We start from the raw sequence: 48,396 nt of genomic DNA on the forward strand, positions 1-48,396 counted from the left end.
ATTTGCTTTATCTGCCGTTCTTGCTGCCCACGAAAAACATGGTGATATTTTTACTATTCTTGTTCTCGGTACGATCACGGCAGTCGGTGGCGGTACAATTCGCGATACCCTGCTAGATGTGCCGGTATTTTGGGCACAAGAGTTGTCTTACGTTTACATAGCGTGCTTTAGTGCTGCAGTCGGTTTCTTTTTCTATCCGCTGTTAAACGCAAAGTGGATCAACAAAATCTACCTCTATATTGATGCATTCGCGATTGCCATGTTTAGCATTCAAGGCACAGAAAAAGCGTTCAGTCTTGGGTTTGGTTTGCCTGTTGGGCCGATTATCCTAGGTGTAATAACCGCAGTCGGTGGGGGAATCATTCGCGATGTATTATTGCAAAGACCTTCCTTGTTGCTCACAAAAGAGCTGTATGCCATTCCTGTTGCGCTCGGGTGTACGGTCCACGCATTAACACTGACCTATGCTCCAAGTTTCTCCGAGGTTAGTGCGATCTTAGCCTCTTGCCTTGTGATCTATCTACGACACCTTTCGATTCAGAGCAATTTAATGGTGCCCAATTGGGCAATTTTAAAATCGAATTAGTACATTGCAAAATTGATTCGCTACAGAGTGAGCTAGAGATAGCTCACTCTTTTTTTATTTTAAATCATAACTTTACCAAATTGTCCCATACGCAGACCATAGACAAAAGACGAGCCACGTCCGTCATAAGTGATTTAATTTGTTAGCATTAATCCTCTAAATTATACCTCAACAAAGACATTCACTCATAACATCGAGGTTAACATGATTACTTCAACCCTAAATCCAATCAAAACTTTTGAAAGCGGCACTATGTTCGAGACCAGCGAAGATATGCTATTTGTTCTGCAGCTATCAGGAAGCTGGTATGAGATGGGTAAGCAATATGGCGAACTTTCTCGTCAACACATGCAACCAATGTGGGACAAGCTTGTTCAGCCAATGTTTGATAAAGGTATTTCAAACGAAGAAGAAGCTTATGAACTGTTCGGTAGTCGCATTTTTGACGCATTATCTCTTCGCAGAAAACAGTACTTCCAAGGCGTTGCTGATGCTCTCGATTGGTCTGTAGAAAAAGTCGTGTTGCTTGACCAAAGTGGCCCATTTGCTATTTTTGAAGGCAAACTTCACTCATTCTCGGGTTGTTCATCCATGACAACCTGGGGTGACAGCACAAAAGATGGCCGCACCTTAATTGGCCGCAACATGGACTGGAGCGAGCTGTTTCTAGATTTTCCTATCTACCTTACGGTATATAACCCAAATGATGGTTCAAATAAGGTTGCTAATGTTTCATGGCCAGGTTGGCAATGGCTAGTCACTGGTGTGAACGATAAGGGTGTGTATGCGGATTTGCATGACGGCACCTCAATGGGCGGGAACGTAGTCTCATCAGAGAAACCGTCATTCCTGAACTCTGTTTTCGACTATCTCGCAGAGTGTGACACCCTTGAAGCGATCAGCGCTCGCTTCCAAGCTGCGCGCACAGATGTGCCTTGTATTTGGATGTTAGCTGACAGTACGGGTCGTGCTTGCTCATACGAAAATACACTTCAAGAGAACCGCCGCCGTTCTCCTGAGAAAGACGCCTCATCGTTTGTCACTGTAAACACTTTCCTCAACCCAGATTGGGGACTAGGTATTCGCGATACGATGAGTAACTCTCTGCGTCGTCTAGAGAATCTAACCGAGCGTCACAACGAAATTGCAGGCCGTATTGACGCCAGAAAAATGCGCGACATTTTTGACCTACCACTATTTAATGAAGACGGTACGTTCAAAGAGCATGGCGGCGCGACAAAGCCAAGAAATCAGGATGTTGATTTAACTAACTATCAGGTCGTGACAGACTTGCATGATATGAACTTGTGGATCAAACTGCCTGTTCTAAGCCAAGATTGGGTTTCTGTCGATCTCAAAGATCTATTTAAATAGAAATCTATCTACATGAGAGCCCTGTAATGGGCTCTTTCTGTCTACAAGTAACTTGTTCACCCTACTATTTGTAAGACTAAACTCCATTAATAGCATCCGGTTTCACATCAATATCAGCCTATTCTTTCAAGCCCTCGCAAGAAAATTCCTGCATTAAAGCAATTACTTGAGTCACTTCAACTTTTCTAACCCAAAAACGCCCTCGCATCACTCTAGATGATATTGTATTACAAAATGTAACACCTGGTAAGGAAGCTTAATTCAATGAAAACACCTATTCTGGTTAGTGCCGTCTCACTTGCCTGCGTCTGTCTATCGGCTTGTGGTGGCAGCAGTAGTGACAGTAATGATAGTGGCAATAACAATGACGACAGCACGATTATCATTGATGGTTCAGCAGCGTCATTTGAGGAACTACAGGCGGAGATTACCCAAGCCTCTTCGGGCGATACGATCACTGTGACGCAAGACTTATTCACTACAGACTCTGTGAGTATCGTCATTGACAAGTCACTTACCATTAAAGGAAGCCCCTCTGGCTACTCTTCACAGGATAAAGCCATTATCTCAGGTAATGTCTGTTTTGATATTCCAGACTCTGCAGACGGGCACTCAGGGATCACCTTATCCGACTTACATTTTGAAGATATCGAAATGATGAAGAGAGACGATAATCAATCATGTGGTAGTGAGAGCGCCTCTCGTTCCATCATCAACGTTGGGAAAGTGGGGACTAATGATACCTATGTGACACTCGACAATCTGAGTTTCGATGGCGCTGGCTTTGATGAACTGACAGCCAGTCCAACCGCTTGGATATACTCTCGTGGATTAGTCAGAGTCATCAATAGCACTTTTGCAAACAAGCAAACGACCAATAGTGCCAACAGCATCATTTATCTTAACTGTGGCAGCATTAGGGCTAACGGATCTATCTTCGATAGCAATACCTTTTCTTTAGATACCCCCTCTTCTGATGTTGCTGGCATTTGGGTTGGCCAGTTTGATGGAAAAACATGCCAAGCGACTGTTACCAATAATGAATTTAATGACTTCAACCTCAATACGACGTCTAGTGAAGGTGAACTCGCCGCCATTATTGATGGGAGTAGCGATGAGACAGTCATAAGCGGTAATCAATTTAACCCATCCAACACAGTACCCGATGAGCCCGAAGATGGAGAAATAGTTGCTCCTTATACTCTCGATTCCTTCAAAGCTATTATTAACGCATCCAAGCTACAGCGCTGGGACCCAACGCTAGAAGAAGGCGACAAACTAGATATCAGTAATCAAACTATCGCTAACGAAGATTACTTTGACGATTACTTTTATGCCTACCCAGCGTCAAACCAGCTGGTATTCAAAATGAGTGGTTATAAGAATCGCTCAGAGTTGCGTGTTGAAGAGAACTTTGACACCAGTGAATTTGGTATAACTCGCACGCTGAACGCAAGCTTTAAGCCGGTTGGTATCCAAGAGGCGATCGCGAACAGTGTAAACGGTGACGAAGTCACGTTTTTACAGATACACAACAAAGGAGAAGATGAAACTGGCAATGGATATATTCCTCACCCTCTGCTGCGTGTTGTGTACGAAGAAATTCGCAACGGCTTAACTGGACACTACTGGGCCGTCATCAAAGCTAATGCTGTTGATTGCAGCAGTGATAGCCCTTACGCAAATTCCGAAGCATGTGACAGCAGTAATGCTTACACTCGTTTTGATTTAGGTGAGGCCGATCTTGACAGCTTTACCGATATGGATCTTGCTGTCAGTGAAAGTCAGCTGACTATCTCGGTTAACGGGTTCGAAAAGGTCAATCTCGATATCAGTTATTGGGCGCACCTGCTTAGCTACTTCAAAGCTGGTGTCTACAACCAATACGATGACGGCGATGACATCAATGATTGGTCAGAAGTCCGCTTCACGGCACTCACCGTCTCTGAAACAGAAACAACACCAGCGACAGGTTGGGATATTGACCAATGGAAGATAACGATACCTGCCAGCAAAGATGATTGGTATGGCTCTGGAGGAACGTCAGCAGCTGAATTGGTTCCCGTACATTGTAACGATAGTTCAAAGCAGGTGCTCAATGACAATAGCGACATTGTGTATAGCCAATACGACAGTGGCGAGATTTCCTTCTTCAACGTTTCACAAGAGCGCATGCACTTTAGAGTCGATATGGGCTATGGTACATCCACCAGCAACTCTAGCTATATTCGTTCTGAGTTGAGAGAGCTATTCAACGCCGAAAACCTTGGCACATGTAGCACCAGTAACCAAGACCAGATGACCAGTTGGTTTATCGATGACTCTGCAACAGGCACCAAAGAACACAAGCTCACCTCGGTGCTTCGCATCGAAGACTACCCGATGATTAGCGGCCAAGATCCGAAAGTCGTGGTAGGGCAAGTGCATGGCTGGGAGATCTCACAAGCTCTAATCAAGGTGCTTTGGGAGGGTGAAAATAAACCCGTTCGCGTGATCATGAATCAAGACTTTTTCTCTGATAATGAGAAATGTGATAGCAGCAACCCAGTCAATAACTGCGATAACTGGTCATTCAGCATCGAACTCGGGACATACGCTGCCAATGTGGATTGGCAATACGAAATTCTTGTCGATGAAGAAGGCATTTACCTTGCGACACTCGATAGCCTTGCTGGAGAGTCGAGCCGTGAAGATATCACTATTCATTGGGGAGAAGTATTCACGGATAAAAATGGCGACTCTGTCACCATGACCGAAAGCTGGAAAGATGAAGCGTACTATTTTAAAGCCGGTATCTATCCACAATTTAAGCCCGATAGCGACTACATTGGTGAACGATTCGATGTCAGTTTTTCAACGATAAACATCGATCATCAATAAGCCTATAAGATAGAACCCGATACTCCCCATTATAGTATCGGGTTTTCTCATCCTCTAACGATTGATAGCCGCGTTACGTCTGTTTACTTCCATGCGCTTTACGATACTGTGCAGGAGTCATCGACTTCCAACGACGAAATGCACGATTGAAGTTAGATAAATCGGAATAGCCGCAACGCCAAGCGACATCGGCTACAGGTACTAACTGCTCGAGTAGCTCACAAGCGAGCTCACATCGTTTCGTCTCTTTTAATTCTTGGAAAGAGCACTGATTCTCGGTAAAGCGGCGTTTCATAGTGCGGGTTGATACACCAATAAACCCTGCTAGCCAATCAATGTTAAACCAAGGTAGTGGAGCATATGAGTGGACTAGTCGCTTAATTTCATCAAACCAAGCCTCGCGCTTATAGTCAATTTCTACTGGCTTAAAATCTTGTGGTAGTGGCACTTCTATAGCGCCATAGGCCTGTTCATAAGTCACCTCAACAGATTCCATACCAGTAGGCAAACGCTGGGCAAGATGGCTCTTAAAACTCAACCAGACAGAGTGAGGTATCCAAGTCTCTCCTAAGAAATCACGGCACATAGTGATCAGTGCAAAAGAGCGGAACCACTCTGCTTGGTCATAAGCTGGGGCAAATATCGGATAAGCTCCACGATGACACAAATACCACTTATCGTTAATCTTTTCGGGCCAAAAGATCACATGATTATTCATGGTCTGCATTTGCTCGACGAGTGCATGAATACCGTCTGACAATGACTGACATTTATCTAGCGCCTGCCCCAGCTCTGGAAACATATGCCCGACCGTCAATAATTGCCCTACTTCGATGCCAAGACGATCATGACTTTTGCTTATCATGGCGCTGATAAAAGAAAGCGCTGCATGTGTCGGCAACCAATATATTTGATCTTCGAGCATATCAGGAATTTGATATTGGTCAGCAGTATCCCGCCATTGAATACCCTGTGATTCAAAGTATTCGATAAACGGCAGAAGATTATTACTATGGGTTAAGTTGACAGGGCGTTGACTCACGGTTGCTCACGTTTTTTTAGACTTCAACTTTTGATAATAGTGAGTTACATCACCCTTGAAAAGTCACCGACAACAAAAATCTGGTTATAGTTTGGGGATTTCTTAACGCAAACGTTCCTCTATGTTTGTATAAGGAGCAAAAGCTTCCAAAATGGCATCCATAACCACTTGTTGAGCGTTAGATTTCAGGGTCCGATGCCGGTATGCCATGTAGACAGAACGACTATCAAAACGAAAGTTGGGCAGCCACTCAACTAAGTCTCCACGATTAATGGCATCAATAACAAAATATTCTGACGTAAAGCAAAAACCCAATCCCGAATCAGTCATGTCGAGTAATGAATCGGTATCATGAAGTGTGATTTTAGGGTAAAGCGTCACGCTCTCTACTTCTTTGGTGGTCGTGTTGTAGCCCGACAAGGCATTGTTTGTTAGATGCCCAATAAAATGGTGACGCTTAAGTTCAGACAGTGAGGTCACAATTCCATGCTCTTGAGCATAATGTTTCGACACCACGACTTTAATTCTAAAATCAAACACCTTTTTGGCAACAAGACTACTGTCTTGTAAGTCCCCTACCAATAAGCCAATGTCAGCATCTGGGTCTAACGTGGATGTATCGTAAGCCGAAATCATCTTAATTTTTAGCTTAGGGTGCTTAATTAACAGCTTAGTAATCGTCTCTTTTAAGAAAAACGAGTAGACAAAACTGGTACAGTCTATTGTGACTTTACCGACCACATCTTCAGCATCACGGTTAATATTGTCTAACTCTTCGGTCAGATTCCGGTAGTGCCCGCTCAAACGCTCGTAATAACGTGTTGCGTCACTGGTTGGTGTCAGCTTTGTTTTACTGCGGACAAACAGTTGTGCACCTATCATCTCCTCTAGCGCTAAAATACGCCGACTCACCGTCGATAGCGGGACCTCTAATTCCTCACTCGCTTTCTTCATACTGCCATGCTCGACCACCTGACAGAAAATGAAAATATCATTTAAGTTACGCATACTTAGCACCTCACTTATGTTCAGAATAAAGTGCAGACGACAAAAAGGGAATAGCTCTACTCAGACTATTCCCCTTTCACGAACAGGAGTCACACCTGTTCCCCTTATGAAATCATATCAACGAGTTAGAAGTATCGCTCACTGGTACGCATGTCATCTTCAAAGTAGCCACCACCCGTTTTATCACTTGAGTCGATGTAAGCGAATCGCTCGCCCGTTTTCATATCATCCTCGAAGTCCGCGATACGCTCACCTGTGCGCATATCATCTTCGAAGTAACCACCACCCGTTTTATCGCTTGGGTCGATGTAAGCGAATCGTTCACCGGTTCTCATCTCATCCTCAAAGTATGCGATACGTTCACCTGTGCGCATGTCATCTTCGAAGTAACCACCGCCCGTTTTATCACTTGGGTCAATATAAGCAAAACGTTCACCAGTTTTTATATCATCTTCAAAATATCGTTCACCGGTGCGTTGGTCGTCTTCATTGTAGGTAAAGCTTTGTGTCGTAGGGCTTGTCACATGAGAATTCTGCGTGAAGTCTGTTGATGAAGCTGCAAATGCTGCAGGAGCGACAAATAGTGAAGTCATTAGTAGGGTTGCTAGAGTTTTCATATTGACACCTCGTATCACAAAGATTGTTGGGTTATGTCTGCTCCCTGCTGACCATTAAATACTAAGTGTTGACCGAGGCATTTTGTAGAGGACTATTTGCAACCTTCAATCCCATAAATGGGATATAACATTACAACTAGCATTATTATGGGATTAAATGGGGCACTACCGAGCACACTAAAAACGACAAAGGCTCACTCAAATGAGTAAGCCTTTGTACAAGAATAATTGAAGCTTTAAGGAAATCTAGAAGTTACTCTTCATCGACATATTGAGCTTGAAGGTAGTTTTCTATACCGGACATTTCTATCAACCCTAACTGGGTTTCAAGCCAATCAACATGTTCTTCTTCATCTTCTAAGATCTCTTGGAATAGATCCCTTGAAACATAATCACGTGCATCTTCAGCGTAGGCTATTGCATCTCGCAAATCAGGTATGGCAATCAGTTCAAGCTTGAGATCACACTCGATCATCTCTTTGGTATCTTCACCGATCATCAGCTTGCCAAGATCTTGCAAGTTAGGTAAGCCCTCCAAAAACAGAATGCGTTCGATGAGCTTGTCGGCATGCTTCATCTCATCAATGGACTCATGGTATTCCTTATCTGCTAAGTGCTTGAGACCCCAATCTTTATACATACGAGCATGCAAAAAATATTGGTTGATGGCAATAAGCTCATTGCCAAGAATTTTGTTGAGATGTTGAATAATAATTGGATCGCCTTTCATGACGTGCCCTCCTCTTTGGCTCTAATAAGCGTAGAAGCTGTGGAGTGTCTGTCAAAAAAGCACGACAATTCCCGAGTGGTAAAACCACCCGGAGGAAGGGATAATACGAACTAACAGGCTTGTTTAAAAAGTTGCTGCTGTGATTCGTAAACGATCTCTTTCGCCTGTTTAACGCATTTACCACACTGGCTTCCCAGTGAGGTGCACTTTCTAATGGTACGCATGTCCTGCACGCCCTCTTCAATGACGAGCTTTTTAATTTTCTTGTCAGAAATTCCGTGACACAAACAAACGTACATAACCAAAACCTAGAAAAAATGCAGCAAACAAAATAAATATAAACAATAACAATTCGCATTACCAGATCAATTTCCGGTCATTTTAAGCAATCAATGCTAAGTGTCTGAATCCCAATAAGGTGGAGTGCCAAAATAATTTGAAAAGAAATCAATGAACGCTCTCACCTTCGGTGCAAGCAATCTTGAACTCGGATAAACCGCCCAAATCGCCGAGTTGGAGACCAAAGGATAGTCAGTCAAGATCTCAACTAATTCACCCCTTTTTAGATGTTCATAAACACACCAGGTCGCACTGACGGTAATGCCTAAACCGTGTACACAAGCATCGCGAACCGCTTCACCATTATCAGCCTTAAACTGACCTTTTGGTTTCACCGTAACCTCACCGCTCTCAGTTTTGAAGGTAAACGTCTCAAGACCTGGTAACTGAACAAAGTGGTGATTCATTAAGTCGCTGGGATCAACCGGTTTGCCGTACTTGGCCAAATAGTCTGGAGAGGCGCAAACAATGCGCCTATCATCTGCCAGTTTTCTCGCTACCAGTGTCGAGTCCTTAAGCTCAGCATTACGAATCGCAATATCAAAGCCGCCTTCGACAAGATCCACCATGGAGTCAGAAAGCCTGAAATCCACCGTTAGACCAAGGTTCTCACTCATGAACTGCTGAAAGGCAGGGATTAAATGCATGCGACCAAATGAAGCAGGCGCAGCCACTCTCAAGGTCCCGGTTGGTATCACACTTCCCACACCCACCGATGCTCGTGCGGCTTCAATCGAGTTCAGTACTTCTTCAGCATGAGGAAGAAAAGCCAAGCCCTCTTCGGTAAGGGAGACCTTTCTGGTTGTACGGTGAATCAACCTCACCCCTAGCGCATCTTCAAGCTTATTAATATGAGCACTCGATACAGCAGGAGACAAGCCAAGCTCAGCCCCCGCAGCGCTGATGTTGTGCGTTGCAGCGATTCTGACAAAGAGTTTTAGGTGTTCGACGTTCATTCTTTCCGCCATTAAAATCGTACTGGGGTAAGGATAGCGGCTAACCCTATGATTTCCTACAAACAAATGATGCCAATCTTCTGAAAAATACCTCTTGCCGTCACCTCTATAAGTGGAGTAACAACGGGTCATCAATAAACAAATGTTACATTTAAAATGCTTATGTCATTGAATTGAAATGCAAATTAATCCGAAATGTCATTTTTTGAGCTTAGTTTGTACGCAACTTAATTCTCAAGGACTCGATGATGAAAATACCCTGTTAAAACTCACTGCTTTGACTGCTGCGATCAGCGCAACTTCTGCGTTTGCTGCGTGCCCTGACACACTTCGTTTTGCAGACACTGGGATTGAAGGCACTGAAGAACTTCAACTGACTTACCAACAATTTGTACAAGAAGTTGAAGGCCGCCTAGGTGTAAAAGTAGAGTTTTTCCCAGTGGGTAACCGCACAACGGCTATCAATGCACTGCGCTTCAACCAAGTTGATATTGTTCTTGCTGGCCCGTCTGAGTATGTTCTGATGACAGAACATGTTGAAGATATCAAGCCAATCAGCGCCGTTGTTCGCCCAGAATACTACTCGGTATTTATTGCACCAACGGATAGCGACATCAACTCAATTGAAGACCTTAAAGGTAAGCACATTGCAATGAAGGATCACGGTTCAACAACGGGTCATATCATGCCAATGTACATGCTACATAAAGAAGGTATTGATCTAGACCGTGATGTTCAAATCAGCCTACTAGACGGTGCTCGCATGCAAGCGCTTGCTTCTGGTGAAGTTGACGCTGTTGGTACTGGTATCCGTGATTTTGCCCCATTTGTAGAGCAACAAGGCGAAGGCAAATACAAAATCGTAGCAGAGAGCGAGACAATGCCTGGCGACCCGTTCATCGCTGGCCCGCATATTTCTCAACAGTGTGCAGACTTCATTCAAGAGAAGTTCATGGATGACGCTGACGGCTTGCTACAAGCTATTCTTGCACCAGGTAAACGTAAGAAATACGTAGGCGCTGAAATGATTACGGTTAACGATGAAGTCTACAACATCGTTCGTGAATCTTACTCTCTACTTTAAGGTGTGACATGCGTCTTGACGTCGTTGATTTAAAGAAAACCTACAGCGATGGTACGCAAGCACTTAACGGGCTCAGCTTCAGTGTTGAGCCCGGTGAAGGCGTCATCATTCTAGGTCATAATGGGTGTGGTAAATCCACCCTTATGAAGTGCTTAACCGGTATAGAACCTATCACCTCTGGCAAAATCATTTTAGATGGTACCGACTTAACAAGCGCGCCAAACAGAGAGCTTCGAGCATTAAGACAGCGTATTGGCTGTGTCTTCCAGAAATTCAATATGGTTGGCAATCTGAGTGTGTTGCAAAACGTACTGTTTGGCATGATGGGTAAGAAAGGCTATTGGTCTTGTAATACCCTGACGGCTTCAAAAGTCGATCGTCACCGTGCAATGGATGCGCTTGATCGCGTGGGGCTTGCTCATCTAGCAGGTCGTCGTACCGACACCTTATCGGGTGGCCAGCAACAACGTGTCGCCATTGCGCGAATGCTGATGCAAGATGCGGAAGTCGTTTTTGCTGATGAGCCAGTTGCCAGTCTTGACCCTAAAGCCGGTCATGAAGTCATGGAACTGCTTTGGTCAGTGATCAAAGAGCGCAATATGTCTGTGATTTGTGTTTTGCACCAGATCGAATTTGCACGTGAGTTTGGCGAACGCTTTGTTGGTCTCAACTCGGGTCAACTGACATTTGATTCCGCTGCAAAAGACATTTCAGATCAAGATATTGAACAGTTATACCAAATTAAACCTCCAGTAGTGACGAGTACAAATGAACAGCCAATCAGCCAAACTCAACTCTCTCCCGCCTAGATTTGAGGCACCCTCAATCTTTACTTGGGTGATCGCTCTGGTACTGATTGCTTTTTTTGTGAATGGTTTTGCCTCTGCAAATATCACCACAGGTCGACTCACAAATGGTGTGTCCAATCTGGGGATCTTCTTAGGCGATGCGTTCCCACCGAACTTTAGTCGTGTTGATGTCATTGCTAAGGCAATGCTAGAAACCTTCCAAATGGCGATCGTCGGTGTAGTATTCGGCGTCATCTTCAGCTTACCGATGGCTTTGCTGTGCGCGCGTAACACCACCCCTCACCCAATAGTGCGAATGATTGCCGTGAACGTGGTTTCTACCTTCCGTACCATTCCTGATCTTGTGTGGGCGTTGGTGTTCGTGATTGCCGTAGGTCTAGGGCCACTAGCAGGTATCTTAGCGATTGTGATGGATACCATTGGTTTCTGTGCGCGCTTCTTTGCAGAACGTATCGAAGAGATCGACCCAGGACCAAGCCGAGCGTTAAATGCGATAGGTGCTAAGCGCAGTAGCGTCGTGATGGGTGCTGTGATTCCAGAATGTTTACCTTCGTTTGTTGCCACCAGCTTGTTCTCGGTAGAAAAAGCTGTGCGAAGTGCGGTGGTCTTGGGCCTAGTCGGCGCAGGTGGCATTGGTGTTGAGCTTTCAGCGTCAATGAACTTGTTCCGATATGACCAAGCGCTTACGGTTATCTTAGCCATACTGGTTGTGGTAATCGGTGTAGAGCGTGTTTCTGGCATGATTCGTCGTAAGATCATGTAACCCTTACCGATTGATACACAAACGCCGAGTTCATTATGAACTCGGCGTTACCTAGCTCAGTTAATCATAGAGCAGCTTATCAGCTTTATCTTGATCAAACTCTTTCACTGCCTGACGCGCAAGGTGGCGAAACGGCAGCATCTTAACGATCTCTTCAAATGGCATCACGGCAAATGCCCAAAAAATCGATCCGTCAAAAACGAAAATGATCAATGCGCACAATGGAATGGATACTATCCACTGACCAGTGAAGTTGACCTTGAACACTTCCGTCGTTTTCCCCAACGCACGCAGAGCATGACCGTGTACGGTGTTATAGCCACGGACTAATGGTAAGAAGATATACAGTGGTGCAATGGTCGCCAGTGCAACGTATGTGGAATCATCGAGATCGGGATAGATATCGGTAATGAAGTAACTGAGTATCAAAAAGAACACACAAGAGACGACTGAAATGCCGACGGCCATGTCGATACTGACATTGAGCTTCTTATCGAGATCTTTGAGGTCGCGCGAGCCTATCGCTTGACTTAAAGAGATGGCCGATGAGTGAGCCCATGCTGTGATAAACTGTGTGCCCGCTTTAATCCACGGCATCATAATCGTAATCGCTACATAAGCGTTAATGTTCAACTGTGAGTAAAGTAGCTGATAGATGGTTGCACCGATAGCCAGCATCGTCACATTAGCCGCAACTGGGAATATCTCTTTGAAGTGGTTGACGATGTTACTCTTCATCGAAGCATCTAGCTCACGCGTAGACACCTGAATATTCGGGTCAATCTTCATGCAGTAGCAAAGAAACGCTAATCGAACCAGAATCGCCACCAAACTACCCAGTGCCGCGCCCGTCACGCCGAAGCCTTCAAAGCCAGCAAAACCATAGATCAAGAAATATGACATCAAGCCATTCAGTGGCATCTCAATCAAATACCCTTTAAATGGTACTTTGGTGCGCCCAACAGCATTGAACAGTGCAATAATGACCTGAGTAATGGCATTGAGAAGCACGATGTGGATCGCAACCGAAAGGTATTGCTGCGTTGTGGCTAACAAGCTCTTATCATCAGTCAACGCACCAATAAGCGATGCATCAAAGACTTGAATTAGTGTCCAAAACAGTAACGCCACTAAAAAGTTGATGGCCATACCAGCCCAGAAGCCGCGATTCAATGACGCATTGACGCCAGCGCCTACCGCTCGGCTAAGTACTAACTGCGTACCATTTGCCAATGCCATTTGAATACCCATAACAAAGGCAACAATGGTGGTCGCGATGCCGAGTGCAGCAAGAGAGATTTCACCTAATGGAGATACCAGTAGGGTATCGATCATTAACATCGACTGCATGAGCAGTGCGTTCATGGCCAAAGGCCATGCAAGAGACAGGTTCTTTTTTACGTAAGACTTGGTTGCCGACATACCATACCTAATCGTGTATTTTACAAACGACAACTGCTCCAGAAGGAGCAGTTGTTAATCTTAATCAATCCCTTGAGCACCATGCGCAATTGGAATGCGCAGTGGGTATTATCCGTTCAGGGTATTATCCGTTCACAACACGTGCGAGTCGTTGATTATCATCATTAAGTAGTGCGTGTGAAGCCATACGAGCTTCATCACTGCGACCAGCCATAATGGCATCATAAATCGCTTGGTGCTCTTCTAGACAGAATCGACCGCCTTCTACTGACTCATCAATGAACTGCTTGAAAATTGTCTCTAAAATATTGCCAAAAGGTAAGTAGAACTGATTTCCTGTCGACATAAAGATCGTCTGATGAAACAAATGATCGTTCACTGTCCATTCATCATAATCAAAGGTGTTCGCCGCAATCGTCATCTTTTGGAAGATAATTGATAGCTCTTTACGCTGCTCTGCCGTTGCACCAATCGCCGCCAACGCACACGCTTCCGGTTCAATTGCTTTGCGTAAACCTAGGAACTGCGCCAAAAACGGCTCAGTATCTTCAAGGTCAAGAATCCACTCTAGCAGTTGTGGATCAAGAAAATGCCATTGACCTCTTGGACGTACCGTAGTGCCCACCTTAGGGCGAGACTCTATCAGGCCTTTGGCCGATAATAACTTTGTCGATTCACGCAATGCTGTACGGCTTACGCCAAACGCTTCACATAGCTCCACTTCATTGGGTAGCTTTTCGCTTTCACTCAACTTACCTGACAAGATTTGACGAGCAATTTGTCTAGCAACCTGAACATGAATCTTGCGACTGGAATTTTCTACAAGAGAAAAAATCGCCATAACAATGCTCCTGAATAATATCAATTTGAGTCGTAATCAAATGGTGTTATTTCACTAACGACTCAAATTGATACTAGTTTTAACCAACGACTATCCCATTGTTTAAAATAGGAAAGATCACAAAAAGCCAGACGATGCTGGCCTAAGGGCGAACGCTTATTATCGATATATTGACCGAACGCCTTAGACATTCATCAACGATAATTTTTCGCTATGACTATCACTTACAAAATAAATAATACAATATGATCTATGTTATGCAAGTCTGTTTGTCTCAGAAGTGGATGAATTTCACTATTTCGAAGGGTTCTAACCTCCTAGACTGTGAACTCGATCATCTTTGTCCATAGGAGCTGTGTGGATATTGGTCGACAGAAAATCACATTTTTTTATTTCCGTCACGATAATGACATTTATTATCACTTAGATATTGAATCAATTGATGATTTATAAATCAAAAGTACTACTCATTACATTCGTTACGTCACACAAAATTAGTTTACCATGCGTTCAAGCTTTATATTTATTGGTGCACTACATAGCTAGTGTTATACTTTCATTAAATAATACATAAATCACTAAATCGAAGTAAGAATAAGTTATGGCAAGCGCATTTAACTCTATTTCTGGTTCTAAACGCAGCCTCCATGTTCAAGTTGCTCGTGAAATCGCACGTGGCATTTTGTCAGGAGAACTACCAGAAGGCTCTATTCTCCCAGGTGAGATGGCGCTTTGCGAACAATTTGGTATCAGCCGCACGGCTTTACGTGAAGCAGTCAAGCTTTTGACCTCGAAAGGTTTACTTGAATCTCGCCCTAAAGTGGGAACACGTGTTATTCACCGTGCTTACTGGAACTTCCTTGATCCACAGTTAATTGAGTGGATGGACGGTTTAACCGATCCTGATCAGTTCTGTTTCCAATTCTTGGGCCTGCGTCGTGCTATTGAGCCGGAAGCTTGTGCTCTGGCAGCTTCGCACGCAACCGCGGAGCAACGCATTGAACTGTCAGAAACATTCCAACGCATGGTAGAGATCGCCGAAGCTGAAACGTTCGACCAACAACGCTGGATGGAAGTGGACACTCAGTTCCACAGCTTGATCTTCAACGCGACAGGCAATGACTTCTACCTCCCGTTTGGTAACATCCTAACCACGATGTTCGTTAACTTCATTGCGCACTCTTCTGAAGAGGGCAACACATGTATCAACGAACACCGTCAAATTTATGATGCGATCATGGCAGGTAATGCCGATAAAGCACGCAGCGCCTCTGCACAGCATCTAATTGCACACAAACACCGTTTACCTGAAGCAAGTTAATCGCTTTAGTTACACAAGTTGATTGATAAAAGCACGCTTAATAGCGTGCTTTTTTGTATTCAAGCTAAGCTAAAAGAGCGAGGTCTCTGTTTTAATAACTTTTCATGTACATAAAAAGCACAGCTATATAAGATATATAATATTACAAATTAAATTGAGCTCACATTATGAATGATTCCCTTCTTCCCAACATTATTCAGTTCATTAGTCAGATAGACCCTTTCGACAAAGTACCCAAAAGTGCCCTACGTGAGCTCTCTTCAGAGATAGAGATCACTTATTTAGCTAAAGGGGAAACTATCGAGCTAGGTTGTGAAGGTAAGAAGAAGTCGCTTTATGTCATTCGTACTGGTTCAATGGAGCAACGTAAAGCGGATGGTGTGCTGCGTGCTCGACTTGGCCCAGAGGATCTCTTCGGATTTACATTTTTAGCTCAAGACATTGATAACAATGAAGAATACCATGCAACTGCGATAGAGAATTCGTTGGTGTACATTGTTCCTCATACCGCTCTGCAAAAGCTATTTAAGACACACCCTGAATGTGCTGAGCACTTCGCTTCTCAAGCTCAGGTTCGCCTAAAGTCTGCCCTTGATGTGGTTTGGTCGAACAAAGAGAAAGGTCTGTTCATTCGTCGTGTCGATGAAGTGGCAAGCGGACGCGTCGCGGTAGTGACATCCGATCAATCGATTCAATCAGTGGCTAACGAGATGCTCGTTCAGCGCTCGCCTTGTGCAGTGATCTATGAGAACGATGAAATTGTCGGCTTGATTACCGACCGGGATATGACCAAGCGTGTAATTGCTCAGCGTACCAGCATTGACAGCCCAATTGTAGATGTGATGACTCACTCCCCTCTTACGGTTAAACCGGACGACTTAGTGATGCATGCTGCCTCGATGATGATGCAGTTCAACATCCGCAACTTACCGATGGTCAAAGACAATAAGGTTGTGGGTCTATTAACCACCAGCCACCTAGTACAGAACCACCGTGTACAAGCCATCTTCCTAATTGAAAAGATTAAGTATGCAGGTAGCGTAAAGTCGTTGGCTTCTTTCTCATCTGAACGTCAGGCAATTTTTGAGGCGTTGGTTGAAGGACGCGTGTCGCCTGAAGTGGTCGGTAAAGTAATGACGATGATCATGGATGCGTATACGCGTCGTCTCATCCAGATCGCTATTGATAAGCTGGGTCCACCACCTTGTGATTTTGCATGGCTAGTAGCAGGCTCTCATGCTCGTAACGAAGTTCATATGCTATCTGACCAAGACAGTGCGATTGTTTTGGCTGACGATGCCACTGAAAGTGACCGCATCTACTTCAGTCATTTAGCGATGATGGTTTCCAATGGCCTTGCAAGTTGTGGATACCCATTGTGCCCAGGTAAATACATGGCGGCGACGCCAAAATGGTGTCAGCCACTCAGTGTATGGAAACACTACTACAAAAAATGGGTAGCGAACCCTGAGTATGAACGACTGTTGAATATCAGTGTTTTCTTAGAGATTCGTTCAATTTACGGCAACAGTGAGTTTGAAACCATATTACGTGATGAACTGCACCGTAATATCCGTGAAAACCGTGAGTTCTTAGCAATGTTGGTCAATGACTCGGTCACAACGAGTCCACCACTCGGTATCTTCAACAAGTTAGTACTCGAGAAATCGGGTGAGAACAAAAAGACACTCAATATCAAGCGCTATGCGATCAACCTTATTATCGATTTGGCACGTATCTATGGCCTTGCATCCGAATGTGAAGTCTCTGCTACGGACGAGCGCTTCAAGCATGCTTTTGAAAAAGGAGCATTAAGTGAAGACTCTTATCGCAATATTATCGGGGCATATCAGTTCATCTTATCTGTTCGCTTTAATCACCAATTAGAAGCGCTCAAAACAGGTGGTGAAGCCGATAACAACATCAACCCAGACAGTTTTGGTAGCTTTGAACGTGGGCACTTAAAAGATGCTTTCCGTATCATCGCCGATCTGCAAGAGGCTGCGAAAGTTCGCTTTGGAGTTCGTTAATGAAGTCAATATTGCGCTATTTTCACCCCCTAGAACAACTGCGCCGCAAGCGTGAAGCCTTCTTAGACGCTGGTCATATTCCAGCGTCCTTTATGGACAACATCCAAGCTTCTGTTCCAGAGGTCAATGACCTTGTTGCTGATCAGCCTTTCATTATCTTAGATTTCGAAACGACAGGCCTAGATAGCGATTCGGATCTAATTCTTTCGATGGGGTGGGTTGAGATGCACAACAACAAAATTGACCTTGCCACCACTCAGCACCTCTATATCAATAGTGATTCGCAAATCAAACCAGAAACGGCGGTGATCAATCACATCACGCCGCAAATGCTCTCTGAAGGTGTGTCGATTCATGATGCGATGATGACATTCTTTAAAGCAGCAGCGGGCAAAATTGTCGTGGCACATGGCTGTGTGGTGGAAGAGAGCTTTCTCAACCGCTATCTGGCCTCCCAATACCACATTAGTGAGTTTCCTCTATTGTGGGTTGATACCATGCATCTCGAGAAGAGCTTGGCGAAAGCCATCAACCAAGATGCAGATATTGATATCACTTTATCCGGGGCAAGAGCACGTTATGGCCTGCCTGAGTATCAGACCCACAATGCCCTTGCCGATGCTGTTTCAACCGCGGAGTTACTTCTAGCGATCATTAAACGCTTGAAACCGGATAACTCATTGCATATAGGCACACTCTACAAGCTCAGCCACTAACTATTTTTAATCCACTCAAAAAACCAAAAAAGCTCGGGAACAATCAATCCCCGAGCTTTTTATTTAGAGCAGTTCAACCCATTAGCTGTGCTTTTCAGTCAAACTTTGCTTCTTTTTCATACGCAAAGTTGAGTACACAGAGAAAATCGCTAACAACACGAATGCTAACGCTATTGGACGCTCATACAAGAAAGACCAGCTACCATCATACATCAACAAAGACTTACGCAAGTTCGTTTCAGCCATTGGGCCTAAGATAATTGCGAGTAAGATTGGTGATGACGGGATCTCCATCTTGGTTAAGAAGAATCCAAGTAGACCAAATGAAATCGCAACACCCACATCAAAGATCGAGTTGTTGATCGCATAAGCACCGACAACGGATAAGAAGATGATCACCGGGATCATTATCAGTTTCGGCACTTCGATAATGCGGCAGAAGAAGCGAATACCGACAAGGCCAACCACTAACATCAGCAGGTTTGCTACCAGCATCGAGCTAAAAACACCGTAAACGATATCTGGGTTTTGCGTGAACAGCAGAGGGCCCGGAGTCAGACCTTGGACAATCAATGCACCAAGCAGTACTGCTGCCGTTGCATCACCCGGCACACCCAATGTTAATAATGGAACCAAAGAACCACCCGTTACGCCATTGTTACCCGCCTCAGCAGCTGCCAAGCCTCGCACAGAGCCTTTACCAAACTCATCTGGGTTCTTAGACGAACGTTTCGCTTCGTTGTAACAAACAAACGCGGAGATATCAGCACCCGCCCCCGGTACAGAACCGATTGCTGTACCCATCGCACCACTTTTTACTGCGGTAGGTAACATCTCTTTGATGTCTGATTTGCTCAGCAATTTATGGTCAAACTTGGTCGCTTTGACTTGTTTCTCTTTATGCAGTTTCTCTAGTTGGTTCAATGCTTCTGATAGCGCAAACAAACCGATCAATACGGGAATTACGTTGATACCGCTATACAGATCCATCACGCCAAAAGTGAAGCGCGGCACACTACTGATTGGGTCTAAACCTACCGTTGCAACTAGCAAACCAATCGTACCCGCTAAAAGACCTTTTAGAATATTCTTAGAAGAGACACTGGCAATAATAGTTAGACCAAAAAGAGCCAGAGCGAAATATTCCGGCGCATTGAAGCGTAGAGCAAAGGTTGCCAGCTTTGGCGCAATCGCGATCAATACAATGGTACTGATCAAGCCACCGATGAAAGAAGCTACTGCAGAGATACTCAGCGCACGTGCCGCCTGCCCCTTTGTCGCCATCGTATGACCATCAAGCACAGTGGCTGCGGACGCGGGAGTGCCCGGGGTTTTTAGTAGAATTGCGGCAATTGAACCACCGTAGATACCACCGATATAGACACCAATCAGCATCACAAGCGCAGAGGTTGGCTCCATACCAAAGGTAAACGGCAATAGTATCGCCACCCCCATAGTCGCTGTTAGACCGGGTAATGCACCTAAAATAATTCCGCCCAAGACACCAAACACCAGTACCGGTAATACAGCCGGGCTCATTGCGGTGCCCAAACCATCAATTAAATACTCAAACATGATAGCCTCCTACATCCAGCTTGCTTCAGGTAGAGCGATATAGAACACCTGACCAAACAGGTAATACACAGTGAAAACAAAACCAAGCCCAATAGCGTAATACAGTGGCTTTTTCACTTTAAAGAAAATCAGATAAGCGACAAAGGCAATGAGACTGGCATATAGATAGCCAAGAAAGTTAATTGCTACCGCATAAGTAATAAGATAACCGATACCAAACAGAGACATTTTGGTAATAAGCGGCCCATCCGCTTTATCGATTCCTTTTAATTTCTGTTGAACAAGTAGTGCAATACAAATCACAATTTGCATCACCACGATTAACGTTGGGAAAAAACTCGCATCGACACTCGCGTCTTGATACATAGGACTGTCGAACTGAGAAATCAGCCATAACGCGATGCCGGCAAAGAGAATAACGATAGATGGAAACACGACATTTCGATTGACCATAGACTTACCTCAAAAACTACAAATGGTACAAAGGGAAAAGCAGTGCGGCACCTTTCGGTGCCGCGGTAATCAATAATTATTTAATCAACGTTGCGAGAGATTTCGTGTCTTGCTCAACAAAATCTGTGAACGATTGTGCGTCAAGGTTATGAATCGTCATCGCACCTTTTTGCATGAACTCTTTGAATTCAGCAGAAGCCATTGCTTCATCAAATGCGTTGCCTAAAACTTCGATGATCTCATCTGGCGTATCTTTCGGTGCGCCGATACCACGCCATGTACCCGTTACCACATCAATGCCTTGCTCTTTCAGCGTCGGAACATCAGGGATGTACTCGATACGCTCTTCAGACATGACGCCTAGCGCTTTAAGCTGGCCAGAACGCAACTGAGCAATCGCCTCGCCCGGAGTCACCATAGTCACATCAGTGTGCTTGCCCAGTACTGCTGGGATCGCTTCAGATGCGCCGTTGTATGGGATCGCGTTCATTTTGATGTCTTGGTCTTTTTCAAGAGACATCAAGTAAAAGTTTGGCGCAGCCGTTGATGCAAACTTCACGCTGCCAGGGTTCTCTTTCGCGTCTTTGATTAAGTCATTAATCGTGTTGTAAGGGCTATCTTTCGATACCAATACCACTGCTGGGTCAAGGTTAACCAGTCGAATCAGTTTGAAATCGTCTGCTGTGTGACGCATCAAGCCCATTTGTGGCAGCGATGCAATCTCACGTGTCACAACTGTCAAGGTATAACCATCTGCACGCTGCTGCGCACCAAAACTCATACCTACTGCACCTGCACCACCAGTGCGGTTAACAATTGAGATGTTCTGCCCCAGCACATCTTTCGCGCTGTTAGCTAATGTACGGCCAACCGCATCCGTACCACCACCTGCACCAAATGGCACCACTAGGCGAATATTCTTAGTCGGGTAATCTGCAGCGAAGGTTGTTGCTGAAGCGAGAATGCCTGCGGCAACCATGAGAGATTTTAGTAATTTACTCATAATGTAGACCTTTTGAATTAGATAGTTATCGGTATGTTTGTGTAGGGTTTTCTATTTTTTGTGTTTGGTATTCGTGCATCATCAGCTGCTCGATAGCCAAGGCAATCCAACTACTGATCAACATGTCGTACCATTGTTGAACTCCGCTGCAAGCAACCACGATGTTGCCGTAAACGAACGAGCCATAAAAAAGCACGTCCTCTTCGCGAAGTGAGCTTGGGTGAATCTGTTGCAGCTGCACATTACTCGTTGACTCACGCCACGCTTGTGCTGCTTTTTTCTGTGCTAGATGATCAAAAGGAATAGTCCATGAGTCAGGATCACCTAACGAGGTTTGATAGAGAATGGCGTCTTCAAAAGAAGATTCCCAAGGTTTTAAATGCGGGTTCATCACCACGATATGCAGTTCTTGACGATTGGTGCGCTCGAATAAACGTTCGATAGAAGGTTTCACAAGCTCCACTGCATCAATGGCGATGGCTTGAATGTCTCTCATAACGGTTCCTTGTTTGTCGCTACATACTAAACATATTGTACGACAAGGAATCTCTCAATCTCGTAATTGGCAGTTTTCGCTATTGATCACGCTAGAGAATTGAATTGGTCAAAATTCGGGATTTAGATCGATTTATCGCAGGTTTTAGTGACTATCTTTCATATTTTGGTGTGTATTTTGAATAAAGGAAACCAAGAGAGATACAGCAGTTTGTGTTATTTAAAAACAACAAACTAGTGAGGAAAAATTAGGAAATGGGCACAAACTAAAAAGCTCCCTATATAAATATAGGGAGCTTTTTATCGACAGGGAATGTCTATATTAGACTTAGAAGCTGTAAGTGATACCTACACGGCTACGTAGTTGGCGGCTGCTATCTTCGCCTGCTTTTTCACATGCACTGTTACATTGAACGTTACCTAGTTCAATGTATGGACGCCAGCTCCAATCTTTTTCTTTGTAACCAATTTTGAAGTTGTAATCCCATTCGTGCTCGCCATTGTTCCATTTTTCAGCAAAAAAGTCTTCTGCGTAGTTTGCTTCAAAACCAAATTGCCAAGCATTCCAGTTGTAGTCGATGTTACCTGTCACTTTACTACGGTTCAGGTTCTCACCATCGGCAACATTACGTAGCTCATGACGGTAACGGAATTTAGTTGTGATACCGTTTTCGAATTTGTATTGAACACGTACTTGAGGTTTATATGTTGTACGACCGTTGCTACCAAATGTCACTGGCATGGCTGTTTGAATACGCCATTGCTTGTCAATGTTCCAATTGTAGCCGTATTCAAATTCATTATCTGCGCGCTCAAGTTCGTCAAGCTCACCAGAGTGTTTTGCTTCAACACCAAAATAGTGATTACCAACACCAGCACTGATTTTAATTCGACCAGCACGCTCTTCACCGCCATGCTTGTATTCTTCACGAAAATCCAGAGATGCTGCTGAAACAAGAGTGGTAGCAAGTAGGGATGCCACTGCGATAGAGGCTTTAGATAGTTTGTTCATATTCAAACCTTATATAACGTCCGTTGTGTTAATGTATGACAATTATATTAATGCTGTAGCCCGTTAATATCTGTGATAAATATCACTAAAAGTAAGGTTTATATAAGGAGATCTAAATCACATGACGACATAAGTAATTGTTATATATAATATTTATTATTAATTATGGCAATTTACATTACTTTACTTAGTGTTAGAAGTGTGACATTTGTTGAACTTTTTCTACTTATTCTGGTCACTCATGTCATTTTGTATTATCAGAAGCGCTAAAGAAAACTCAATAGAAAACCACTATTCATCTTATTTGTGATTTAGATCGTGTATAAATTGCTTTTCTTAGACCAAATCCTAGTTTTTTAAGCGACTTATTCTGTAATGTGCATCTTATCTAATCGTATTGTAAGACAAGACATGTAAATATAAGGTCATATAATGAAAGCTAAATTACTTGCTACTGCTGTTATTACTTCCCTCTCTTTCGGTGCCCATGCTGCGGATAAAATCCCTGCTGACGTATTAGACTTATCTTGCTGGAAGGTGACACTTCCGGTGTCACTCACTGGTGGTGATAAACCAACTGAATTTTCTGAACAAGAGATTGTGAATGGTGCAAACCATGATGAGTATTTTTATGTAAACGAAGCAGGTGATGGGGTTGTATTCCGCTCACCAGTAGCAGGTGTGCGTACATCAGAAAACACTAAGTACATTCGTTCAGAGCTACGTGAGATGATGCGTTGTGGTGATGAAAGCATCAGTACTCGTGGTGTAAACGGCAACAACTGGGTGTTTAGCAATAATGTATCAGAAGAGTCTCACAAACTTGCTGCTGGAGTTGATGGTACGTTAGAAGCGACACTTTCTGTAGATCATGTTACGACAACGGGCGAAATCTGGCAGCAAGGCCGTGTAATTATTGGTCAAATTCATGCTCCAAAAGACGAGCCAGTCAAGATCTACTACCGAAAACTTCCGAACCACACCACCGGATCACTTTGGATCTCTCACGAGCCCAACCGTGGTGATGACATCATCTTCCCGATGATCGGCCCAAGCAAACCAAACTACTGGCGTCAAAGCGCAAAAGATGTTCCTGAGTCATTTGATGATGGTATCGCACTAGGTGAGAAGTTCTCATACAAAATTGAGATCGAAGGCGCTGATATGACAGTAACGGTTATGCGTGATGGTAAACCTGACGTGGTTCAAAAAGTCGATATGCAAAACTCAGGTTATGAAGAAGCGGATCAGTGGATGTATTTCAAGGCGGGTGTCTACAACCAAAACCGTACTGGTGATGCTGACGACTATGTTCAAGCAACTTTCTACAAGCTGGATGTAAACCACTAATCACAAATTTGCGCTTTTAAAGCTGTTTGTATCTTTAAAGGCTATTTGTATCTCTAAAAGTAGAATGAGGCAGATAACATCCGTTACCTGCCTCATTTTTTATGCAGTAAATCAATTAGTTTCAAATCGAACGGGCTTCCTGTTTGCAATCGCGTTTGTCTTTTTCAGCCCCTTCATCAATTCAGCACTCTACTCGCGAGTCTTGTCGGTCGTCTGAGCGAATATCTCAAAGAAGAAGTGAAGCAATAGGTAGTCAAAGCGCAATTGTTTAGCACGCAAATTACTTAAGATACAAAAAAGCTCCCACCGAGGTGAGAGCTAAAAGAAATATGGACGGTTTCTTTTTATTAGAAGCTGTAAGTTAGACCTACACGGCTACGTAGTTCGCGAGTTGACTTCTCTGAAGATGTGCTTACGTCACCAAATTCAACGTAAGGTGCCCATTGGCCCATCACATAACGAACAGAAGTATTTAGCTCATAGTTTGTGTCGTCGTTATCGTAGATATCGTAACCATCGGCTTTGTACCAGTTTGCTTCGAAACCAAAGCGCCATGCATCCATAGCGTAGTTTACGTTACCGGTAATACGGTGACGACGCTGATTAGATACGTTTTCTGTGCCTAGTTCTGGACCATCTTCGCCCTCTACGATTACTGTTTTAGACGTGTTTTGACGCATGTCATAACGGTAACGTGCACTCAGGCTTAGGCCGTCAATGCTATCAAATGAGTAAGTCGCACGTACTTGTGGTTTGTATGTAATACCACCTTCACGAGCTTCAATTGGCATACCGTAAGTCATTGTCCAGTTGTCGTTTAGCTTATGACGGTAGTTAAGGCCCAGCTCCCAGCCGTTGTTTTTCAAATCTTCCATGAATTTGCCATCTTCGCCTTTGAACTTAGCTTCGATGTCGACTAAAAAGTTACCGATGCTGTCTCCCAGCTTTACACGAGTAGCGTGCTGATCAGTGTGGCTTTTAAACTCATGACGAACGTCAAGTGATGCCGCTGATACCGCTGTCGTTGCTAAAAGAGTTGCCACTGCAACAGATACTTTAGATAGTTTGTTCATGTTCAAACCTTAGGTGATACTTGTATGTGTTAATGTATGACAAATAGTTTAATGAAATATCGGTTTAGAACTGTGATGGAGCTCAATATAAATTACGTGCTACTGGATAAAGAAGATGATATTCACTCTCATTTAAAAATTAAACTACTGATAAAAATCAAATTTATCTTGGAAAATTTGCCCATGAGCAACTTTCACTTAAGTCAGATTTGTGAGCTATCACAAAATTAACAATGGAACTTAGGTCTGTTTTTAATACTTAGATATTATTTATTAACATACAGCAAAACTAAGACGATCAAACCAGCAATAAACCACGCAACATCCGTGTCACAAGGCTTGTGGGGATTTTTTAGTAAATCAAATAAAGTTGATGGCTGTAACCTGCAGCCAGGGGCGAGTGAGCTCTATTTGCGGGGGAATTTTTAGGCTTTCCTTGAACCAGCAAGTGGCAGGATCCAAGAAAAGCCTTTTGGTATGGTCACTACGATAGGTTGAGTTCAATGGCTAGATGCTGAACTGGCCTATCTGCTCGTTAACGCTTCTGTTCAGTTTTAACACCTCTTCAGACTCATCAACTTGCTGCTCACTTTTCGCATTCAACTCAATCACGAGATCGTTGATCTTATGGATATTGACATTGATACTTTGAATCACTGTGTTTTGTTCTGCCGCCGAATTAGAAATCTCTCCATTGAATTGACTGATCGTTTCAATTTGAGTGTCGAGTGTTGACAGCATACCGACTGCTCGGTCAACTTCGTCTCTGGTACTTGCACAATACGTTTTGGTCTTGTCAATCGACTGAACCAACCCACCAGACTGCTCCATTAACTTGGCCAATGCCGATTCTATTTCTGCAGTGCTAACCTGAGTTCGACTTGCCAGTGCCCTCACCTCATCAGCAACCACGGCAAACCCTCGGCCATGCTCCCCTGCTCTTGCCGCTTCAATCGAAGCATTAAGTGCTAACAAATTGGTTTGCTCTGCAATACTCCCGATCACTGTCACTATCGACTGAATGGCATTTGTTTCATTCGCCATCTCATTGATATTGTCGAATGTCACCTGAACTTGATTTTCTAATTCGATGATGTTTTCTTGCGCGAGTTCATGCACGTGTTTGGCTTGATCACTCAGTTGTTGAGCAGATTGCGCAGCTCCGGCGGCCGAATCTGTATGCTTCTCTACCACGATAGACGACTGAGATAGCTCATCGATAGCTGTCACGATCTGAGTCGTTTCACTGGTGTGGATATTTAATACTCGATTGGTGTCTTTACAACTGCTCTCGATACTTTGTGTTTTGCTATCAAGCGAACGTGAGGACTGGTTCACTTGACGCAGCATCTGTTGCAGACCATCGATGAACTGGTTTATTCCGTTGGCAATATCTGCCAAGTCATCTTTTCCTTTCACCTCTAAACGCTGAGTTAAATCACCACTGCCCGCCGATAATCCATTAATCAAAATCTTAAGAGATTTGATTGGCTGATAGATACGGTCGAGGATAAACGCTACCGCTAGCGATGCTAGTATTAACGCTGTCATGATCATCAGCAGAGCATTTTGATTCGCTTTGTCGAGTTCAGATAGCGCCAAAACCTCATCTACCACGACAATCATCTGCCAAGTTGCCTGGCTCCCTAACAACACGGGCATTGAGGTCACAAGTGAATCATGGCCATCGACTGTTTGATGCAAAAACTCACCAGATTGCAGGACACCCATTTGAAGAGATGAATCCGCTAACTGTGACTGAGGCTGAATACTCTCTATGGTCGAGGCTATCACCACGCCGCGATCATCTGCCACTACTGCTCTAGCATTGCTAATCGTCTCAAGGTCCAAAAGCTTTTCATGGACATCAGAAAATCGAATATCCGCCATGATCACGCCATCAGCAAAGGAGTACATAACACCAATCATTGGAGTTTGATCACTTTTAGTAAAGAAGACATCACTGAGTGAAAGGCCACGCGTTTGTCTCGCGTCTTGGTACCAAGGTCGCGTCCTTGGGTCGTATTTACTTTTTATTCCGACGCCATTCGGGAAAGACTCCGAAGGCCTTGAGGTAAATGAGTTGCCATCATCAAAACCGAAGACAACCTTATCTATACCACCAAACTCAGAGGCTAAGAGTGCTAACTTTTCCGTTGCAATCGTGTCTTTGGGGCTGGACACATAATGGTCTGCGAGAGCATTAACGGTTTCAATCGTTCTCTGTACAGTTTGTTCAAGCTCTTTCACTTCATTACTAAGCGAGTGATTGATTTCACCGAGAATACGATGATTGACCTGGTGGCTTAACTGGCTTTGAGACAGCATACCAACAACAAGTAAAGACAAAGCGGTTGTTACCATCGCGGCAACAATAATTTTGGATTTAAATCCCAGCCTTAAGATTTCCATTTCGGCTAGAACTCCTATTCTAATTTTTAGTGAAAGCCTCGATAAGAGACTAGTGATAGTGAACTATGAGCATGTCAGACGATGCCGGTCGACATTAAGTTAAGCTGCGCTCATCGCATCACTTGCTTGTGCTGTGAGTAAAACTTCGATTGTGTTTTATCATTCGCTCTTGTTCCTGAACTTGCTCAAAGGAACAGTCCGTCTTCGATATAAGCTTGAGTATTGAGAAATACCGCATTAACTAGACTAGAGCGGCCTGAGGCTCGAGCGGGATGGGTCATTTTTTGTCCTAATGATTTTATTATTAGTCGTACAAAATAATAATAAAGACCAAATAATGTTCTGTGAGCCAAATCTAAGTTTACACATCCTGTTACAAGCATAAAAATGACAAACACTATAAATCCATAATAATACCCATAAAAAACAAGAATTTACTTAAATGCACCCTCTGTCCGTCATCTGATAAAAGTTCAAGAAATGTGCACTAGTCAAAAAAAATTGAAATTTTACTTTATTTTTATTTGTCATACATTATGATGTACACACTGTTACGAGGTGAGCGGTGCTGTCGTTCCCTTGCCTCACTTATTTGACCTAGTGGATTGTTCATAACATCGACAGGGTCTGGTTAGGTGCTTCCGCTTAGGATGTATCGACCCGTTGAGCAAACTCCCCCTTTGCTTAACAAACAATTTGGCTGAGCTTGTTATTAGCAAGCAACAGTAACTTGGTTTCCAAGACTGTTTTAGCCATGAATTTTAAAACAACTATAAATTTTGCTGACATCCCCCAACTCAGCAACCCATACCTGCTGCGCTCACACGATACAGGCCGTGTGAGCGCTTTTTTTTTATTTTCGATCTCTGCTTTTCGTTTGCTGGATGAAATCCATCAAGACCGATTAACGCTCGCTCAGTTGTTCGTAATATTGTTTTGCTCACAAATTATACCGATTACGAATCACACAACCTCTAAAGAGCAAGATCATGAAAAAAATCACTATCACAAAAACCGTCGCATTTAGCGTGTTAACCACTTCACTCATTAGCGGAGCAGCATTTGCTAATACCAGTAATGTCTCGACGGATATTATTCAGGAAGATGCACACGTTTCTGCAGCAGATGGTCCGCAACAAGCAGCGATGAGACAAGCAGAGCATCAGCATGCTCTTGAGCAACTTGAGCGTGATGGCAATGTCGATCGCTATACAGAAACTAATGGCGTTGACCACTCTGTTCAAAGGTTGTCATCAGATTGCGAAAATGAAGCGATTCCTTCAGGCGCAAAAATCAATGAACATTGTGAGTAACCTTGTTTGAAATTGAGCAAACGGCTTTAGAGCCGTTTTCTCTTACTCAGTGTAAAACCAACACTCACATCACTTCTACTTCCCACCGGCTTCATCAATTAACGTTTAAAACCCTTTTAGGCATCCCGTTTAAGCAGTAATTTGTAGTATTTAATCAACCTAATCAAAACGCCATTTCATTTTCAACGGTATGATTACTTGGCTTCCAAAGCAGGCAAGCGTTCCTTATCTAGTATCGTCTATAAGACAATTCCCAAAGCAAAAAGAAGTAAGATCCAGATCACTTGTATGAGTAATGCGCGGGCTACAAACGCTAACTTTGTCACGTTCTTGAAATATTGTAGTACAAATAAAAATATCCATAGTTAGTATTGTTACAAGCCATTAATAATTACAGAAGGTTTCAAGATGGATCTCAATACTCTCATTGTAGGCATCTACTTCCTATTCCTTATCGCAATAGGATGGATGTTCAGAACATTTACAAGTACTACCAGTGACTACTTCCGTGGGGGCGGTAGCATGCTTTGGTGGATGGTTGGTGCAACTGCGTTTATGACTCAGTTCTCAGCTTGGACATTTACTGGTGCTGCTGGTAAAGCATACCAAGATGGTTTCGCCGTCGCGTTTATCTTCCTAGCAAACGCATTCGGTTACCTAATGAACTACCTATACTTCGCACCTAAATTCCGCCAACTTCGTGTTGTTACGGTAATTGAAGCGATTCGTATGCGTTTTGGTAAGTTCAACGAGCAAGTGTTTACTTGGTCTGGTATGCCAAACAGCGTAATCTCTGCAGGTATCTGGCTAAACGGTCTGGCTATCATTGCATCAGGCATCTTTGGTTTCGACATGACAACAACGATCATCCTAACGGGTCTAGTTGTACTAGTAATGTCGGTAACAGGTGGCTCTTGGGCGGTTATCGCATCAGACTTCATGCAGATGGTTATCATCATGGCGGTTACAGTAACGTGTGCGGTTGTAGCTATCATCCAAGGTGGCGGTGTTGGCGAAATCGTTAACAACTTCCCAGTAGATGAAGGCGCATCATTCGTTTCTGGTAACGACCTGAACTACCTAAGCATCTTTGGTCTGTGGGCATTCTTCATCTTCTTCAAGCAGTTCAGCATTACAAACAACATGCTTAACTCTTACCGTTACCTAGCAGCAAAAGACTCTAAGAACGCGAAGAAAGCAGCACTTCTAGCATGTATCCTAATGACTATGGGCCCACTAATTTGGTTCATGCCTTCATGGTTCATCGCGGGTCAAGGTGTTGACCTAGCAGCACAATACCCAGATGCTGGCTCTAAAGCAGGTGACTTTGCTTACCTATACTTCGTACAAGAATACATGCCAGCAGGTATGGTTGGTCTTCTGATTGCAGCAATGTTTGCAGCGACAATGTCTTCTATGGACTCTGGCCTAAACCGTAACTCAGGTATCTTCGTTAAGAACTTCTACGAGCCAATCCTTCGCCCTAACGCGACCGAAAAAGAGCTAGTACTAGTTTCTAAACTGACTTCGACATTCTTCGGCATCTCTATCATCCTAGTTGCCCTATTCATCAACTCTCTGAAAGGTCTAAGCCTATTCGATACGATGATGTATGTGGGTGCTCTGATTGGCTTCCCAATGACAATCCCTGCATTCTGTGGCTTCTTCATCAAGAAGACTCCAGACTGGGCTGGTTGGGGTACACTAGTTGTTGGTGGTATCGTTTCTTACTTCGTTGGTTTTGTTATCACTCCAGAGATGGTACAAGGCTGGTTTAACCTTGAGCCTCTAACTGGTCGCGAATGGTCTGACCTGAAAGTTGCTATCGGCCTAATCGCTCACCTAGTGTTCACTGCTGGCTTCTTCTGCCTAACAACTGTGTTCTACAAGCCGCTTTCTGAAGAGCGTCAAAAGAACGTGGACAAGTTCTTCGAAAACCTATCGACTCCACTTGTTGCAGAGTCTACAGAACAGAAGAAACTGGACAACAAACAGCGTCGCATGCTTGGTTCACTTATCGCAGTAGCAGGTGTTGGTGTAATGCTGATGTTCCTACTACCTAACCCACTATGGGGTCGCTTCATCTTTATACTATGTGGTGCGATTGTTATGGCGGTAGGTCTACTTCTAGTGAAAGCAGTTGACCAAACAGTAGAAGATGCACAAGCAAAAGCTGCTGAACAAAACTAATTCTAAATTAGACATTTAGTTTACTAGGCGGCCTTGCTGGGCCGCCTTTTTTAATTCCCTTAAAACTCCTGTTCCAACCAAAACAATAAGAGAACACACAATGAAAAAAACGATTCTTGCTGGTTTAATCGCTTCAATGTCTGTCGTCGGTTTGACCGCTTGTACTTCAGACAACGCTGCGGAAACTCAAACTCCCCCAACACCTGTCACCTCTGATATCTCAGTGACCGATATCACTCGTGATTACCTGTTGGCTACTGAGCGCTTAAACACTGTGGATGGCGCTGAGCTAACAGTAAAAAGTGAAGCGGAAGTTGCTGCACTTAAAGCACAAATCGAAAATGCAAAAGATGGTGCCACGATTACTATCCCAGCAGGCAAGTTTCCTCATCTCGATGTTGTGACGGTAACAGCCAACAACATCACTATCAAAGCTGAGCAAGCTGGTAGTGCTTGGTTAACCGGTCTCGTGCAGCTTGTACTAGAAGGTAACGACATCACAGTCGATGGTTTGGTCTTCACAGAAGGCGGCCCAGCCGAGCGCTTTGGTGCTATCCGTATGATGGGCGATCGTAACACGCTGCAAAACTCAACCTTCTACTACTTCAACCACGATTACGAGTATGAACCTGACGAGCGTCGTTCTGAATACCCGAAATACCTTTGGCTATCGCTATGGGGTAAAGAAGGTAAAGTGATCAACAACCAGTTTGAAGGCAAGCAGAAGCGCGGTACGTTGATCGGTGTTCAAAAGAATGAAACGCCAGATAATCACTACATTGCCCACAATATCTTCCTTGACCAGCAACAGAACCAGTTCAACGAATTGGATATCAAAGAAGCGATCCGCTACAACGGCAACAGCTGGGAAGCAATCCGTATTGGTGATTCAAAAGCGTCTCAATGGCCATCAAACTCTCAATTTGTTGATAACCTAATGATCAACATGGATGGTGAACGCGAGCTGATTTCGATTAAGTCAGGCGGAAATGTCATTGGTGGCAACACTATTTTTGAAAGTGCTGCATTGATTTCTCTACGCCACGGTAAAGCTAACGTGGTAGACAGCAACGTGATCATCGGCAACGAGAAGCGCCTAACTGGCGGTATCCGTATCTACGATGAAGATCATGTGATCAAGAATAACTACATCTCAGGCACTCGCGGTCGTGATGGTCTGATTGAAGGTAATGCGGACCTACGCGGTGGTGTGGTGATCAATACCGGTATCATTGACGTTGAAAACAATGAAGTTCTCGACCAATCAGTAAAAGGTAAAGAGCTGAACAAACAGTGGACACCGAAGAACATCACTATCAACAACAACACGCTGGTTGATACTGAGTGGGGCTTTGTGTACGGCAACCAAACACACCGAGTGAGCCTGTTCAACAACGATGTTGTTGAGACAATCTACACTGGCGTCAACATTGATTTTAATTCAAACGTGATTGATAACTCGCAGCACTCTGAGTTTGTGAGTGTTCGTGCGGTGGCTGATCACCCGCTAGTTAACGCTAGCTACTCTAACGAGTTCTATGCTGGCACGGTAACAGAAAGCGAGCAGCTTGGTGAATATTCAGCAACGCTACCGAAATCAGTAAAACTTGGTGGCTTTAATAGCTACGAAGGCGCAGGGGCAAACGTAGAAGAGCTACAAATTATCACGGCAGAAACTGCAGGCCCAGATTACCGCTTGGTTAATACGTTCCAGCGTTAATCGCACAAATAAGTTCTCCAAAATGCCTAACTAGGCGTTTATTGCCAGTCTCCTTTGGAGGCTGGCTTTTTTATTTGCAGCCACAGTCAGATTGACGCTTTTGATAGTCCATGACATTCCCCTGAGCATCGATAGAGAACTCACAACACTGGTTAAATACACCAAACAGCTTTTGTCGACTTTTCTGCACTCGAGATTTTAGCGTTGAGTACTTTATCCCCTCTTTTTTCGCAAACTCTTTCTGTGACATCCCATCAATTTCTATTGCGCGCAGAAGCTTGGCATCTTGTTCGGGTAGGCCATCGATAAAGGGGGCAACACATTGAGCGAGTTCAGTGATCAATGACACCTGCTGCTCAGCAAACCACAGATCTTCACTATGCACCTCGGCCTGACGGCCGCGTTTACGATAGAAATCGATAATCGTGTGATTAGCGATTTGAAACAGCCATGACTTTATCTTTTTCGTATCCTGAACGGTCGCTAGATTGTGATAGGTTTTGATCAATATCTCCTGCAGCAGATCATCGACATCGGCTGGGTTGGCGACATTTCTGTGCAGGAAAGCTTTAAGGCTTTGCTGATACTGCTTCCAAATGGCTTCCACATTCATAATCTAGCGACTCTCTAATGGTGATAATTAACCGCAACAACGACTCGACTGACAAGTTGAAGTAGAAACTGTCTTACCCTCTCCTAGAAAGGTTCCTTTCAAATAGAAGGCGTTAAACTTCTCGACAAAACCTTCAGATACCGACTTTTCAGCTAGGCCAGTATTAAGTAAAGCTTTTTGCCATGCTTTGACTTTAGGGAGATCTCGAAGTAAATCGTGACATGTTTCCTGTTCAATAATGGCGGCTCTGTGCAAAACAGGCAACCAGGCGATATCAACATTACTTAAGCTGTCTGATTTAAAGAATAGAGACTCACCTGATAACTGCTTTTCGACTTTACCTAACGCTTGGCGAAGTTTGCTTTCTCGCTCGAGAAGAGTTTGCTCATCTTTGCTACTCATCATGCCGCATTGCGGCAAGTAGTTCTTGCTGCCCAAGTAGCTCCATGCGCGATCTAACGCTTTTCGTTCATTGCTCACACCTTGTTCAAGTGGACCATATTCATCTTCGATATATTCGATAATTGCATCTGACTCAAACAGCGAAACACCACTTTGTGTCACCATCACAGGTACTTGACCGTTTGGCGAGATATCTAGAAACCACTGCGGCTTCTCTTTCAAGCTAATGTATTCAATCTCATACGGCAGATTACGTGCTTCTAGAGCAGCAGTAACACGTTGGACAAAAGGACAAATGGTAAAACTGACGATCTTAATCATGATAAATCCTCAAAGGTGATTATTGTTTCAATACCCTTAAGACGATGCCGATGAAAAAAAGACGACGAACAATAAATAAAACACAAAAAAAAGAGGCCTAACAAACTGTCAGACCTCTCTCTAATCAAATATCGTTAATCAGAAATTAACCAATATGCGTCATGCCGCCCATGTATTTCTGAAGAGCCGTTGGGATAGCAATGCGGCCATCGGCTTCTTGGTTGTTCTCAAGAATCGCAACCATAGTACGGCCAACAGCTAGACCAGAACCGTTTAGAGTGTGTACAAGCTCTGGCTTCTTCTCACCTTTACGGCGGAAACGTGCTTGCATACGACGTGCTTGGAAGTCCCACATGTTTGAGCAAGAAGAGATTTCACGGTATGTCTCTTGCGCTGGAACCCAAACTTCTAGGTCGTAAGTTTTACGAGCACCGAAGCCCATATCACCCGTACAAAGAACGACTTTACGGTAAGGCAACTCTAGAAGTTGTAGAACTTTCTCAGCGTGACCGGTTAGCTCTTCAAGTGCCGCCATTGAATCTTCTGGACGCGTAATTTGTACAAGTTCAACTTTATCGAACTGGTGCATACGGATAAGACCACGAGTATCACGACCGTATGAACCCGCTTCAGAACGGAAACAAGGCGTGTGAGCCGTCATCTTCAGTGGAAGGTCCGCTTCGTCAGAAATGGTGTCACGCACCATGTTTGTCACAGGCACTTCTGCTGTCGGGATCAGTGATAGACGACGCGGCTCTTCGTCACTTGCTTTCTCTTCTAACGGCTCTGTGTGGAACAGATCTTTACCAAACTTAGGAAGCTGACCTGTACCGTATAGGCTGTCTGCATTCACTAGGTAAGGAACATACATTTCTGTGTAGCCGTGCTCTTCTGTGTGAAGGTCAAGCATGAACTGGGCGATAGCGCGGTGTAGACGTGCAAATTGACCTTTCATTACGATAAAGCGTGCGCCAGTAATCTTAGTCGCGCTTGAGAAATCAAGACCATCACCCATTTCGCCTAGGTCAACGTGATCTTTCACTTCGAAGTCGTAAGACTTTGGCTCGCCCCAACGAGAAATTTCAACGTTGTCGTCTTCGTCTTTACCATCTGGCACTTCGTCATCAGGCAAGTTAGGCACTGAAAGCGTGATATCTTCAAGTTTTACTTGAACTTCAGCCAGCTCAACTTTCTTCGCTTCAAGGTCGCTACCTAGTGTACCGATTTGCTTTTTAATCTCTTCTGCACCCTCTTTGTCGCCAGCCGCCATTTTTTGGCCGATCTGCTTAGAGATGGAGTTACGAGTGGATTGTAAATTTTCTACTTCTACTTGAATCGACTTACGTTGCTCTTCAAGTTGACGAATTGTCTCAACGTCTAGGGCAAAGCCTCGACGCGCCAGTTTAGCAGCTGTTTCTTCCAGCTCTGTACGAAGTAATTTAGAATCCAGCATTGTTAATCCTATGCTTTTATTGATTAAAAAAACGCGCAAAACCATTCACGCGTTTGTCAAAATATATAAGTGTAGAAGATACCCAAAAGCCACTACTTTTCATAGCGCTTTTGTGGGCTTTTTGCATCTAATGAAGCGAGATAATCCAGTTTTTCACCAATTTTGGTCTCTAAGCCGCGATTTGTCGGCATATAGTAACGAGTTTGACTCATTTCTGGTGGTAGGTAACGCTCACCTGCGGCATAGGCACCTGGCTCGTCGTGTGCGTAACGATACTCCGCGCCATAACCCATGTCTTTCATCAAACTCGTCGGTGCATTGCGCAAATGATGTGGCACTTCATACTCTGGTAGGTTTCGCGCGTCATCCAGTGCCTGCTTCCACGCAGTATAAACCGCATTACTCTTTGGTGCGCACGCAAGATACACCACGGCTTGCGCAATTGCCCGTTCACCTTCTGCTGGGCCAATTCGAGTGAAGCAGTCCCAGGCATCCATCGCGACTTGCATAGCTCGAGGGTCAGCGTTGCCGATGTCTTCAGAAGCGATCGCTAACAGTCGACGAGCAATATAGAGCGGGTCGCACCCGGCGGTGATCATACGGGCTGACCAATACAGCGCTCCATCTGGGTTAGAACCACGAATCGACTTATGAACAGCAGAGATAAGGTCGTACCAAATATCCCCTTTATTATCGAAACGAGAAACCTTTTCGCCAGCCACCTCAGCGAGCAACGGCAAGGTGATCTGTTTAACGCCTTGTTCATCCTCTTCAGCCATGTCGTACAGCAGTTCAAGGTAGTTAAGGGACATTCGGGCATCGCCGTTCACCAACTCTGCCAAACGCTCAAGGACATTTTCATGGAACATTGCTGTAGTTTTACCTAAGCCACGCTCCGGATCAGTAATCGCTTCATTGAGTGCGTTCATCACTTCTTTTGTTGACAGTGATGTCAGCTTGTAGACTCGCGCTCGCGATAGCAGAGCGTTATTCAGTTCAAAAGAAGGGTTTTCGGTCGTTGCACCAATAAAGGTAACGGTACCGTCTTCTATATGCGGTAAGAAAGCATCTTGTTGCGACTTGTTAAAGCGATGCACCTCATCGACGAATAAAATCGTGCGTCGGCCCGCTAATTTGTTGTCGCGCGCTCTGTCGATTGCGGCCCGAATATCTTTGACGCCAGAGGTGACGGCTGAGACGCGTTCGACTTCCGCATTGGCATAATTTGCCGCCACTTCGGCAAGCGTTGTCTTACCAGTCCCCGGAGGTCCCCAAAGTATCATTGAGTGTATTTGACCCGCTTGCAGCGCCTTTCTTAATGGCTTGCCCTCGCCCAAGATATGGGTTTGGCCAATATACTGTTCAATCGTGGTTGGGCGCATCTTGGCGGCAAGCGGGCGAAAATCTTCATCTGAACTAAAGTCTAAGCTGTAATTACTCACTGATTAGTTCCTTTGATCATCCACTTCCACGCCATCAGGCACAACGAAAGTAAAGCGATCTCGTTTAGGCGCTTGTGAGCTCAAGTTAGTAAAGCGGTAGTCCCCTTTCTGACCATCTTGTTCAATCACTTTGAAGCCAGAAACTTCGCCAGCATCGTTGATGATGATCTGAAAAGTACCTTGATTCACTTCTTGTGAGGTCGGTACTAACGTAAAGACATCTTGTGCCTGAGAGACTTGATAGTTATCCCAATCACTCTCTTGATCACGGGTTAACAAGATAAATGGTGTTTGTGCTGCAGCTTGCTCTTGCCAAAAAATGCTTACCTGTTCAATAAATGGGCTGTAATACCAGATCGACTGACCGTCAGAGACTAGAACATTTTCATCGGGTAGCGTTGTTGTCCAGCGGAATAAACTCGGTCGTGCAATCTCAACCGTGCCTTCTCCTTCCATTACCACATCGCCTTCGGGGCTAGTCACCACCTGAGTAAAATCTGCACTGAAGCCAGCACTCATTGACAAACGCTCACTCAACTCTTGCTGTGCGCCTGCCAAAGCGGTAGAACTGACCAATAATAGCGCTAATAATTTCTTCATTGTTATTCTCCTGTGGTCATCACTACTTAACGACCACAACACTGTTTAAACTTTTTGCCGCTGCCACAAGGGCACTGTGAGTTACGGCCTACTTCTTTGTATGGGTTGAAGCTCTGCGCTTTGTCACCGACCATTTCAGCGTCTGCTGCCATCGCAATTTCAGCAATCATAATATCAAGCTGATCATAGAAATCATCAAGCTGCGGTAAATCCTCAATCCCTGCTTGCTGCATCTGCTCATGAGTGGCTTGCTCATCAATCGCCAACATCATGGTCGTTAAATAAGCTTGCAACATGCGTATTGTGCCATCTGACGGCTGCTTCTCTTGCCATTGCTCCTCTACGGTAGGCCATAGGCTCATAAAGCCCTCAGCAAAATCAGACAAGCACTCCTCTTTTACATCAGCTTGCTCAAGAAGTTCCAATAACGAGTAGCTTTGCGTTTTTAACACCGCATATTGAGCGTTGATCTGCTGCTCAAACTCGCCTTTGTGGCCCAATGCTTCTTCACCGAACAGTTGTCCCACCCATGTTACAGGATCAAGAGGCTTCATCGTGAAATTCGCAGCCAGCACCGCACCTTCCACAAACCAAGGTGATTCTTGAGTGGGTATTTCGGACAGATTTATCAATGAATAAGACATAGTATGGGGTTTCTCTCTTTTGCGTTATGTTGCGAGTATACCGTTAACTCACGCTTTCAGCGAGAAAGTGGCGTGACTTTGCACATAAATCAGCCTACAATCCCGCTCCCAATTTTTACACCGGAGTGACCATCAACCATGCGTGTTGTATTAGGCCCAATGGAGGGTGTTCTCGACCACCTGATGCGAGAAATTCTCACTGAAATCAACGATTACGATCTGTGTGTTACTGAGTTCGTGCGTGTCAGTGATCAAGTTCTGCCGGATCACGTGTTCCATCGCCTCTGCCCTGAGCTTAAGCAAGGGTCACAAACAAAATCTGGTGTTCCTGTGCACCTGCAACTTCTTGGGCAACATGCAAAATGGATGGCAGAAAATGCCATCAAAGCTGCAGAACTCGGTGCAAAAGGGATCGATATTAACTTTGGCTGCCCTGCCAGACTTGTCAATAAACATGGTGGTGGTGCTGCGCTATTAAAAGAACCCAACACCATTCATGAAGTAGTTAAAGCGTGTCGTGATGCTGTGCCTGACCACATTCCTGTCAGCGCAAAAATTCGCCTTGGGTGGGATAATCCTGAAGACTGCTTTGATGTCGTTGATGCCATTGAACAAGCAGGAGCGAACGAGCTGACGATTCACGCCCGCACCAAAACCGGTGGCTACAAAGCCAGTGAGATCCGTTGGGAATATATCGACAAAATCCGTCAACGCACGTCTATGCCGCTGATTGCCAATGGTGAGATCTGGAACTATGCGGATGGTCAGCGATGCATTGAAACAACAGGTATCGACTCGCTGATGGTGTGCCGCGGCGCATTTAACGTACCTAATCTAGGCAATGTAGTGAAGCACAATGCACAACCGATGCCATGGCATGAAGTGGTGGAACTGCTGATCGTCTACTCCCACTACCCCCCGGAGTATACAGTAAAAATCGTGTCTATTTGCGAGTGAGTGAGTGGAAGACCATTACTGACAATGCTCTTCCCATAGGTGACAAACGTACACACTATGTATAATAGTGTGTACGCACTTCAATCCCTCAAGGATTAAAGAGCCGATAACATTTCACACTTTCTATTAATCTGTGGTGACTGAATAGTCACCTTTCCCCTCGTTGTAATCATAATGAATCTCAGTAGGGTAATCTTCAGATGCAATTTCAAGTATTTCGATAATGGTAGTAACTGGGATTTTATATACATATTTATGGCGCTCAAAATCAGAGCAAGTATAGACGCCTCCCCAGTTGCGATCTTTATCTCTGTAGGCATACAAAGCACTGCCATGTACTAATTGGTTTGCAATAAACTGGACTGTCTTTGTAAGCTTATCTTCTTTAGATAGGTCATACAGTTCATCAATGTCCCAGAAGTTCAAGCTATTGACAGGTTTGATACATTTAGAACCGTAGACATTAAATTGTTTACTCGTTGTGCGCGAGGAAAGCTTATTTGCTTCAGTAAGCTTTCGAACCATAAATAACGATATAATTACATCTTTTTCGAAGTTGACTTGCCGCTTCTCGGTATATCTTAGCGGTTTAGAAACGGGTTTAAACCTTCTGGCATAAGCAGCTAAGTCTTCCTTCCAGTAACGAGACTCAATCACAATTTCTTCTTCCACTCCTCATACCAACGCTTACCCTTCAAGCCACTCTCAAACGGCCATGCCAAAACTCTATCGAACAAGGGGCCTTGCGTTATCAAATCCATATCAGGAATATCCCAATACATGTCATTTAGAGCAATTTTCTCATTTATATCCCTAAACTCACCAACCATAAGTGAAATAAATTGCTTTGCATCATTCTCAGAGGTCACTTTTATAGGTATAGACACTCTGCTATCAACATCGACTTTACCTTTAATCCTGCTTAAGCCAACGTAAGTTGCCTTTTGCTTCTTTACTTCAATCTCTTTCTCTTCAATCTTCTTTACAAACTTCGGTGAAAACTCAAATAAATCACGACTTATAAAATGAGTTTGCTTTTTGGGGTGATTGAAAAGTAACTTTAACCACTGTTGTTCAATGTCTTCAGGCATGAACCCTTCATTCGTTAGTGCTGTGTAATAATAGTGTTCAACCCAACTAGCTTTTGAAAACTCTTCCAGTGAAAGTACCGCTAACTGAAAACTGGATGGATATGAACCATGTTCGAATAGTAATATTGAGTCATTTAAGAGTCTGAGAGCATTGTGTAAAGACTCTACCGCTATTTTCTCAAACTTGTACTTGCTCAATCCGTCTAATTTTTCCATTGATAACTTTAGTTCCCCTAAATATTAAGCCATTATGTACAAGACCAGAATTGCAGTAAACGCAAGTCTGCACAATAAAACTTCAGCATTGTAATAGTTCTTTCAGGTAGCTATTCCGCTTATGAGAGTGACTAGGTGCCTTGGTGATCTGCTTCATGTCATCACTACTACCAACGATATGGATTTCACTTTCCGCTCTAGTGATTGCCGTATAGAACCATGCTCTATCCACTATTCTTCCGTTTTGCAGAGCGATGATGATGCGTGGAAACTGTGATCCTTGAGCTTTATGTAGAGTGATTGCGTAACCCAACTCCATGCAGTCGAGAACGGATTGTGTTATCTCGACCTTTTCACCTGTATCTAGCGTCACTTCACCATAACTGTCACCAGAAGGTTTGGTACTGGTTAGTGTGCCAAGTGAGCCGTTCTGAATGCCTTTATCGTAATGATTCTGCGTGAATAACACCGCATCATTGAGGCTAAGTGGCAGAAAGAACTTGTTACCATTGATTTCGAACTCAAGGCTGGCGCTATCTGGGTTAACGGCTTGCTGGGTGAGCTTATTGATTTCTGATACGAGTGCCTTGGTTGGAGCCATGACACGACTGCTATCAGGGAACTCTTGATAAAGCTCGCAACAGACTTTGGCAATGTCTGTTTTACTGGTTTCGTGAAAGTGTATTGCACCTGAGCTTAATTGTTCAGGCATCACTCCTTGATTGATGAGTTTTGAGTATTCGGGGATACCCGTTGAACCTTCTTGCCGTTTGACGATATCCAGCATCGTATTCGCCACCGTTTTTGCTTCAACGATGTCTTCCAATACCTTGCCACAACCTATTGGTGGGAGTTGGTCAGGGTCGCCACTGAATATCAATCGTACAGAGGGGTGAATGTGATTTACTAGGCGATACATAGTTGGCAGGTCAATCATGCTCGCTTCATCAATCACTAATAGATGATTTGTTTTCTCGACACTGGGTTCAATAGGTTCTTCACGCAGCAATTTGGCAATGGTTGAGGTAACAAAACCGATGGACTCATGAAGTCTCATTGCAGCACGACCGCTGAGCGCAACGGCGTGTATTTCAAATCCAAGTTGATGATATGTCCTGAGAGCCGTCCTGAGTACCGTTGTTTTGCCTGTTCCTGCACCACCCGTAATGCAGCTTACCGAATTATCCAGACACGTTGTGACGGCTTCGATTTGTTTAGGGGTTAATTCGTAGGGAAGCTCCGCAGCCGCAGAGCAATACGCAGCATTGGCGTTTTCATCAAACAAGTTATTTCGCTTAATCAGTGTTTTTAAGCGCTTGGCAACAACACTTTCCATCAGAAGTTGCGCTGTTGGATGGTAGGCTCCTGTGTCGGGATTTAAAACATACTGAGCTTTATCATGACCTGATTTGAACGCCTGAGTGACCAGTGTTTTGTCTCTTAATAGCTTGTTGAGGTAAGGGCGCACATTGGCATGAGTGGTATAGGTGTGACCTTTTTCAATCTCCTTGCGAATCGCCATTTCCAGAGCAGCGCTGAGCCTTCTTGGGTCATCCTTCGCAACATCGCTCTTAAAATCCGTTAACTTGATAATGTCTTCAATGGCACTGAACGAAAGACCAAAGCCCATTAAAGCATAAGGATTATCCTTGATAACATCGATGGAGGCTTCACCGTGATGCTTGAGTAGTCGTTGCTGCACACTGGCAGGGATGTTGTACTCGCTCATCCAGTTGCAATGAGCCAGATTTTTATATTTGGCGTACCCCTTAAAGAGCGCTTCCACTGAATCTTCACTCAAAATCGATGTCAGACGCTTTCTGGACTCTGGGGTGTCATTTCTCAGTGTGGCATGGAAGTCTTTACCCAAGAGCTGCCAGAGCGCTCTAGCTTTGCTTTCGCCAATACCCTTGAAGTCACTTTCTCTGGCGATAAATCGTATCAGTTGCTCACCTGTTTCGGGTAAAGTGCATTCAATATGCTTGGGTGATTCATACGTGTGCTGCTGCATTACATAATCACCCATCTCCATATTTTCTATCTGTCGAGCACCTCTGACTGACCAATGCTGACCCAGCGTTGGAAGTACAGGGATGCTATCGGGGTCGGCTTTGATGGTGACGTAATACTTCCCACTATTGGTTTTGTAAGAGTCTTTCGCCAGCGGTACACCGCTGAATATCACCATCTTGGTCGAGTGATAAGGGATACTGGTGACACGCATTTGGTCTTCATGCAAAGCGGTATTCATCGTGGCATCAACCCCATTTCGGATAAGGTTTCAGATAGCTCACCAAAGCGCTCAAGTCGCTTTTCAAGCTCCTTGACCTTGGCTTTCAACTCGATGTTTTCAGCCTCTAATGATGACACCCGCTTTGAATCGAGCAGCTTTCGATTTGCTGTGTTGTCGTAGGCTTGAGGTTTGCCCTCATTCTTCTTGGCAGCGGCGGTCAACGGTGGCAGGACACCTTTACTGCGCAGCTCATCTTCTAAGGCTTTGAGTGCTTTCTTGAGGGCAGGATTTTGGTTTAACGCCGATTTGCCACAACCAATACCCTTTGCCACTTCAATACGGTTAAGCTGACCTCTGAACACGATTTGTTTAAAGTCATCGTCCGTCTGTGTGGCTTTCCAGACCTCAAATGCCTCAAGGTTTTGCTGTGCTTTTTGCTGCCCACTTGCCATTAGTCATCTACCTCACCCAATAGCTTGCGAAGCCCTGTGACAAAGCCTCTAGGGAATACTTCGCTGTTGTATTCCATGTCTTTTACTTGACCCGCCTGAGTAGTTTGCCAGTCGTTCTTTTCCATGCATTCATCAGAAATGACATACGCTAAGGCTTTTTTCTCTGATTCGGTGAGTACGCCTGATAGGGATGGCAGCACTTCGACGCTTGGCTCTGCGGTGGTATCAAACTGGCGCACAGGGCGCTTGTCGATAGTGATATTGGCGTGTTGCTTGAGCAAATTGACCTCTTTGCGGTAGCGGTTACGCTCGGCAATGATTTGACCAAACAAGGCGCGTACCGCAGGGTCTGGGATGCGCTCTAACAGCTTATTATCCGCAGGGATGGATTTAGACCGTGAGGTGTTGGATAGCGGCTTTTTGGTACTGGTATTGCACTTTGCCGCCCACGCTTCGATGAGTGTTCGGTAGTGCTTATTACGGGTAGCACGCAAAGCTTCATACGCCAATCCGCCATTTTCAGCAGACACCCGACCAATTTGCGTGATGGAGAAATCACGCTGACCTGATTCTGCATAGGCTTTCAGCGTGTCATTGAGCTTATCGAGGTTTTGCTGCGTGCGAGGCACTTTGCCTTCTTTTAAGTCAGCCAAAATAACATCAATATCGAGTTCCATTAGTCCTCCAATAAGTTCGGTAGTGCTATGCCATCTAGATTAATGGCTTTATTAGTCAGTGCATGAATACCCTGAGAGAGCAGCTTGTTATCGGTCAGGTATTCTTCCGCTTCGATGTGGTTCGCCACCTTGCGGTAGCCTTCGAGCTTATCGTCAGGGTCAGCAATTTTCGCCATTTGGCGCAGCATGGCATTGGCGGCTATGAGTTGTTGTTTGTCGTCCATTTCCATGAAAATCGGCTCGAAGCCTTTTTTCATTAGCACACGACTGAGTTGCATCGAGCGCTTTTGAATAGCAGGGGTTTTACGCAGTTCGTCCTGTAAATCAGGAAAGAATTCTGCATCATCACAAAGCAGTGATAGATGCAGTAACTCAGAGTCGGTTTCGATAAACTTTAAGGCATGGCTGACATCTTGCTCATAGCCAACCGCAATCAGTTTATCTTTGCTGTCATCTTCATTTCTGGTCTCTTCAACACGAATGATTTTCTGAATAAGTTCAAAGCACGCAATCCAGTCTTTGGCGTATTCATCGGCTTCAACTTGCTGCTTTTCATAGCGGCGCTGTAGGGCTTGCAGCTCATAGTGCTTGGTAAACGGTTTGCCTTGCTCTTCACAAAAGAACTGCTCGTCTTTTAGGGCTTCCAGCTCACCTTCAATTTCCACAGATAGGTTCGCAGCCTGATGTGCTTTGTAGCTCAGTTGGTTGAAGTGGGCATTGAGCGCAGGCAGGTATCGAGCTTCGGTAATAAACCAGCGGCAGCGAATACAGTTTTCAGGGCCGTGAGGCACACTGCCGTAAATGCGGTGGGTAGCAGCTTTTACATCATTAATCAACTTACCACCGTTCCAGCAACCACCAAGGGTACTGACTTCATCCGATTTCACGGTGTTACCGCCTACCAGACACATACCGCACGAGCGTTCTTCCCAGCCAACCGGATTACGATTAACCAGTGCCGCCTGAATGCTGTCATCGTTGTGATACACCATCTTGCATTGAATTTGCTCCAATGAGGCATCTTTAAGGAAGTTGCGCACCGATTGTTTGGATTTTGCGTCTAGCTCTCCATGCGCTTCATCCATTTTTTCAGCCATTACTGATGGGGTAATCTTGTTGTAGTAGATGGTCATCAATAGACGCGTATGCCCTGCTAATAGTTTAGAGATTACAGGTAATGGCAGTTGGGTGTCCATCGTATAGGCAGTGATGAGTGAGACTCGCAAGCTGTGCAATGGAAAGCTAGTTTTGTAACGTCGCGACTTAGGTATATCCTCTGGATACTCGGAAACTAACCTCAATCTTCCCCCGCCATCGAGACTATCACCATGTTCAGCCAATTGATTTTCTAGAGCGAAGAGGAGTTGATACCAGAAAGAGTCTAGCGCATCGTCCCTAATGGGTTTAGTTCTATCATCCCCCCTTGCCGAGGCCTCTCTAAATAGAAATGAAATTTCCCCCATACTTTCCAGTTGTGCTTTCGATTTTTTCTTATCAGTGTGCTTGGTAAGTAATGTGGTGCAGTCGGTTGGTTTATCAATTGGGTTGTACTTTTCTTGCCAATTGCGTAATTTCTCTATCCAGTACAATACTTCATTATTTTGCCACGGAATGATGTAACCACGCTCTAGTTCGTCCTTGTTTTGGTCGGCGGTCTTATTGGTATTGATATACAAGCCTGTTGAATACAGCCCTGTCATGGTGTCGTGAATTCGGCGGAATATGCCTTTACTAAATGGGCGCTTTTCACTGCCAAGTGCAAAGTCATTTTTAGTGTTAAGTACCCATTGAGCGTTTTCGTAGCGCCACGTATCGGCTTCACCGCTATCTAGCATCCGCACCTGATAGGTACGCAGTGGCAGATGGAGCTTCATGAAAACCACCATCGCTTTGACGGGTGACCAGATTTGGTGAAGGATGATTTTATTGCCTTTGCGAGTTGTTTTTATAGTACGCCATACACAGTCGGGGTCGGTTTTATCAATCAGTTCTGGTTCAACTTCAAACCAATCGCCATCATTACCTGATAGACGTTGACCTGTCTGCTGTTGCGCCCATGTCCAGTGTTTGAAATTACGATAGTGATAAGTGGGAAGCAGGGTTTCACCTTGCTTGAGGTTTTGTTCAATGACGGTGAGTTCGTCTTTATCAGGTAGCGGACAGAGGATTTGGCGCAAATTATGAATGTAGCGATACGGCAGGGGGGTACGTACAGTTTCTGTTAGTGATTCCTGTCGTTTGATTTTGCTCAGCGGGTTTTCAACCAATGACACTAACTCGCCATTGTCATCCTCTTCAGAAAACACCTTTTGGACAACAAAGTCAATAAAGTCACAGGAGATGTTTACTCCTGATTGGATTACTTTAGGAGAGTTTTGTGTTTCTCTTAACAACGTCTCCAGCTCTTCACTAGAACATTGGTGTCCTCGGTGTCCCTTAAAAAATAATGATATGTCGCCTATCGCATAGCTTGCGCGCTCTCTAATATAGGATTCGAAGAAGCGAGCCAAAGCAAATTGTTTAGTGTCAATCGATGTGGTTTGTGCGGCCATCCACTCGGCTGCCAACTCCTGCCATTGTTGCCACTCAGCACCAAGTGTGGTGAGCATCCAAGAGAAGGATGAATCCGATGAACGTCCGTCATTTTTTCTCGCCATTATTTACCTCTCAATTTAGGATGCTTGCCTGTGAAATAGCCCTGCGGGTCGACGTCATCAAACCCATGCTCAACGAGTGCTTTCCAGTCGAGCGCTTTGACTTTGGATTCAGGGTTTGCCAGTTGCAACGTCGCTTGGGTCAGTTCATCAGAGATTTCCTGCTGGCCTTTGCCTGTGTAGGGGATTTGTGAGTCTAGGGACTTATGGTGCATACAGCGTCGAATTACCAACGGGTTCAATCCTGAACGTTCTAATCGTCTGCCGTAATTATGTCGATGCCCATGTGGATCTAAGCCTTCTGCCTTGCTCGGCTCTAAACCAATGCGCTTCAAGCCGTTGGCGTAGTTATCATGGAAGGCGTTGATGGTGTAAGGGTTGCCGATAGCGCTATGATGAAACGAAATAAACGCATAAGGGTGATGACAGTCGATGCTGGCTCGGTACTTTTGGTAGTTTTTCCAAAGTGACATAAACACTTTGCCATAGTCAGTTGGAAACCATTGAACCTGTATGTAGTTGTCTTTGTGGTCAACCACACGGTTCTTCCAACCAAGATGAGCTGTGCCTTTCATGCGCTGACGAGGGATGCGAGCATATTGCTCCTTTAGATATGCTTCTCTGTTTGGTGTACCAGAACGACTTCGCCAACCATCAGGGGCTTTGCCATCTGTTTCGTTGTAAATTCGAACGATAGCACTATCTGGCTCATAGGGATCTTCAAACACGTCTGTCACCCAAAGCGTTTAAAGCTTCACTTTCGCGTAACCCGCCACCGTGCATTAGAAGGAGTATTAACTTGTCCCTGAGTGCCACTCGTGGGTCGCTCGCGCCACCGATGCCATTTATATAAAAATCTTCCCAATGCTTTTCAGGAAAGGCGATGGCGTCATCTTCGGTTTTGGTGAGCGGCGTGCGTCCTTTAATGGTTCGCGCCTTACGGATGGTTTTGTTCACAGTCTTATCTTCGATATGACCAAGGAAATCATTTGGTTTTTGCGATACCATGCAGCGTAATTCAATCGCTGCTCATGCGGGGTAGCATCACGCAAGGGGTTCATGGACGCAGTACCTTGCTTTTCTGCCAACCAGTCGGTAAATGCCGTCAGTCGATGAATATGCTTATTCACGTTACTGGTTGAACTGGCACCCAATCTAAACCAGAGGGGTCAATCCCATCCTCACCAATGGTTCCTGTATATAAACGTTAGAGAAGGTCTGGAAGAGTAACTTCGGATCGTCGAACAACCCTCTATTGCTTCCATATAATCCAACAACAAAGATACCGCTTGAAGAAAGCCATTCATCACTGAATTGCTCACTCCGTCAGCTTCTAATTTGAGTAGGTATACTGTCACCGTGCTCAACTCGCCTTGCTCAGTTAGCAAGATAGGCAGTTGGCTTTTTGATGCCCGTATTGTCCTCTACAATCGTCGCTCTGACTTTTACTGATGACAAGCTATGCTTTCCTTATACACAGTGTACACAATATTTACTATATACCCATATAATTAGTTGTGCAATAAA

42 protein-coding genes and 1 pseudogene (1 of these 43 only partly in view) are annotated in these 48,396 nt (G+C 44.5%); 14 read left to right on the top strand and 29 right to left on the bottom strand.

From position 1 onward, the window contains the following. The 3 genes from QWZ05_RS05315 to QWZ05_RS05325 all read left to right on the top strand — a co-directional run. On the top strand, positions 1 to 586 hold the 3' portion of the coding sequence (locus QWZ05_RS05315) for a trimeric intracellular cation channel family protein (protein WP_264876791.1). It extends 53 nt beyond the left edge of the window; only the last 586 of its 639 coding nucleotides appear in the window; its start codon lies beyond the left edge, outside the window; it ends in the stop codon at positions 584 to 586. A 204-nt stretch (positions 587 to 790) separates the two neighbouring features. Further along, positions 791 to 1,960 (top strand): C45 family autoproteolytic acyltransferase/hydrolase, encoded by a 1,170-nt coding sequence (locus QWZ05_RS05320; protein ID WP_264876792.1) that lies wholly within the window; start codon positions 791 to 793, stop codon positions 1,958 to 1,960. A 1,095-nt stretch (positions 1,961 to 3,055) separates the two neighbouring features. After that, positions 3,056 to 4,840: a polysaccharide lyase family 7 protein gene (locus QWZ05_RS05325; protein ID WP_373875562.1), complete on the top strand. Its 1,785-nt coding sequence runs from the start codon at positions 3,056 to 3,058 to the stop codon at positions 4,838 to 4,840. 73 nt (positions 4,841 to 4,913) lie between these two features. Here the strand turns inward: QWZ05_RS05325 and QWZ05_RS05330 are convergent, their stop codons facing one another. From QWZ05_RS05330 to QWZ05_RS05355, 6 genes are all read right to left on the bottom strand, one after another. Next, positions 4,914 to 5,882 carry a helix-turn-helix domain-containing protein gene (locus QWZ05_RS05330; RefSeq protein WP_264876794.1) on the bottom strand — a complete coding sequence of 323 codons (969 nt, stop codon included), beginning with the start codon at positions 5,880 to 5,882 and terminating at the stop codon, positions 4,914 to 4,916. Positions 5,883 to 5,984: 102 nt separating this feature from the next. Further along, positions 5,985 to 6,890 (bottom strand): LysR family transcriptional regulator, encoded by a 906-nt coding sequence (locus tag QWZ05_RS05335; protein WP_290297026.1) that lies wholly within the window; start codon positions 6,888 to 6,890, stop codon positions 5,985 to 5,987. A gap of 125 nt (positions 6,891 to 7,015) precedes the next feature. Beyond that, positions 7,016 to 7,507 carry a hypothetical protein gene (locus tag QWZ05_RS05340; protein ID WP_290297027.1) on the bottom strand — a complete coding sequence of 164 codons (492 nt, stop codon included), beginning with the start codon at positions 7,505 to 7,507 and terminating at the stop codon, positions 7,016 to 7,018. A 253-nt stretch (positions 7,508 to 7,760) separates the two neighbouring features. Next, entirely contained in the window at positions 7,761 to 8,237 is a 477-nt protein-coding gene (bfr, locus tag QWZ05_RS05345; RefSeq protein ID WP_164650624.1) for a bacterioferritin, read from the bottom strand. A 110-nt stretch (positions 8,238 to 8,347) separates the two neighbouring features. After that, positions 8,348 to 8,536, bottom strand: a complete 189-nt coding sequence (locus tag QWZ05_RS05350; protein ID WP_264876797.1) for a (2Fe-2S)-binding protein — start codon at positions 8,534 to 8,536, stop codon at positions 8,348 to 8,350. A 96-nt stretch (positions 8,537 to 8,632) separates the two neighbouring features. Further along, positions 8,633 to 9,532 (bottom strand): LysR family transcriptional regulator, encoded by a 900-nt coding sequence (locus QWZ05_RS05355; RefSeq protein WP_290297029.1) that lies wholly within the window; start codon positions 9,530 to 9,532, stop codon positions 8,633 to 8,635. A 178-nt stretch (positions 9,533 to 9,710) separates the two neighbouring features. On the opposite strand from QWZ05_RS05355, the gene phnD reads away from it, so the two are divergent. From phnD to phnE, 3 genes are read left to right on the top strand one after another with little or no spacing between them, the layout of a single operon-like run. Further along, positions 9,711 to 10,616, top strand: coding sequence for a phosphate/phosphite/phosphonate ABC transporter substrate-binding protein (gene phnD, locus QWZ05_RS05360; protein ID WP_290297032.1), 906 nt, complete (start codon positions 9,711 to 9,713; stop codon positions 10,614 to 10,616). Between the two features lie 8 nt (positions 10,617 to 10,624). Further along, positions 10,625 to 11,425 (top strand): phosphonate ABC transporter ATP-binding protein, encoded by an 801-nt coding sequence (gene phnC / locus QWZ05_RS05365; protein ID WP_290297034.1) that lies wholly within the window; start codon positions 10,625 to 10,627, stop codon positions 11,423 to 11,425. Continuing rightward, positions 11,385 to 12,188 (top strand): phosphonate ABC transporter, permease protein PhnE, encoded by an 804-nt coding sequence (gene phnE, locus QWZ05_RS05370; protein WP_264876801.1) that lies wholly within the window; start codon positions 11,385 to 11,387, stop codon positions 12,186 to 12,188. Before phnC ends, phnE begins: the two co-directional genes overlap by 41 nt. Positions 12,189 to 12,248: 60 nt before the next feature. On the opposite strand, the gene QWZ05_RS05375 is transcribed toward phnE, so the two are convergent. Together QWZ05_RS05375 and QWZ05_RS05380 are read right to left on the bottom strand one after the other, a co-directional pair. After that, entirely contained in the window at positions 12,249 to 13,553 is a 1,305-nt protein-coding gene (locus QWZ05_RS05375) for an MATE family efflux transporter (RefSeq protein WP_290297132.1), read from the bottom strand. Positions 13,554 to 13,734: 181 nt separating this feature from the next. Next, positions 13,735 to 14,451: a FadR/GntR family transcriptional regulator gene (locus QWZ05_RS05380; protein WP_264876802.1), complete on the bottom strand. Its 717-nt coding sequence runs from the start codon at positions 14,449 to 14,451 to the stop codon at positions 13,735 to 13,737. Positions 14,452 to 15,052: 601 nt separating this feature from the next. Between QWZ05_RS05380 and QWZ05_RS05385 the strand changes: the two genes are divergently transcribed. The 3 genes from QWZ05_RS05385 to QWZ05_RS05395 all read left to right on the top strand — a co-directional run bounded on the left by QWZ05_RS05385 (position 15,053) and on the right by QWZ05_RS05395 (position 18,518). Continuing rightward, positions 15,053 to 15,772, top strand: coding sequence for a FadR/GntR family transcriptional regulator (locus tag QWZ05_RS05385; protein ID WP_290297037.1), 720 nt, complete (start codon positions 15,053 to 15,055; stop codon positions 15,770 to 15,772). 167 nt (positions 15,773 to 15,939) lie between these two features. Further along, positions 15,940 to 17,802 (top strand): DUF294 nucleotidyltransferase-like domain-containing protein, encoded by a 1,863-nt coding sequence (locus QWZ05_RS05390; RefSeq protein WP_290297038.1) that lies wholly within the window; start codon positions 15,940 to 15,942, stop codon positions 17,800 to 17,802. Continuing rightward, positions 17,802 to 18,518 carry a 3'-5' exonuclease gene (locus QWZ05_RS05395; RefSeq protein ID WP_264876805.1) on the top strand — a complete coding sequence of 239 codons (717 nt, stop codon included), beginning with the start codon at positions 17,802 to 17,804 and terminating at the stop codon, positions 18,516 to 18,518. Before QWZ05_RS05390 ends, QWZ05_RS05395 begins: the two co-directional genes overlap by 1 nt. 81 nt (positions 18,519 to 18,599) lie before the next feature. Here QWZ05_RS05395 and QWZ05_RS05400 read toward each other — a convergent pair whose 3' ends face one another. The 5 genes from QWZ05_RS05400 to QWZ05_RS05420 all read right to left on the bottom strand — a co-directional run bounded on the left by QWZ05_RS05400 (position 18,600) and on the right by QWZ05_RS05420 (position 23,056). Next, positions 18,600 to 20,093 (bottom strand): tripartite tricarboxylate transporter permease, encoded by a 1,494-nt coding sequence (locus tag QWZ05_RS05400; RefSeq protein WP_264876806.1) that lies wholly within the window; start codon positions 20,091 to 20,093, stop codon positions 18,600 to 18,602. A 9-nt stretch (positions 20,094 to 20,102) separates the two neighbouring features. After that, positions 20,103 to 20,546 (bottom strand): tripartite tricarboxylate transporter TctB family protein, encoded by a 444-nt coding sequence (locus QWZ05_RS05405; RefSeq protein WP_264876807.1) that lies wholly within the window; start codon positions 20,544 to 20,546, stop codon positions 20,103 to 20,105. A 76-nt stretch (positions 20,547 to 20,622) separates the two neighbouring features. Beyond that, on the bottom strand, positions 20,623 to 21,549 hold the full coding sequence (locus QWZ05_RS05410) for a tripartite tricarboxylate transporter substrate binding protein (RefSeq protein WP_264876808.1): 927 nt from the start codon (positions 21,547 to 21,549) through the stop codon (positions 20,623 to 20,625). 25 nt (positions 21,550 to 21,574) lie between these two features. Beyond that, positions 21,575 to 22,045, bottom strand: a complete 471-nt coding sequence (locus QWZ05_RS05415; protein ID WP_289963697.1) for a hypothetical protein — start codon at positions 22,043 to 22,045, stop codon at positions 21,575 to 21,577. A 327-nt stretch (positions 22,046 to 22,372) separates the two neighbouring features. Beyond that, entirely contained in the window at positions 22,373 to 23,056 is a 684-nt protein-coding gene (locus QWZ05_RS05420) for an oligogalacturonate-specific porin KdgM family protein (protein ID WP_264876810.1), read from the bottom strand. 432 nt (positions 23,057 to 23,488) lie between these two features. Here QWZ05_RS05420 and QWZ05_RS05425 point away from each other — a divergent pair, with 432 nt between their 5' ends. Continuing rightward, positions 23,489 to 24,406, top strand: a complete 918-nt coding sequence (locus QWZ05_RS05425) for a polysaccharide lyase family 7 protein (protein ID WP_290297046.1) — start codon at positions 23,489 to 23,491, stop codon at positions 24,404 to 24,406. Positions 24,407 to 24,753: 347 nt separating this feature from the next. Here QWZ05_RS05425 and QWZ05_RS05430 read toward each other — a convergent pair whose 3' ends face one another. Both QWZ05_RS05430 and QWZ05_RS05435 read right to left on the bottom strand, forming a co-directional pair. Further along, positions 24,754 to 25,479 carry an oligogalacturonate-specific porin KdgM family protein gene (locus QWZ05_RS05430; RefSeq protein ID WP_264876812.1) on the bottom strand — a complete coding sequence of 242 codons (726 nt, stop codon included), beginning with the start codon at positions 25,477 to 25,479 and terminating at the stop codon, positions 24,754 to 24,756. A gap of 507 nt (positions 25,480 to 25,986) precedes the next feature. Continuing rightward, positions 25,987 to 27,891, bottom strand: a complete 1,905-nt coding sequence (locus QWZ05_RS05435) for a methyl-accepting chemotaxis protein (protein WP_290297049.1) — start codon at positions 27,889 to 27,891, stop codon at positions 25,987 to 25,989. 989 nt (positions 27,892 to 28,880) lie between these two features. Here QWZ05_RS05435 and QWZ05_RS05440 point away from each other — a divergent pair. The 3 genes from QWZ05_RS05440 (at position 28,881) to QWZ05_RS05450 (ending at position 33,114) form a co-directional block, all read left to right on the top strand. Next, complete coding sequence (locus QWZ05_RS05440; protein ID WP_290297051.1) at positions 28,881 to 29,204, top strand: hypothetical protein; 324 nt, start codon at positions 28,881 to 28,883, stop codon at positions 29,202 to 29,204. Positions 29,205 to 29,612: 408 nt separating this feature from the next. Beyond that, positions 29,613 to 31,394 (top strand): sodium:solute symporter family protein, encoded by a 1,782-nt coding sequence (locus QWZ05_RS05445; protein ID WP_264876815.1) that lies wholly within the window; start codon positions 29,613 to 29,615, stop codon positions 31,392 to 31,394. Positions 31,395 to 31,494: 100 nt separating this feature from the next. Next, on the top strand, positions 31,495 to 33,114 hold the full coding sequence (locus tag QWZ05_RS05450) for a polysaccharide lyase 6 family protein (protein WP_290297054.1): 1,620 nt from the start codon (positions 31,495 to 31,497) through the stop codon (positions 33,112 to 33,114). A 70-nt stretch (positions 33,115 to 33,184) separates the two neighbouring features. On the opposite strand, the gene sigZ is transcribed toward QWZ05_RS05450, so the two are convergent. From sigZ to QWZ05_RS05480, 6 genes are all read right to left on the bottom strand, one after another. After that, the gene (gene sigZ, locus QWZ05_RS05455; protein WP_290297056.1) at positions 33,185 to 33,727 is read right to left on the bottom strand and encodes an RNA polymerase sigma factor SigZ; all 543 of its coding nucleotides are present in this window, start codon (positions 33,725 to 33,727) and stop codon (positions 33,185 to 33,187) included. A 27-nt stretch (positions 33,728 to 33,754) separates the two neighbouring features. Next, positions 33,755 to 34,450, bottom strand: a complete 696-nt coding sequence (locus QWZ05_RS05460) for a glutathione S-transferase family protein (RefSeq protein WP_290297059.1) — start codon at positions 34,448 to 34,450, stop codon at positions 33,755 to 33,757. Between the two features lie 145 nt (positions 34,451 to 34,595). Beyond that, positions 34,596 to 35,903 (bottom strand): serine--tRNA ligase, encoded by a 1,308-nt coding sequence (gene serS, locus QWZ05_RS05465; RefSeq protein ID WP_264876819.1) that lies wholly within the window; start codon positions 35,901 to 35,903, stop codon positions 34,596 to 34,598. Positions 35,904 to 35,995: 92 nt separating this feature from the next. Beyond that, a complete protein-coding gene (locus tag QWZ05_RS05470) occupies positions 35,996 to 37,345 on the bottom strand; it encodes a replication-associated recombination protein A (protein ID WP_264876820.1) in 1,350 nt (449 codons plus the stop codon). 3 nt (positions 37,346 to 37,348) lie between these two features. After that, positions 37,349 to 37,945 (bottom strand): outer membrane lipoprotein periplasmic chaperone LolA, encoded by a 597-nt coding sequence (gene lolA, locus QWZ05_RS05475; RefSeq protein WP_264876821.1) that lies wholly within the window; start codon positions 37,943 to 37,945, stop codon positions 37,349 to 37,351. Between the two features lie 26 nt (positions 37,946 to 37,971). Further along, complete coding sequence (locus QWZ05_RS05480) at positions 37,972 to 38,589, bottom strand: YecA/YgfB family protein (protein WP_264876822.1); 618 nt, start codon at positions 38,587 to 38,589, stop codon at positions 37,972 to 37,974. 138 nt (positions 38,590 to 38,727) lie between these two features. On the opposite strand from QWZ05_RS05480, the pseudogene QWZ05_RS05485 reads away from it, so the two are divergent. Beyond that, positions 38,728 to 39,504 (top strand): annotated as a pseudogene (locus tag QWZ05_RS05485) (tRNA-dihydrouridine synthase); the annotation flags it as partial. 168 nt (positions 39,505 to 39,672) lie between these two features. On the opposite strand, the gene QWZ05_RS05490 reads toward QWZ05_RS05485, so the two are convergent. From QWZ05_RS05490 to QWZ05_RS05525, 8 genes are all read right to left on the bottom strand, one after another. Then, positions 39,673 to 40,218: a hypothetical protein gene (locus QWZ05_RS05490; protein ID WP_290295800.1), complete on the bottom strand. Its 546-nt coding sequence runs from the start codon at positions 40,216 to 40,218 to the stop codon at positions 39,673 to 39,675. Beyond that, positions 40,200 to 40,853 carry an AbiV family abortive infection protein gene (locus QWZ05_RS05495; protein WP_290295798.1) on the bottom strand — a complete coding sequence of 218 codons (654 nt, stop codon included), beginning with the start codon at positions 40,851 to 40,853 and terminating at the stop codon, positions 40,200 to 40,202. Before QWZ05_RS05495 ends, QWZ05_RS05490 begins: the two co-directional genes overlap by 19 nt. An 82-nt stretch (positions 40,854 to 40,935) precedes the next feature. Further along, positions 40,936 to 43,104: an AAA family ATPase gene (locus QWZ05_RS05500; protein ID WP_290295796.1), complete on the bottom strand. Its 2,169-nt coding sequence runs from the start codon at positions 43,102 to 43,104 to the stop codon at positions 40,936 to 40,938. Further along, a complete protein-coding gene (locus QWZ05_RS05505; RefSeq protein WP_290295794.1) occupies positions 43,101 to 43,538 on the bottom strand; it encodes a VPA1267 family protein in 438 nt (145 codons plus the stop codon). The genes QWZ05_RS05500 and QWZ05_RS05505 overlap by 4 nt, the downstream gene beginning before the upstream one ends. Then, the gene (gene gmtX / locus QWZ05_RS05510; protein ID WP_290295792.1) at positions 43,538 to 44,215 is read right to left on the bottom strand and encodes a gamma-mobile-trio protein GmtX; all 678 of its coding nucleotides are present in this window, start codon (positions 44,213 to 44,215) and stop codon (positions 43,538 to 43,540) included. Before gmtX ends, QWZ05_RS05505 begins: the two co-directional genes overlap by 1 nt. After that, positions 44,215 to 46,872, bottom strand: coding sequence for a gamma-mobile-trio integrase GmtZ (gene gmtZ, locus QWZ05_RS05515; RefSeq protein ID WP_290297067.1), 2,658 nt, complete (start codon positions 46,870 to 46,872; stop codon positions 44,215 to 44,217). Before gmtZ ends, gmtX begins: the two co-directional genes overlap by 1 nt. Beyond that, positions 46,872 to 47,597 carry a site-specific integrase gene (locus tag QWZ05_RS05520; RefSeq protein WP_290297068.1) on the bottom strand — a complete coding sequence of 242 codons (726 nt, stop codon included), beginning with the start codon at positions 47,595 to 47,597 and terminating at the stop codon, positions 46,872 to 46,874. The genes gmtZ and QWZ05_RS05520 overlap by 1 nt, the downstream gene beginning before the upstream one ends. Beyond that, positions 47,590 to 47,877, bottom strand: coding sequence for a hypothetical protein (locus tag QWZ05_RS05525; RefSeq protein WP_290297070.1), 288 nt, complete (start codon positions 47,875 to 47,877; stop codon positions 47,590 to 47,592). The genes QWZ05_RS05520 and QWZ05_RS05525 overlap by 8 nt, the downstream gene beginning before the upstream one ends. Between the last annotated feature and the right edge of the window lie 519 nt (positions 47,878 to 48,396).

Origin of the sequence: Vibrio agarivorans (assembly GCF_030409635.1) — a bacterium.
GTDB classification, from domain to species: domain Bacteria; phylum Pseudomonadota; class Gammaproteobacteria; order Enterobacterales; family Vibrionaceae; genus Vibrio; species Vibrio agarivorans.

Coding starts and splice junctions, on each gene's coding strand:
- QWZ05_RS05335 (WP_290297026.1), bottom strand. CDS start 6,890: ATGCGTAACTTAAATGATATTTTCATTTTCTGTCAGGTGGTCGAGCAT.
- bfr (WP_164650624.1), bottom strand. CDS start 8,237: ATGAAAGGCGATCCAATTATTATTCAACATCTCAACAAAATTCTTGGC.
- QWZ05_RS05385 (WP_290297037.1), top strand. CDS start 15,053: ATGGCAAGCGCATTTAACTCTATTTCTGGTTCTAAACGCAGCCTCCAT.
- QWZ05_RS05390 (WP_290297038.1), top strand. CDS start 15,940: ATGAATGATTCCCTTCTTCCCAACATTATTCAGTTCATTAGTCAGATA.
- QWZ05_RS05495 (WP_290295798.1), bottom strand. CDS start 40,853: ATGGAAAAATTAGACGGATTGAGCAAGTACAAGTTTGAGAAAATAGCG.
- QWZ05_RS05320 (WP_264876792.1), top strand. CDS start 791: ATGATTACTTCAACCCTAAATCCAATCAAAACTTTTGAAAGCGGCACT.
- QWZ05_RS05445 (WP_264876815.1), top strand. CDS start 29,613: ATGGATCTCAATACTCTCATTGTAGGCATCTACTTCCTATTCCTTATC.
- QWZ05_RS05375 (WP_290297132.1), bottom strand. CDS start 13,553: ATGAACGCACTGCTCATGCAGTCGATGTTAATGATCGATACCCTACTG.
- gmtZ (WP_290297067.1), bottom strand. CDS start 46,872: ATGGCGAGAAAAAATGACGGACGTTCATCGGATTCATCCTTCTCTTGG.
- QWZ05_RS05340 (WP_290297027.1), bottom strand. CDS start 7,507: ATGAAAACTCTAGCAACCCTACTAATGACTTCACTATTTGTCGCTCCT.
- QWZ05_RS05500 (WP_290295796.1), bottom strand. CDS start 43,104: ATGAATACCGCTTTGCATGAAGACCAAATGCGTGTCACCAGTATCCCT.
- QWZ05_RS05405 (WP_264876807.1), bottom strand. CDS start 20,546: ATGGTCAATCGAAATGTCGTGTTTCCATCTATCGTTATTCTCTTTGCC.
- phnE (WP_264876801.1), top strand. CDS start 11,385: ATGAACAGCCAATCAGCCAAACTCAACTCTCTCCCGCCTAGATTTGAG.
- QWZ05_RS05355 (WP_290297029.1), bottom strand. CDS start 9,532: ATGAACGTCGAACACCTAAAACTCTTTGTCAGAATCGCTGCAACGCAC.
- gmtX (WP_290295792.1), bottom strand. CDS start 44,215: ATGGAACTCGATATTGATGTTATTTTGGCTGACTTAAAAGAAGGCAAA.
- QWZ05_RS05395 (WP_264876805.1), top strand. CDS start 17,802: ATGAAGTCAATATTGCGCTATTTTCACCCCCTAGAACAACTGCGCCGC.
- QWZ05_RS05505 (WP_290295794.1), bottom strand. CDS start 43,538: ATGGCAAGTGGGCAGCAAAAAGCACAGCAAAACCTTGAGGCATTTGAG.
- serS (WP_264876819.1), bottom strand. CDS start 35,903: ATGCTGGATTCTAAATTACTTCGTACAGAGCTGGAAGAAACAGCTGCT.
- QWZ05_RS05450 (WP_290297054.1), top strand. CDS start 31,495: ATGAAAAAAACGATTCTTGCTGGTTTAATCGCTTCAATGTCTGTCGTC.
- sigZ (WP_290297056.1), bottom strand. CDS start 33,727: ATGAATGTGGAAGCCATTTGGAAGCAGTATCAGCAAAGCCTTAAAGCT.
- phnD (WP_290297032.1), top strand. CDS start 9,711: ATGCAAATTAATCCGAAATGTCATTTTTTGAGCTTAGTTTGTACGCAA.
- QWZ05_RS05420 (WP_264876810.1), bottom strand. CDS start 23,056: ATGAACAAACTATCTAAAGCCTCTATCGCAGTGGCATCCCTACTTGCT.
- QWZ05_RS05425 (WP_290297046.1), top strand. CDS start 23,489: ATGAAAGCTAAATTACTTGCTACTGCTGTTATTACTTCCCTCTCTTTC.
- lolA (WP_264876821.1), bottom strand. CDS start 37,945: ATGAAGAAATTATTAGCGCTATTATTGGTCAGTTCTACCGCTTTGGCA.
- QWZ05_RS05480 (WP_264876822.1), bottom strand. CDS start 38,589: ATGTCTTATTCATTGATAAATCTGTCCGAAATACCCACTCAAGAATCA.
- QWZ05_RS05460 (WP_290297059.1), bottom strand. CDS start 34,450: ATGATTAAGATCGTCAGTTTTACCATTTGTCCTTTTGTCCAACGTGTT.
- QWZ05_RS05415 (WP_289963697.1), bottom strand. CDS start 22,045: ATGAGAGACATTCAAGCCATCGCCATTGATGCAGTGGAGCTTGTGAAA.
- QWZ05_RS05440 (WP_290297051.1), top strand. CDS start 28,881: ATGAAAAAAATCACTATCACAAAAACCGTCGCATTTAGCGTGTTAACC.
- QWZ05_RS05350 (WP_264876797.1), bottom strand. CDS start 8,536: ATGTACGTTTGTTTGTGTCACGGAATTTCTGACAAGAAAATTAAAAAG.
- QWZ05_RS05400 (WP_264876806.1), bottom strand. CDS start 20,093: ATGTTTGAGTATTTAATTGATGGTTTGGGCACCGCAATGAGCCCGGCT.
- QWZ05_RS05380 (WP_264876802.1), bottom strand. CDS start 14,451: ATGGCGATTTTTTCTCTTGTAGAAAATTCCAGTCGCAAGATTCATGTT.
- QWZ05_RS05430 (WP_264876812.1), bottom strand. CDS start 25,479: ATGAACAAACTATCTAAAGTATCTGTTGCAGTGGCAACTCTTTTAGCA.
- QWZ05_RS05435 (WP_290297049.1), bottom strand. CDS start 27,891: ATGGAAATCTTAAGGCTGGGATTTAAATCCAAAATTATTGTTGCCGCG.
- QWZ05_RS05410 (WP_264876808.1), bottom strand. CDS start 21,549: ATGAGTAAATTACTAAAATCTCTCATGGTTGCCGCAGGCATTCTCGCT.
- QWZ05_RS05525 (WP_290297070.1), bottom strand. CDS start 47,877: ATGGTATCGCAAAAACCAAATGATTTCCTTGGTCATATCGAAGATAAG.
- phnC (WP_290297034.1), top strand. CDS start 10,625: ATGCGTCTTGACGTCGTTGATTTAAAGAAAACCTACAGCGATGGTACG.